40 protein-coding genes (2 of these 40 running past the window's edge) are annotated in these 57,671 nt (G+C 69.1%); 21 read left to right on the top strand and 19 right to left on the bottom strand.

What is annotated here, in order from left to right; all coding sequences use genetic code 11:
* Nucleotides 1–477, top strand: the end of a protein-coding gene (locus PK98_RS11805) for a glycoside hydrolase family 9 protein (protein WP_052208598.1). The gene continues 2,079 nt to the left of window position 1, outside the view; only the last 477 of its 2,556 coding nucleotides appear in the window; its start codon lies off the left edge, out of view; the stop codon is at nt 475–477.
* Nucleotides 474–2,996 (top strand): glycoside hydrolase family 9 protein, encoded by a 2,523-nt coding sequence (locus PK98_RS11810; protein ID WP_039097095.1) that lies wholly within the window; start codon nt 474–476, stop codon nt 2,994–2,996. Before PK98_RS11805 ends, PK98_RS11810 begins: the two co-directional genes overlap by 4 nt.
* Nucleotides 2,997–3,039: 43 nt before the next feature.
* Here PK98_RS11810 and PK98_RS11815 read toward each other — a convergent pair whose 3' ends face one another.
* Nucleotides 3,040–4,581, bottom strand: a complete 1,542-nt coding sequence (locus PK98_RS11815) for an aldehyde dehydrogenase (NADP(+)) (RefSeq protein ID WP_039097096.1) — start codon at nt 4,579–4,581, stop codon at nt 3,040–3,042.
* 155 nt (nt 4,582–4,736) lie between these two features.
* Here PK98_RS11815 and PK98_RS11820 point away from each other — a divergent pair, with 155 nt between their 5' ends.
* Nucleotides 4,737–7,163 (top strand): glycoside hydrolase family 3 protein, encoded by a 2,427-nt coding sequence (locus tag PK98_RS11820; protein WP_039097098.1) that lies wholly within the window; start codon nt 4,737–4,739, stop codon nt 7,161–7,163.
* Entirely contained in the window at nt 7,148–9,232 is a 2,085-nt protein-coding gene (locus tag PK98_RS17085) for an SGNH/GDSL hydrolase family protein (protein WP_081996213.1), read from the top strand. The genes PK98_RS11820 and PK98_RS17085 overlap by 16 nt, the downstream gene beginning before the upstream one ends.
* Nucleotides 9,233–9,292: 60 nt before the next feature.
* Here the strand turns inward: PK98_RS17085 and PK98_RS11830 are convergent, their stop codons facing one another.
* The 3 genes from PK98_RS11830 to PK98_RS11840 form a co-directional block, all read right to left on the bottom strand.
* Nucleotides 9,293–10,723: a sugar porter family MFS transporter gene (locus PK98_RS11830; protein ID WP_052208600.1), complete on the bottom strand. Its 1,431-nt coding sequence runs from the start codon at nt 10,721–10,723 to the stop codon at nt 9,293–9,295.
* A 25-nt stretch (nt 10,724–10,748) separates the two neighbouring features.
* Nucleotides 10,749–12,530, bottom strand: a complete 1,782-nt coding sequence (locus PK98_RS11835; RefSeq protein WP_039097099.1) for an IlvD/Edd family dehydratase — start codon at nt 12,528–12,530, stop codon at nt 10,749–10,751.
* A 72-nt stretch (nt 12,531–12,602) separates the two neighbouring features.
* Nucleotides 12,603–13,661 carry a LacI family DNA-binding transcriptional regulator gene (locus PK98_RS11840; protein ID WP_039097100.1) on the bottom strand — a complete coding sequence of 353 codons (1,059 nt, stop codon included), beginning with the start codon at nt 13,659–13,661 and terminating at the stop codon, nt 12,603–12,605.
* 118 nt (nt 13,662–13,779) lie between these two features.
* Here PK98_RS11840 and PK98_RS11845 point away from each other — a divergent pair, with 118 nt between their 5' ends.
* Nucleotides 13,780–16,161 carry a glycoside hydrolase family 3 N-terminal domain-containing protein gene (locus PK98_RS11845; RefSeq protein ID WP_039097101.1) on the top strand — a complete coding sequence of 794 codons (2,382 nt, stop codon included), beginning with the start codon at nt 13,780–13,782 and terminating at the stop codon, nt 16,159–16,161.
* Between the two features lie 64 nt (nt 16,162–16,225).
* Nucleotides 16,226–17,308 (top strand): glycoside hydrolase family 43 protein, encoded by a 1,083-nt coding sequence (locus PK98_RS11850; RefSeq protein ID WP_235425497.1) that lies wholly within the window; start codon nt 16,226–16,228, stop codon nt 17,306–17,308.
* 155 nt (nt 17,309–17,463) lie between these two features.
* Here PK98_RS11850 and PK98_RS11855 read toward each other — a convergent pair whose 3' ends face one another.
* Entirely contained in the window at nt 17,464–17,682 is a 219-nt protein-coding gene (locus PK98_RS11855) for a hypothetical protein (RefSeq protein WP_152608647.1), read from the bottom strand.
* 470 nt (nt 17,683–18,152) lie between these two features.
* Nucleotides 18,153–19,232: an L-glyceraldehyde 3-phosphate reductase gene (gene mgrA / locus PK98_RS11860; RefSeq protein WP_039097104.1), complete on the bottom strand. Its 1,080-nt coding sequence runs from the start codon at nt 19,230–19,232 to the stop codon at nt 18,153–18,155.
* A gap of 146 nt (nt 19,233–19,378) precedes the next feature.
* Here mgrA and PK98_RS11865 point away from each other — a divergent pair, with 146 nt between their 5' ends.
* Genes PK98_RS11865 through PK98_RS11875 form a run of 3 tightly spaced genes read left to right on the top strand, consistent with a single transcriptional unit; the run spans nt 19,379 to nt 24,159 of the window.
* On the top strand, nt 19,379–21,511 hold the full coding sequence (locus PK98_RS11865) for an alpha-glucuronidase family glycosyl hydrolase (protein WP_039097105.1): 2,133 nt from the start codon (nt 19,379–19,381) through the stop codon (nt 21,509–21,511).
* A 42-nt stretch (nt 21,512–21,553) separates the two neighbouring features.
* Complete coding sequence (locus PK98_RS11870; protein ID WP_039097106.1) at nt 21,554–22,561, top strand: ligase-associated DNA damage response exonuclease; 1,008 nt, start codon at nt 21,554–21,556, stop codon at nt 22,559–22,561.
* 2 nt (nt 22,562–22,563) lie between these two features.
* Nucleotides 22,564–24,159, top strand: a complete 1,596-nt coding sequence (locus tag PK98_RS11875; protein ID WP_039097107.1) for a cisplatin damage response ATP-dependent DNA ligase — start codon at nt 22,564–22,566, stop codon at nt 24,157–24,159.
* Nucleotides 24,160–24,163: 4 nt separating this feature from the next.
* Here PK98_RS11875 and PK98_RS11880 read toward each other — a convergent pair whose 3' ends face one another.
* Genes PK98_RS11880 through PK98_RS11890 form a run of 3 tightly spaced genes read right to left on the bottom strand, consistent with a single transcriptional unit; the run spans nt 24,164 to nt 26,941 of the window.
* A complete protein-coding gene (locus PK98_RS11880) occupies nt 24,164–25,054 on the bottom strand; it encodes a DMT family transporter (protein ID WP_081996214.1) in 891 nt (296 codons plus the stop codon).
* Complete coding sequence (locus tag PK98_RS11885) at nt 25,047–25,904, bottom strand: hypothetical protein (RefSeq protein WP_235425498.1); 858 nt, start codon at nt 25,902–25,904, stop codon at nt 25,047–25,049. Before PK98_RS11885 ends, PK98_RS11880 begins: the two co-directional genes overlap by 8 nt.
* A 5-nt stretch (nt 25,905–25,909) precedes the next feature.
* Complete coding sequence (locus tag PK98_RS11890; RefSeq protein ID WP_039097109.1) at nt 25,910–26,941, bottom strand: diacylglycerol/lipid kinase family protein; 1,032 nt, start codon at nt 26,939–26,941, stop codon at nt 25,910–25,912.
* 123 nt (nt 26,942–27,064) lie between these two features.
* Between PK98_RS11890 and PK98_RS11895 the strand changes: the two genes are divergently transcribed.
* On the top strand, nt 27,065–28,267 hold the full coding sequence (locus PK98_RS11895; RefSeq protein ID WP_039097110.1) for a M20 metallopeptidase family protein: 1,203 nt from the start codon (nt 27,065–27,067) through the stop codon (nt 28,265–28,267).
* A 6-nt stretch (nt 28,268–28,273) separates the two neighbouring features.
* Here the strand turns inward: PK98_RS11895 and PK98_RS11900 are convergent, their stop codons facing one another.
* Both PK98_RS11900 and ubiM read right to left on the bottom strand, forming a co-directional pair.
* Nucleotides 28,274–30,448, bottom strand: coding sequence for a TonB-dependent siderophore receptor (locus PK98_RS11900; RefSeq protein ID WP_039097111.1), 2,175 nt, complete (start codon nt 30,446–30,448; stop codon nt 28,274–28,276).
* 98 nt (nt 30,449–30,546) lie between these two features.
* The gene (gene ubiM, locus PK98_RS11905) at nt 30,547–31,713 is read right to left on the bottom strand and encodes a 5-demethoxyubiquinol-8 5-hydroxylase UbiM (RefSeq protein ID WP_039097112.1); all 1,167 of its coding nucleotides are present in this window, start codon (nt 31,711–31,713) and stop codon (nt 30,547–30,549) included.
* 147 nt (nt 31,714–31,860) lie between these two features.
* Here ubiM and PK98_RS11910 point away from each other — a divergent pair, with 147 nt between their 5' ends.
* The 3 genes from PK98_RS11910 to PK98_RS11920 are packed head-to-tail and all read left to right on the top strand — an operon-like array spanning nt 31,861 to nt 38,833.
* On the top strand, nt 31,861–33,723 hold the full coding sequence (locus PK98_RS11910) for a gamma-glutamyltransferase family protein (RefSeq protein WP_039097113.1): 1,863 nt from the start codon (nt 31,861–31,863) through the stop codon (nt 33,721–33,723).
* Nucleotides 33,724–33,746: 23 nt separating this feature from the next.
* On the top strand, nt 33,747–36,989 hold the full coding sequence (locus PK98_RS11915) for an amidohydrolase family protein (RefSeq protein ID WP_039097114.1): 3,243 nt from the start codon (nt 33,747–33,749) through the stop codon (nt 36,987–36,989).
* Nucleotides 36,990–37,003: 14 nt separating this feature from the next.
* A complete protein-coding gene (locus tag PK98_RS11920; protein ID WP_039097633.1) occupies nt 37,004–38,833 on the top strand; it encodes a DUF885 domain-containing protein in 1,830 nt (609 codons plus the stop codon).
* 55 nt (nt 38,834–38,888) lie between these two features.
* Here the strand turns inward: PK98_RS11920 and PK98_RS11925 are convergent, their stop codons facing one another.
* Nucleotides 38,889–40,724: a DUF885 domain-containing protein gene (locus PK98_RS11925; RefSeq protein WP_039097115.1), complete on the bottom strand. Its 1,836-nt coding sequence runs from the start codon at nt 40,722–40,724 to the stop codon at nt 38,889–38,891.
* A gap of 28 nt (nt 40,725–40,752) precedes the next feature.
* Nucleotides 40,753–41,295 carry a hypothetical protein gene (locus PK98_RS11930; RefSeq protein WP_052208602.1) on the bottom strand — a complete coding sequence of 181 codons (543 nt, stop codon included), beginning with the start codon at nt 41,293–41,295 and terminating at the stop codon, nt 40,753–40,755.
* A 210-nt stretch (nt 41,296–41,505) separates the two neighbouring features.
* On the opposite strand from PK98_RS11930, the gene PK98_RS11935 reads away from it, so the two are divergent.
* Nucleotides 41,506–44,598 carry a TonB-dependent receptor domain-containing protein gene (locus PK98_RS11935; protein WP_039097116.1) on the top strand — a complete coding sequence of 1,031 codons (3,093 nt, stop codon included), beginning with the start codon at nt 41,506–41,508 and terminating at the stop codon, nt 44,596–44,598.
* Between the two features lie 64 nt (nt 44,599–44,662).
* On the opposite strand, the gene PK98_RS11940 is transcribed toward PK98_RS11935, so the two are convergent.
* The gene (locus PK98_RS11940; RefSeq protein ID WP_039097117.1) at nt 44,663–45,676 is read right to left on the bottom strand and encodes a hypothetical protein; all 1,014 of its coding nucleotides are present in this window, start codon (nt 45,674–45,676) and stop codon (nt 44,663–44,665) included.
* A 111-nt stretch (nt 45,677–45,787) separates the two neighbouring features.
* Here PK98_RS11940 and PK98_RS17275 point away from each other — a divergent pair, with 111 nt between their 5' ends.
* Nucleotides 45,788–46,075 (top strand): hypothetical protein, encoded by a 288-nt coding sequence (locus PK98_RS17275; protein WP_200885032.1) that lies wholly within the window; start codon nt 45,788–45,790, stop codon nt 46,073–46,075.
* Entirely contained in the window at nt 46,072–47,376 is a 1,305-nt protein-coding gene (locus PK98_RS11950; RefSeq protein ID WP_235425499.1) for an aspartyl/asparaginyl beta-hydroxylase domain-containing protein, read from the top strand. Before PK98_RS17275 ends, PK98_RS11950 begins: the two co-directional genes overlap by 4 nt.
* Here PK98_RS11950 and PK98_RS11955 read toward each other — a convergent pair.
* The 4 genes from PK98_RS11955 to PK98_RS11970 all read right to left on the bottom strand — a co-directional run bounded on the left by PK98_RS11955 (nt 47,373) and on the right by PK98_RS11970 (nt 51,023).
* Complete coding sequence (locus PK98_RS11955; RefSeq protein WP_081996274.1) at nt 47,373–48,212, bottom strand: aldose 1-epimerase; 840 nt, start codon at nt 48,210–48,212, stop codon at nt 47,373–47,375. The genes PK98_RS11950 and PK98_RS11955 overlap by 4 nt on opposite strands.
* Before the next feature lie 4 nt (nt 48,213–48,216).
* Entirely contained in the window at nt 48,217–48,954 is a 738-nt protein-coding gene (locus PK98_RS11960; protein WP_039097118.1) for an SDR family NAD(P)-dependent oxidoreductase, read from the bottom strand.
* A complete protein-coding gene (locus PK98_RS11965) occupies nt 48,951–50,090 on the bottom strand; it encodes a fumarylacetoacetate hydrolase family protein (RefSeq protein ID WP_052208606.1) in 1,140 nt (379 codons plus the stop codon). The genes PK98_RS11960 and PK98_RS11965 overlap by 4 nt, the downstream gene beginning before the upstream one ends.
* A gap of 144 nt (nt 50,091–50,234) precedes the next feature.
* Nucleotides 50,235–51,023, bottom strand: coding sequence for a 2-keto-4-pentenoate hydratase (locus PK98_RS11970; protein WP_039097119.1), 789 nt, complete (start codon nt 51,021–51,023; stop codon nt 50,235–50,237).
* Nucleotides 51,024–51,187: 164 nt separating this feature from the next.
* On the opposite strand from PK98_RS11970, the gene PK98_RS11975 reads away from it, so the two are divergent.
* The 4 genes from PK98_RS11975 to PK98_RS11990 all read left to right on the top strand — a co-directional run bounded on the left by PK98_RS11975 (nt 51,188) and on the right by PK98_RS11990 (nt 55,598).
* Complete coding sequence (locus PK98_RS11975; RefSeq protein ID WP_039097120.1) at nt 51,188–52,201, top strand: LacI family DNA-binding transcriptional regulator; 1,014 nt, start codon at nt 51,188–51,190, stop codon at nt 52,199–52,201.
* A 61-nt stretch (nt 52,202–52,262) separates the two neighbouring features.
* Nucleotides 52,263–53,030 carry a 2-dehydro-3-deoxy-D-gluconate 5-dehydrogenase KduD gene (gene kduD, locus PK98_RS11980; protein ID WP_039097121.1) on the top strand — a complete coding sequence of 256 codons (768 nt, stop codon included), beginning with the start codon at nt 52,263–52,265 and terminating at the stop codon, nt 53,028–53,030.
* Nucleotides 53,027–54,049 carry a sugar kinase gene (locus PK98_RS11985; RefSeq protein WP_052208608.1) on the top strand — a complete coding sequence of 341 codons (1,023 nt, stop codon included), beginning with the start codon at nt 53,027–53,029 and terminating at the stop codon, nt 54,047–54,049. The genes kduD and PK98_RS11985 overlap by 4 nt, the downstream gene beginning before the upstream one ends.
* The gene (locus PK98_RS11990; protein ID WP_039097640.1) at nt 54,036–55,598 is read left to right on the top strand and encodes a carboxylesterase/lipase family protein; all 1,563 of its coding nucleotides are present in this window, start codon (nt 54,036–54,038) and stop codon (nt 55,596–55,598) included. The genes PK98_RS11985 and PK98_RS11990 overlap by 14 nt, the downstream gene beginning before the upstream one ends.
* A 6-nt stretch (nt 55,599–55,604) precedes the next feature.
* On the opposite strand, the gene PK98_RS11995 is transcribed toward PK98_RS11990, so the two are convergent.
* Entirely contained in the window at nt 55,605–56,024 is a 420-nt protein-coding gene (locus tag PK98_RS11995; protein WP_235425500.1) for a cupin domain-containing protein, read from the bottom strand.
* Nucleotides 56,025–56,212: 188 nt separating this feature from the next.
* Here PK98_RS11995 and PK98_RS12000 point away from each other — a divergent pair, with 188 nt between their 5' ends.
* Nucleotides 56,213–57,671, top strand: the 5' portion of a protein-coding gene (locus tag PK98_RS12000; RefSeq protein WP_039097642.1) for a TonB-dependent receptor. 1,370 nt of this gene lie beyond the right edge of the window; only the first 1,459 of its 2,829 coding nucleotides appear in the window; the start codon lies at nt 56,213–56,215; its stop codon lies beyond the right edge, outside the window.

The following is a 57,671-nucleotide window of genomic DNA, read 5'->3' on the forward strand; positions in this document are numbered from 1 at the left end:
CAGGTGGTGCAGAGCGCACGCAGCGACAGCCCCTATGGCGTGCCCTACAAGCCGGAGATCTGGGGTGCCGGCTGGCAGATCCAGGAACGCGGCGTCCGCCAGTTCTTCTTCGCCAAGGGCTGGCCGCAAGTCACCGGCAATGATGGCTGGCTGAACGCGCTGAACTTCGTGCTGGGCGTGCATCCGGGGGCGAATACCAGCAGCTTCGTGTCAGGCGTCGGCGCGCGTTCGGCCACTGTGGCCTACGGCCTGAACCGGGCCGATTTCAGCTACATTCCGGGCGGCGTCATCAGCGGCACCAATCTGATCCGGCCCGACCTGCCGGAGCTGAAGGAATGGCCGTATTTCTGGCAGCAGGCCGAATATGTGATGGGCGGCGGGGCCACCAATTACATGTTCCTGGCGCTGGCTGCCGACCGGCTGTTCGGCCGCGACACACCTCAACAACAAGAACATGATCGGGAGCAGGACCAATGAAGCGCAATCTCCGCCGCGGCCTTGCCGCGCTGGCCTCCACCCTGGCGCTTGCCGCCGCCATGCCGGCGCTGGCGCAGGATGACGGACTAAAGCTGAACGCGGCCGAATATTACGAAGGGGATGCGGCCGATGTGCTGGTCTTCTCCAACTGGTATGACGGCCTGTTCGCCGATGCCAAGCATTCGGGCGTGGAGCTGATCCAGCAGGGGGAGCGGATCGCCACCAATGGCGATGTGCGCCTGTCCTCCACCCCCGGCCAATGGGACGAGATCGGCCGGCTGGTCAGCCGCACCGTCGATCCTGCCACCGGGCGGATCGAGGTGCTGCTGGAATATCCCGACTACCGGTTCCAGTACCGCATCGTGGCCGAACCCGATGGCGACACGGTGAAGCTGGCCGTCGTGCTGGACCAGCCGCTGCCTGCGGCCCTGGCGGGACGGGCCGGGCTGAACCTGGAATTCCTGCCTTCGGCCTACTTCCATCATTCATGGCTGGCGGACGGGACCGGCGGCAGTTTCCCGGTGCATCCCGCCAGCGACATGGTGGCGGGTGGCGAGCGGAATGCCGCCAGCGGGCGCGACATCGGTCCGGGGGCGGAGCCGCTGCCGCTGGCGGGCGGACGGCAGCTGGTGCTGGCGCCCGAGGACCCCGCACGGCGCGTAGGCATCCGGGCCGCAGCCGGGACGATCAACCTGTATGACGGGCGCAACCAGGCGCAGAATGGCTGGTTCGTGGCGCGCAGCCTGATCCCCGCGGGGCAGACCGGGCGCGTTGTCGAATGGACCCTGTCGCCGACCCTGGTGCCCGACTGGCTGCGCGCGCCGGTGATCGGTCATTCGCAGGTCGGATACACGCCGCGCCAGGCCAAGGTCGCCGTGCTGGAACTGGACAGGCACGATGATCGCGGCGGCGACGTCACGCTGTTGCGGGTGACGGAAAACGGCACCGAAGCGGTCGCGGCCGCCGCGGCGAAGCCATGGGGCGGCTATCTGCGCTACAACTATGCCTCCTTCGACTTCACCGGAGTGCAGGAGCCGGGCCTGTACCAGCTGGACTATGCCGGGCAGCGCACCGCGCCGTTCCGCATCGGCGCGGATGTCTACGCCACCGCCTGGCACCCGGGGATGGACGTCTACATGCCGGTGCAGATGGACCACATGCTGGTGAACGAGGCCTACCGCATCTGGCATGGCGAGCCGCACCGCGACGACGCCCGGCAGGCGCCGGTGAACCACGAGCATATCGACCTGTACCGGCAGGGGCCGACCACCGACACGAAGTTCGCCCCGGGCGAGCATATCCCTGGCCTGAATGTCGGCGGCTGGCTGGATGCGGGCGATTTCGACATCCGCACGCAGACGCAATATGCCGTCATGCGCAGCCTGGTCGGCCTGTGGGACGATCACCGCCCGATGCGCGACCAGACGCTGGTGGATCATCGCCTGCGGCGGGTCGAACTGCATGTGCCGGACGGCAAGCCCGACATCCTGCAGCAGATCGAACATGGCGCGCTCTACCTCGCCTCCATGTACGATGCGGTCGGCTATGCCGTGCACGGCGTGGTGGAGCCGGACGTGGCGCAATACACCCATCTGGGCGATGCCGCCTCCAAGACGGACGGGCTGGTCTACGATCCCTCGCTGGCCTTCGGCGAGCGGCGTGGGGAGCGCAGCGGCACGCCGGACGATCGCTGGGTGTTCACCAGCCGGTCCAGCGCGCTGAACTACGGTTCCGCCGCGGCGCTGGCCGGTGCGGCGCGGGCGCTGCGCGGGCACAATGATGCACTGGCGGACAAGGCGCTGCGGATTGCGCAGGGCGTGTGGACGGAGGAGCACGGCCATGCGCCCAACACTTTCAGCCATGGCAACACGACCGGCGGCTGGCTGCCGGGCGAGGAGTTCACCGCCGCGGTGGAGCTGCTGGTGACCACGCAGGATCCGGCCTATGTGGCAGCGATCATGCGATTGTGGCCGGAGGTGTCACAGCGGTTCGGCGGCTATGCCACGACTGCGATCAAGGCGTTGCCGCACATGCCGGCGGACTACCGCACCGAGGTGGAGCAGGCCGCACGCGCGTGGAAGGCCGCGCCGCAGGAGACCGACCCCAACCCCTATGGCGTGCCGATCACCACCGGCGGCTGGGCGGGCAATGGCGCGGTGATCCAGGCGGGACTGACCGACCATGCGATCCACACCGCCTTCCCGGAAGTGAGCGATGGCGCCCAGGTGTTCCGCGCGCTCGATTACCTGCACGGCACGCATCCGGCGCACAATCTGTCCTTCGTGTCGGGCGTCGGCGCCCGGTCGAAGGAGGTCGCCTATGGCATGAACCGGGCCGACTTCTCCTTCATCGCCGGCGGTGTGGTGCCAGGCGTGCTGGTGCTGAAACCCGACTTCCCGGAGAACAAGGAGGACTGGCCGTTCTTCTGGGGGCAGAACGAATATGTGGTGAACATGACGCCCAGCTATGTCGCGCTGGTGCATGCCGCGATGGCGCAGACGGGCGAGGCCGCGCAGTAACGAAGGTGGCGGGCGGCCTGTTGCAGGCCGCCCGCCAGCCTGATCAGCCCGCCTTGCCGTCCAGCATGCGCGGCAGGGTGGCATCGTCGCGCAGCTCGGCCGGCAGCAGCTCCGCCGGCAGGTTCTGGTAGCTGACCGGCCGCAGGTACCGGTCGATCGCCAGGCTGCCGACGCTGGTGGTGCGCCCGTCCGACGTGGAGGGGAACGGCCCGCCATGGACCATGGCATGCGCCACTTCCACGCCGGTGGGCCAGCCATTGACCAGCACGCGGCCGGCCTTCAGCTCCAGCACGGGCAGCAGGCGCCCGGCCATGTCGGTGTCGCCGCCATCCATCTGGATCGTCGCGGTCAGCTGCCCTTCCGCGGCGCGCAGCACGCGGACCAGTTCGGCCTCGTCACGGCAGCGGACCAGCAGGCTGGACGCGCCGAAGATCTCGTGACCCAGCGCCTCGTCCGCCAGGAACGCCTCCGCCGTGGTGGCGAACAGGCCGGCCTGGCCGCAGGTCTTGCCCTGCCCCACCGCGCCGCGGCCGATCGTCTCGACATGCGGATGGCTGGACAGGTCCTCGACGCCCTTGGTGTAGGCGGCATGGATGCCGGCGGTCAGCATGGTGGATGCCTGCGCATCGGCCAGTGCCGCACGGGCGGCATCCAAGAACGCGTCCAGCCCTTCGCCCTCGATCGCCAGCAGCAGGCCGGGATTGGTGCAGAACTGGCCCGAACCCATCGTCAGCGAGCCCACGAACGCGGTGCCCAGCGCGGCGCCGCGGGTGGCCAGCGCGTGCGGCATCAGCAGCACCGGGTTGATGCTGGACATCTCCGCATAGACGGGGATCGGCACGGCGCGCGCCTGCGCCAGCTTGACCAGCGCCATGCCGCCGCTGCGCGATCCGGTGAAGCCGACCGCGGCGATGCGCGGATCCTGCACCAGCGCGCTGCCGACCTGGTTGCCGGGGCCGAGCAGGTGATTGAACACGCCGGCCGGCATGTTGCACGCCGCCACGGCGCGGGCGATCGCCTCCGCCACCAGCGAGCCGGTGCGCGGATGGGCGCCATGGCCCTTCACCACCACCGGGCAGCCGGCAGCCAGCGCCGATGCGGTGTCACCGCCGGCGGTGGAAAAGGCGAGCGGGAAGTTGGAGGCGCCGAACACGGCCACCGGACCGAGCGGCACCTTGCGCAGGCGCAGGTCCGGCCGGGGCAGCGGCTGGCGGTCGGGCAGCGCGCTGTCCACGCGCAGGCCCAGGAAATTGCCGTCGCGCACGACCTGCGCAAACAGCTTCAGCTGGCCCGTGGTGCGGCCACGCTCGCCTTCCAGCCGGGCGCGGGGCAGGCCGGATTCGCGCATCGCCGCCTCGATCAGCGGATCGCCAATCGCCATGATCTCGTCCGCAATGCGGTCCAGGAACGCGGCGCGGTCCTCCAGCGGACGGCTGCGGTAATCGTCGAACGCGGCGGTGGCGGCGGCGCAGGCGGCGTCCACATCGGCGGCGCCATGCTGGGCAAAGGGTTCGCCGAACGGTTCGCCGGTGGCGGCGTCGATGGAGTGCAGCATGTTCGCGGGTGTTGCGGTCTGGGTGGCCATGAGGGAGTCGTGATCCTTGTCGCTGTGGGGGCACCGGAACCGGAGGTGCCGTGATTGATCCGTGCTGTCGCTTCCGGTAACGCTAACAGCAGAGCGATACAGGGGCAATGTGGGCCTCCTGATACGCCAGACAAGAACAGATTGGGAGGACAGGGATGAGACAGGCAGGGATCTGCAGCATCATCGGCGCCACGCTGCTGGCATCCACCGCGATGGCGCAGGACGCCGGGCCGGTGGCAGGCGCGTCGGCCAGCACCGCCCATCCGGACCTGTGGCCGCAGGCGCGCAGCCGCGGCCTGGTCGATCCCGCGACCGAGGCCTTCGTGACCGAACTGATGACCCGGATGAGCCTGGAGGAGAAGGTCGGCCAGATGATCCAGGCCGATACCAGCGCGATCACGCCCGATGATCTGCGCCGCTATCCGCTCGGATCCATCCTGTCGGGCGGCAGCTCGCCCCCGCTGGGCAGGCCCGACCGCTCGCCCGGTCCGGACTGGGCCGCCACGGTGAACGCGTTCGAGGCGGTGGCAATGGAGCCGCGCACCGGCCACACCGCGATCCCGCTGATCTTCGGCATCGATGCGGTGCACGGCAACAACAATGTCGTCGGCGCCACCCTCTTCCCGCACAACATCGCGCTGGGGGCGACCCGCAATCTCGACCTGACCCGCCGCATCGGCGATGCCACCGCGCAGGAGACGGCGGCGGCCGGCATTCACTGGGCATTCGGCCCGACGCTGGCCGTGCCGCAGGACGATCGCTGGGGCCGCACCTACGAAGGCTATTCCGAAGATCCGCAGCTGGTGCGCGCCTTCTCGGGCGCGATGGTGGAAGGGCTGCAGGGCAAGCCCGGCCTGACCACTATCCAGGTCGGGCGCGTGGCGGCCAGTGCCAAGCATTTCCTGGGGGATGGCGGCACCACCAGCGGTGTGGACCAGGGCAATACCGAACTGTCCGAGGCCGAGCTGATCGCCACCCATGCGCCGGGCTACCCGCCCGCGATCAATGGCGGGGTGATGACGATCATGGCTTCGTTCAATTCGTGGAACGGGCAGAAGATGCATGGCAACCGCTCGCTGCTGACCGATGTGCTGAAGGGGCGGATGGGGTTCGACGGGTTCATCGTGGGTGACTGGAACGGCCATGCGCAGGTGGCGGGCTGCACCAAGACCGATTGTGCCGCCAGCTTCAATGCCGGGCTGGACATGGCCATGGCACCCGACAGCTGGCAGGGCCTGTTCGACACCACGCTGGCGCAGGTGCGCGCCGGAACCATCCCCATGGAGCGGGTCGACGATGCCGTGCGCCGCATCCTGCGGGTGAAGCACCGGCTGGGCCTGTTCGACACCGCGCGGCCCTTTGCCGACCGCCCCGGCGTGATTGGCGCACCCGCGCATCGGGCGATCGCGCGCGAGGCAGTGCGGCAATCGCTGGTACTGCTGAAGAACGATGGCGTCCTGCCGCTGCGGCCTGACGCCAAGCTGCTGGTCGCCGGGACCCATGCCGACGATATCGGCCTGCAGTCGGGCGGCTGGACGCTGAGCTGGCAGGGCGACGGCAACAGCAATGCCGACTTCCCCAATGCGCAGTCGATCTATGCCGGCCTTGCCGAGGCGGTACGGGCCGGCGGCGGATCGGCGACGCTGAGCGCCGACGGCAGCTTCACCGACCGGCCCGACGCCGCGATCGTGGTGTTCGGCGAGATGCCTTACGCCGAAGGGCGCGGCGACGTGCGCACGCTGGAGTTCGAGGCGGGCGACAAGCAATCCTTGGCGCTGCTGCAGCGGCTGAAGGCGGCGGGCATCCCCACCGTCTCCGTATTCCTGTCCGGCCGGCCATTATGGGTCAATCCGGAGCTGAACCAGTCCGACGCCTTCGTCGCCGGCTGGCTGCCGGGGTCGGAGGGCGGCGGCATCGCCGATGTGCTGATCGCCGGCCCCGATGGCGCGCCCCGGCACGATTTCCGCGGGCGGCTGTCCTTCAGCTGGCCGAAGACCGCCGGGCAGTTCACGCTGAACGTCGGGCAGGACGGGTACGACCCGCTGTTCCCGTACGATTACGGCCTGTCCTATGCACAGGGCGGCAGCGTGCCGCAGCTGGCAGAGGAAGCCGGCGTGGATGCGAGCCTGGCCAATACCGGCGTGTTCTTCGCCCGCGGCCGCGTACCCGGACCCTTCGCCCTGCAGCTCGACGACACGGTCACGCAAGGTGCGGTGGACAGCCCCCTATTGCAGGAAGGCGCGCTGCAGCTGCGCTGGCGCGGCGCAGGCACGGCACGCATCACGGGGCCGGAACTGGCCCTCAGCCGCGAAACCAACGGCGATACCGCGCTACAGCTGCAATATCGCATGGACCGGGTGCCGGCCGGACCGGTGCAGCTGACCCTGGGCAACGGGGCGCTGGACGTGGCGGGTCTGCTGGTGGCGGGCGGCTGGCGCAGCTTGCGCGTGCCGCTGCATTGCTTCGCGCCGGCGACGGCAGACGCGCCGGTGACGATCCGCGCGGCCCCCCCCTTCACGCTTTCGCTGGCCGAGGCGCGGCTGGTCAACGGTCCGGAGGGTGCGCAATGCCCGGCAAAGTGACCACGGGTTGGCTGGCCGCCGCCACCGCGCTGCTGCTGGCCAGCGGCGCGGCGGCGCAGGACTGGACCGCCAGCTGGGGCACGGCGCAGATCCGGGTGGAGGGTGCGGATGCCGAAAAGGCGCCGCTGGCCGGCCCACTCACCGTCCGGCAGGCGGTGCGCCTGTCGCTGGGCGGACCGCGCCTGCGGGTGCGCCTGTCCAACCTGTTCGGCACGCAGCCGCTGCTGGTGGATGGCGCCAGCGTGGGACTGCTGGCCACGACGGGGCGGGCGGCGGTGCAGGCCACGACGCCGCTGACCTTTGCCGGTGCGCGTTGGGTGCGCATCCCAGCAGGGGCAGAGATGTATTCCGATCCGGTGGAGCTGGCGACGCAGGCCGGGTCCGACCTGGCGGTAACGCTGCACCTGCCAGCGCCGCCGGAGGTCCGCACGGGCCATCCGGGATCGCGTTCGATCGCCTTCACGCTGCCCGGCGACCGGGTGGCGGATGCCGCCTTTGCCGGGGCGGCCCTCCTGCCCGGGTGGCACCTGCTGGCCGATGTCGAGGTGGATGCGCCTGCAGAGGTCGCGCCGGCGCGCACGATCGTGGCAATCGGGGACAGCATCACCGATGGCTACGGCGTGCAGCCGGACACGCACCGGCGCTGGACCGATGCGCTGCTCACCCGCCTGCGCGACCATCCGGCGACGGAGCATGTCAGCGTCATCAACACCGGGATCGGCGGCAACCGCATGCTGCTGGACGGGACCGGCCCCAACCTGCTGGCGCGGTTCGACCGGGACGTGATCGCCCGCAGCGGGGTGACCGATGCCATCCTGCTGGAAGGGATCAACGACCTGGGCGTGCTGACCCGCGATGCCCCTGCCACACCGGAGGACCATGCCCGCATCGTGGCGGAGGTGACCGGCGCCTATCGCCAGCTGGCGGAGCGTGCGCACGCCCACGGCATCCGCCTGATCGGCGGCACGATCACGCCCTTTGTCGGCAACGAATACTACCATCCGGGACCGGAGAGCGAGGCGGACCGGCAGGCGATCAATGCCTTCATTCGCACCAGTAACGTGTTCGACGCGGTGATCGACTTCGACGCCGCGCTGCGCGATCCGGCCGATTCGTCGCGAATGCTGCCGGCCTACGATTCCGGCGACCACCTGCACCCGTCCCCGGACGGCTATGCCGCCATGGCGAAGGCGGTGCCGGTGGAGATGTTCGCGGGTGCGGCCAGTGATGCGCCGCTGCTGGCAATCACGGTGGACGACCTGCCGGCGCATGGCCCCTTGCCGCCGGGCGAGACGCATCTGGCGGTCACGCGGGCGCTGGTCGCCGCCTTCCATGATGCCGGCGCGACCGCGCCGATGGGCTTCCTCAACGCCGCCAAGCTGGCGGATGACAGTGATGGCGAGGCGGTGCTGCGGGCCTGGCGGCAGGCAGGCTTCCCGCTGGGCAATCACAGCTGGTCGCACCCCAACGTGAACACGCTATCTCCTGCGGGCTTTGCCGACGAGATCGCCCGCAACGAGCCAGTCCTCGCCCGGCTGATGGAAGGGGAGGACTGGCGCTGGTTTCGCTACCCCTTCCTGTCAGAAGGGCGCGACCCGGCGCAGCTGGCGGCGGGGCGGGCGGCGTTACGCGAAGGTGGCTACCGCGTCGCGCCGGTGACGATGGATTTTGGCGACTGGGCCTGGAACGGGGCCTATGCCCGCTGCCTGGCGAAGGGTGATGCAGCGGCCATCACCGCGCTGGAGGACAGCTTCCTCGACGCCGCACGCCAGGCGGCGCTGAATGCCCGGGCGCTGGCACAGGGCGCAGTCGGGCGCGACATCCCCTATGTGCTGCTGCTGCATGCCGGCGCGTTCGACGCCCGCATGATGCCGCGGCTGCTGGCACTGTACCGCGCGCTCGGCTTCCGCTTCGTGCCGGTGGAGCAGGCCACGGCCGACCCGTTCTACGCCGCCGCCATCGACCTGTCGCTGCCCGGCCCTAGCCCGCGGTTGCAGGACGCAGCCAAGGCCCGCGGGATCGCGGTTCCCGCCGCTGTCCCGCGCCCGGCCGACAGCGTCTGCAGCTGACAGCAAAAAGGGCGGGGCGCCACCCGGCTGCCCCGCCCCATGATCAGCCGGCCGGCAGGGTCAGCCCTGCATTTCCTCCAGCTCCTTGCCCTTGGTCTCCTTGATGAACCGCTTCACCAGGAAGAAGCTGAGCAGGGCGCATACGGCGTAGAAGCTGTAGCTGGCCGCCAGCCCGAGTGCCGATGCCATGATCGGGAAGCTCTGCGCGATCAGGTAGTTGGAAAACCACTGCGCGAAGCCGCACACCGCCAGCGCGGACCCGCGGATCTGGTTGGGGAACATCTCGCCCAGCATGACCCACATGATCGGGCCCCAGCTGATGTTGAAGAAGATCACGTACAGGTTGGCCGCGATCAGTGCCGTGGTGCCCAGGTTGGATGACAGCTGCAGCTGCCCTGCCGCATCCAGCGTGCCGTTGGAGAACACATAGACCAGCATGAACAGCGTCACCGTCATGCCGGCCGAACCGATCAGCAGCAGCGGCTTGCGCCCGATCCGGTCCACCAGCGCGATGGTCAGGAAACAGGCGGCGATCGACACGAAGCCCGACACGATGTTGATCAGCAACGACTGGTCTTCGGTGAAGCCGGCCAGCTGCCACAGGGTGGAGCCGTAATAGAAGATCACGTTGATGCCGACCAGCTGCTGGAACACCGCCAGCACCAGACCCGCCCACACGATCGGACGCAGGAAGGTGCCGGGGGCGCGCACGTCCGACAGTTTGGGTGCCTGCTGGCCGGCAAAGCTGTTCTGGATCTCCACCAGCTTGGCCTTGGCCACCGTTTCGCCAAACAGGCGGGTCAGCACGGTGCTGGCATGGTCGTGGCGGCCCTTGGCGACCAGGAAGCGCGGGGATTCCGGGATGAAGAACAGCGCGACCAGGAACACGGCGGCGGGCACGGCCTGCATCAGGTACATCCAGCGCCAGGCTTCCAGCCCGAGCCACCAGATGTTGGTGGAAGCGCCGGCCGCCTGCGCCAGGAAGTAGTTCACCACGAAGGCGGTGGTCAGCCCGGTGATGATCATGATCTGCTGCACCGTCGTCATCCGCCCGCGGATATGCGCCGGTGCGACTTCGGAGATGTAGGCCGGCGACAGCACGCTGGCCGCGCCGACGGAAATACCGCCGGCGATGCGCGCCAGCACGAACACCAGCTGGTTGGCGGCGAAGCCCTGGATCAGGGCGCCGATCAGGAACAGCAGCGCCGCCAGGCGCAGCACGTTGCGCCGGCCGATGCTGTCGGCCAGCGTCGCGGCGGAGAAGGCGCCGATAAAGCAGCCGATGAGCAGCGATCCGACGGTGAACCCCAGCCCCCCTTCAGACAGGCCGAATGCGGTGGTCAGCCCTTCCTGCGTGCCGTTCACCGCGCCGCTGTCATAGCCGAACAGCAGGCCGCCGATCGTCGCGACCGACACGATCGCGGCGATGAAGCCCATGTTCGCCCGCTCCGGCGGCGCCCCGAGGCTCGCGCCCCCTCCGATATTGCTCATTCCCTCATCCCTATCCTGAAATTGTTCAGTGATTATGTCGCGGCGTCCGCTCCGCGATCCCACGATATTTGAGCGCGAAGTCCAGCACGCCGCCATCGGCCAGCTGGCCGACCTTTTCGCGGTAGAGCTCTTCCCATGGGCTGTTGCTGGCAGGCACGGCCGGCGGCGGCGCCTCCGCCCGGCGGCGGGCGATCTCCGCCTCGTCGACCTGCGCATCGCAGCGGCCGGTGTTGAGGTCGATGTGGATGATGTCGCCATCGCGCAGCCAGGCCAGCCCGCCGCCCGCCGCGCTTTCGGGCGAGACGTTGAGGATGGACGGGCTGTCCGACGTGCCCGACTGCCGCCCGTCTCCCATGGTCGGCAGGGTAAGCACGCCGCGTTGGATCAGCGCGTCTGGCGGCTGCATGTTGACCACCTCCGCCGAACCGGGCCAGCCCAGCGGGCCGGAGCCACGGATCACCAGGATCGTGCGCTCGTCGATCTCCAGCGCGGGATCGTTGATCCGGTCGTGGTAATCGTCCGACCCGTCGAACACCACGGCACGGGCCTCGTACAGGTTCTCCCGCCCGGGTTCGGACAGGTATCGCGCGCGGAATTCCGGCGAGATCACGCTGGTCTTCATGATCGCGAAGTCGAACAGGTTGCCGCTCAGCACCAGGAAGCCGGCGGTTTCCTTCAGCGGCTGGTCGAACGGGCGGATCACCTCGCGGTCGGTCGCCTCGCGCCCCGCGATGTTCTCGCCGATCGACTTGCCGGTCACCGTCAGGCACCCCTCGTCCAGCTTCCCCGCCCCTGCCAGTTCGCACAGGATCGCGGGCACGCCGCCGGCGCGGTGGAAGCGTTCGCCCAGGAAGCGGCCGGCCGGCTGCACATCGGCCAGCAGCGGCAGGTCGTAGCCATGCTCCATCCAGTCGGCCGCGGTGATGGGGATGCCGGCATGGGCCGCCATCGCGTTGATGTGCGGCTGCGCGTTGGAGGAGCCGCCGATCGCGGTGCAGGTGCGGATCGCGTTCAGGAAGCTGCCGCGCGTCAGGATATCGAGCGGGCGCAGGTCCTCATACGCCATGTCGACGATGCGCTGGCCGGTGCGATAGGCCATCTGCCCGCGTTCGCGATAAGGCGCCGGGATCGCTGCGCAGCCGGGCAGCGACAGGCCTATCGCCTCGGCCACGGCGTTCATGGTGCTGGCCGTGCCCATGGTGTTGCAGTGGCCGGGCGACGGCGCGCTGTCGGTCGCGCGGCGCAGGAACTCCGCCTCGTCGATCTCGCCCGCGGCCAGCTTGCGGCGGCTGCGCCAGATCACGGTGCCCGATCCCACCAGCTCGCCTTCGTGCCAGCCATCCAGCATCGGCCCGCCGGACAGGACGATGGCCGGGATGTTGACGGTGATCGCCGCCATGATGCCGGCAGGCGTCGTCTTGTCGCAGCCGGTGGTCAGCACCACGGCATCCAGCGGATAACCGTACAGCGTTTCCGTCAGCGTCATCGCCGCCAGGTTGCGGTCCAGCGCGGCGGAGGGCCGGCGGCAGTTCTCGAAGATCGGCAGGGTGGGGAATTCGATGGGAATACCGCCCGCGGCGATGATCCCGTCGCGCACGCGGGCAGCCAGGTCGACATGGATGCGGTTGCACGGGCTGAGGTCGCTGCCCGATTGCGCGATGCCGATGATCGGCTTGCCGGCCTGCAGCTCTTCCGGCGTCAGGCCGTGATTCATGAACCGCTCAAGATAGAGCGCGGCCATGTCTGACCGGTGGGGCGCGGCGAACCATTCGCGCGAACGGAAGGGGCGGACGGGCCGGCGATCCATGTGACTCACTCTCCTGTGACGCTTGTCCGCGCCTAATCTGTGAGCGCTACCATGACGCTGGAAGAGTGCAAGTCAAGGATGGCGCGAATGCGGGCGACGGCGCGGCGGCGCGTCCGATTGCCGCCGGATCAGCGTGTAGTCGAGCACGCAGTGCCGCTGTTCCGGCGGGGATTGCTGGCGGATGGCGCTGACCAGCAGGTCCACCGCCGCGCGGCTCATGTCGGCGATCGGCTGGTGGATGGTGGTCAGTTCCGGCCAGATGGTGGTGGCCAGCGTGGTATCGTCGAACCCGCACACGGTCAGGTCGCCCGGCACGTCCAGCCCGCGGCGATGGGCCACGGCCACGCTGGCGGCGGCCATGTCGTCATTGCCGGCGAAGATCGCGGTGGGTGCATCCTCCAGGTCCAGCAACTGCTCGGCCGCGTCCAGGCCCGACCGGTACGTGAACAGCCCTGGTGCCACCAGGTCGAGGTCCAGCACCACCTCGGCATCCTCCAGCGCGGAGCAGTAGCCGGCATAACGGTGCGTGCTGGCCTTCAGCGTGGGATTGCCCTGGATGAAGCCGATCCGCCGGTGGCCCAGTCCCAGCAGGTGTCGCGTCATGGCGTAGGCGGCCTGGCAATCGTCGATGCTGACGGCCAGCTGCCCCGCGGGTGGCACCGCGCTGCCCACCAGAACGGAGCGGACCTGTTCCTCCGCCAGCAGCCGGATGAGACCGGGCGAGTCGCACAGCGGCGGCGGCAGCAGGATGCCGTCGACACCCGATTCGATCAGGTGGCGCGCCACCTCGATCTCGTGGTCGCCCGGCTCGCACCGTTCCACGATCAGCTGCACGTCGCGCCGGCTGGCCTGGTCCAGGCTGCCCACCAGGAATTCGCTGAGATAGCCGGCGCTGGGGTTGGAGTAGAGCAGCCCGATCCGGCTCTGCCCAGCGCCCGCCAGGCTGCGGGCGGCCGGGTTGGGTGCGTAGTTGAGCGCGCTGATCGCGCTGTTCACCAGATCCCGTGTCGCCGGACGGACATTGTTCTCGCCGTTTATGACCCGCGACACGGTCATCGGCGATACGCCGGCGCGCTTGGCGACATCGATGATCGTGGGGGCGGAGCGCTGTCGGCGGGAGGTTTTCACCATGTGGAACCTGCTGTCACGATCCGGCAGGCGTGGCAATGGTGAAGCTGCCTCCGCCCTTGACAGTGACGCCTCCACCCTGTTCGTTAGCGTTAACAAGAATTGCCCCGGGGATGAGGTCATGACCATTTTCAGCCGCCGCCATGCGCTCGGCCTGCTGGCCGGCGCGTCGGCCATTGGCCTGGCGCCCGCCGCCTTCGCGCAAGCGACCGAGCGCCCGCTCTACCGCGATCCCGCCGCGCCGGTCGACCTGCGCGTGCGTGATCTGCTCGGGCGCATGACGCTGGAGGAAAAGGTCGGCCAGATCATCGCGCTGTGGGCCACCAAGTCCGACATCATGCGCGATGGCGGGGTCGAGTTCGATCCTCGCAAGGCGAGCCGCGCCTATCCCGCCGGCTTCGGCCAGGTCACCCGCCCGTCCGACCTGCGCGGCGCGCCCGCGGTGGCCGAGGTCGCCGGCGGCACGGGCGCGCGCTGGCGCGGGGCGGAAGCGACGGTCACCTTCGTCAACGCGGTGCAGCGCTGGGCGGCGGAGGAGACCCGGCTGGGCATCCCCGTGCTGTTCCACGAGGAGTCGCTGCACGGCTACATGGCGCCGGATGCCACCATGTTCCCGCAGGCGATCGCGCTGGCGGGTGCGTTCGACCGCGAGCTGATGCGCCGGGTGCAGCGCCAGACCGGGCTGGAGGTGCGCGCGCATGGCGCCCACCTGACCCTGTCGCCCGTGGTCGACATCGCCCGGGACCCGCGCTGGGGCCGGATCGAGGAAACCTTCGGCGAGGATCCGTATCTGTGCGGCGAGATGGGCGTTGCCAGCGTGATCGGCCTGCAGGGCGAAAGCGGGACGCTGGCGCCCGGCCATGTCTTCGCCACGCTGAAGCACATGACGGGGCATGGGCAGCCGCAGGCCGGCAACAATATCGGCCCCGCCCCGCTGGCCGAGCGGGAGCTGCGCGAGTTCTTCTTCCCGCCGTTCCGCGCCGTGGTGGAACGGACCGGCCTGGCCGCGGTGATGCCGTCCTACAACGAGCTGGACGGGGTGCCGAGCCATGCCAACCGCTGGCTGCTGGGCGATGTGCTGCGCGGCGAGTGGGGCTTCGACGGCGCCATCGTCAGCGATTATGGCGGCGTGACGGAGCTTGCCAGCATCCACCATGTCGCTGCCGACAGGGAAGGCGCCGCGCGGGCGGCGCTGGCCGCCGGGGTCGATTCCGAGCTGCCCGATGGCGAGGCGTTCCGCACGCTGGTGCAGCAGGTGCGCGACGGGCGCGTGGCGGAGGCGGCGGTGGACCAGGCATGCGCCCGCATGCTGCGGCTGAAGTTCCGCGCCGGCATGTTCGAGAATCCCTATGCCGATCTGGCGGAAGCGCAGCGGATCACCGGCAACGAGGCGGCGCGCGCGCTGGCGCTGGAGGCGGCGCGCAAGTCGCTCTGCCTGCTGACCAATGACGGCACGCTGCCGCTGGACCCGTCGCGGGCCGGCACGATCGCGCTGATCGGCCCCAATGCGCAGATCGCCCGGCTCGGCGGCTATTCCGGTGCGCCGCGGCAGGCGGTGTCGCTGGCCGATGCGCTGCGCGCCCGCCTGCCGGCCGAACGGCTGATCGTGGCGCAAGGCGTACGCATCACGCAGACGGAGGACCGGTCGGAATCAGACGTGCTGCTGGCCGACCCGGCGGAGAACCGCCGCCTGATCACCGAGGCGGTGGCCGCGGCGCAGGGCGCCGACCTGATCGTGCTGGCGATCGGCGATACCGAGCAGACCAGCCGCGAAGGCTTTGCGAAGAACCATTTGGGGGACCGCACCGACATCGACATCGTCGGCGAGCAGAACGAGCTGTTCGATGCGCTGCACGCGCTGGGCAAGCCGGTGGTGGTGTGCGCCATCAATGGCCGTCCGCCCAGCTGGCCGGCCATTGCCGCGCGCGCCAGTGCGCTGCTGGAATGCTGGTATCCGGGGCAGGAGGGCGGCACCGCCATCGCCGATGCATTGTTCGGCGACGTGAATCCCGGGGCCAAGCTGCCGGTCACGGTGGCACGCAACGAAGGCCAGCTGCCCCTGTTCTACAACAGCAAGCCTTCGGTCGGGCGCGGCTACCTGTTCGATACCACCGCGCCGCTGTTCCCGTTCGGCCATGGGCTCAGCTACACCACCTTCGCCCTGTCGCCCCCGCGCCTGTCGGCCCAGGCGATCGGTCTGGCCGGCAGCGTCGAAGTCGAGGTGGATGTGCGCAACACCGGCGCCCGCGCGGGCGACGAGGTGGTGCAGCTCTACGTGCATGACCAGGTCGCCAGCGTGACCCGCCCGGTCAAGGAGCTGAAGGGGTTCGAACGGGTGACGCTGGCCCCGGGCGAGCGGCGCACCGTGCGCTTCACGCTGGACCGGCGCAGCTTCGCCATGTGGGACATCGACATGCGCGAGGTGGTGGAGCCGGGCCGGTTCGACATCATGACCGGGCCGGACTCGGTCAACCTGCAGACCGCCGTGCTGGAGATCGGCTGACCCTTGTGCGCCCGGCAGCGCGCGTAATAACGATACCGAAAACATGTTCTGGAGAGGACCACCAATGAAACTGCTTCGTGCCGCCATCCTGGCATCGACCATCCTGTGCGCCGCCGCGTGCACCTCCGCCCCCGAGAAGGCCGAGGGTGAGGCACGCTCGCCCGATGGCCGGGTCTATGCCTCGCAACCGCTGGTGAGCGAGATCTACACCGCCGACCCGTCCGCGCATGTCTTCAACGGCCGGCTGTATGTCTACAACAGCCACGACATCGACGGCCCCACCCCGGAAGACGATCTGGGCGCGCATTTCGAAATGCGCGACTACCGCGTGCTGTCGATGGACCGCGTCGGCGCGCCGGTCACGGTGCACCCGGTCGCGCTGGACGTGTCCCAGGTGCCATGGGCCAGCCGGCAGATGTGGGCGCCGGATGCGGCGTTCAAGAACGGCACCTATTACCTCTATTTCCCGGCCAAGGATAAGCAGGGCGTGTTCCGCATGGGCGTCGCCACATCCAGCAGCCCGACCGGTCCGTTCACCCCCGACCCGCAGCCGATCCCCGGCAGCTTCTCCATCGACCCGGCCGTGTTCACGGACGAGGACGGCGCGTCCTACATGTATTTCGGCGGCATCTGGGGCGGGCAGCTGCAGCGCTGGACCACCGGCAATTACCAGGCGAACGGATCGAAGACCGATCTGGGTCGGCCCGACCAGCCGGCGCTGATGCCCAAGATCGCGCGCATGGATGCCGGCATGAAGACCTTCGCGGAGGCACCGCGTGACGTGCAGATCCTGGACGAGGCGGGCAAGCCGATCCTGGGCGGCGACACCGATCGCCGCTTCTTCGAAGCGGCGTGGATGCACCGGTACAATGGCAAGTACTATCTCAGCTACTCGACCGGCGACACGCATTACCTGGTCTACGCCACGGGCGATTCTCCTTACGGCCCGTTCACCTATCGCGGCCGTATCCTGGAGCCGGTGGACGGCTGGACCACGCACCATTCCATCGTCGAGCATGATGGCAAGTGGTGGCTGTTCTACGCCGACACCCAGCTGTCCGGCGAGACGCGCCTGCGCAACGTGAAGGTGACGGAGCTGTTCTACAATCCGGACGGCACGATCCGCACGCTCAGCCCGTTCAAGTAGGGCGCGGCGCGTCGACGAAGGCGACGAGGTTGGTGGTGCCGCCGATGTAGGTTGCACCTCCAACCCCGCACCATCGGTTGGGCAATGACTGCTTTGGGTGGAATGCGGACATGCGACGGCGCTCTACCTGGGTGCAAGCCTGCCTATGTGTGTCGCTAAGGGCGACGTCGGACGCCGAAGAAACCGGCGAGGATCGCCAGGCCCGTGAAGAAAAGGCCAATTGCAATCTGCAAGGCGATGTCCAGCCAGAACCAAAATGGCTCGGTAGTCCTCACAGACATACCGCCCCTTTTATGGTGCACGATGCCGTCTTCAAGTTCTGCGCTCACTCCATAAAACATAGCAATTGCGATGAGCGCTGCCACGACCATCAACGCGAGAGTTCCTAGACGGGCTTGAACTTTGTGCCTGTTCGACATGGAGCTACAATGCCGCCGCGCGCTCATGTCCGCAATGGGGCGAGAGCGGTCAGGCTGCTTTCACGAGCGTCAAACTGCAAGGCGGGCGACTGAAATGGGTGGATTGCGGACGCAACTACTCTTCCAAGTATCGGACCTTCGCGCCACCCGGCACTGCAGATCCGATACGAGCAGCAAGGCTTTCGCCCTTCGCGTTTAGTTGCGCGATGATGCCTACCGCCCTGGCAATTTCCTCGTTCCAAGAAAGCAGCTCCGCTAAGAGATCAGGTGGAAGGCTCACGGGCATTTCGCTCCCGTGTAGTTCATCCTCGTTCCTCAACGGGCAATCACCAGCGGCATCGCAGCCCAACACCAGATATTTCATAACCTGATAATAGGCGAGGCAACACCATCTGACCATGTCCGCTATGGGGCGAAACCTGCCTCTAACCGCCAAGCGGCACCCCCCCCGCCTGCGGGACGGCGGTGATGCGCGATGACACCTCCCACAGGTTGATCCCGCCTTCCGCCGTCGCCGCCTCGATCGCGCTGAGTTCCTCCTCCGCGAAGTCGAGCCGCTTGACCGCATCCAGGCTGTTGTCGAGCTGTTCCACATTGCGGGCGCCGATCAATGCGCTGGTCACGCGGCTGTCGCGCAGGACCCAGGCGATGGCCATCTGCGCCAGGCTCTGCCCGCGCGCGGCGGCGATGTCGGCCAGCGTGCGGATGCGGGCCATGTTTTCGTCCGTCAGGAAGCCTTCCTTCAGCGAACGCCCCTTGGTGACACGCGCGCCTTCCGGCACGCCGGTCAGGTACTTGTCGGTCAGCATGCCCTGCGCCAGCGGGGAAAAGGCGATGCAGCCGGTGCCCAGATCCGCCAGCGTGTCGAGCAGCCCGCCCTCGATCCAGCGGTTCAGCAGCGAGTAGCTGGGCTGATGGATCAGCAGCGGAACCTTGTGCTCCGCCAGGATCGCCGCCGCGGCGCGGGTCAGTTCCGGACTGTAGGAGGAAATGCCGACATACAGCGCCTTGCCCTGGGCATGCAGGTGCGCCAGCGCGCCCATCGTCTCTTCCAGCGGGGTGCTCTCGTCCACCCGGTGGGAGTAGAAGATGTCGACATAATCCAGGCCCATGCGCTTGAGGCTCTGGTCGCAGCTGGCGATCACATATTTGCGGCTGCCGGACGGGCCGCCATACGGGCCGGGCCACATGTCCCAGCCCGCCTTGCTGGAGATGACCAGCTCGTCCCGATGCGCGGCGAAATCGGCGGCCATGATGCGGCCGAAATTCTCCTCCGCCGAACCGAACGGCGGGCCGTAATTGTTGGCCAGGTCGAAATGCGTCACCCCGCGGTCAAAGGCGCGCCGCAGGATGGCGCGGCCGGTCTCGAACACGTCCGTCCCGCCAAAATTCTGCCACAGGCCCAGCGAGATCGCCGGCAGGTCCAGCCCGCTGCGGCCGCAGCGGTGATAGGGCATCTGCCCGTCGTAACGGGCGGGATCTGGCTGGTAGGGAATGTTGGCCATGGCAGTTCGGTCCGCTTCCTGAGGTCTGGGGTCAGCTATCAGACCCCGCAATCGCACGCCGGTTCCACCCGGGCTTTGCTATCCGGCCCGGAAGTGTTAGCGGTAACAACAATGCCCCGGCAAGTGGGCCTGATGGAGACAAGAGGATGCTCACCGCGCTGAGGCACTGGCTGCTGGCCCTTGCCGCGATCCTGCTGCTGCCAACCCCCGCGCTGGCGGAGGATGGCTACGATCTGTGGCTCCGCTACCGTCCGCTGGCGGCAGGGGGCGCAACGGCCCTGCCCACCGGCGTGGAGCGGCGCGGGGACACACCGACCCTGCGCGCGGCGGAGGCCGAGCTGACCCGCGCCTTTGCCGCCATGGCCGGCGGGACGCCGGCGCGCGGCGCGCGCGTGGTGCTGGCCGGCGCCGCCGATCCGGAGGTGGCGCGCCTGAACCTGCCGCTCGCCGATCTCGGCAGCGAAGGCTATCTGATCCGGCAGGTGCGGCTGGGCAATGCGCCCGCGATCCTGATCACCGGCAACAGCGATATCGGCGTGCTGCATGGCGCCTTCGCCCTGCTGCGGCACGTGAACACGGGCCAGGCGCTGGCCGGCATCGAGCTCGCCTCCGCCCCGCGCATCGGCCTGCGCCTCCTCAACCACTGGGACAATCTCGATGGTTCGGTGGAGCGCGGCTATGCCGGGGAGAGCATCTGGGACTGGTGGACGCTGCCCGAATATACCGGCCCGCGCTACACCGACTACGCCCGCGCCAACGCCGCATTGGGCATCAACGGCACCGTGCTGAACAATGTGAATGCCAAGGCCGACAGCCTGACCGCACCCTATCTGGAAAAGGCGGCGGCGCTGGCGGCGGTGTTCCGCCCCTACGGCATCAAGGTCTACCTCTCCGCCCGCTTCTCCGCACCGGTCGAACTCGGCGGCCTGCCCACGGCGGACCCGCTGGATCCGGCCGTGCAGGCGTGGTGGGATGCCAAGGCAACGGAGGTGTACCGCGCGATCCCCGATTTCGGCGGCTTCCTGGTCAAGGCCAACAGCGAAGGCCAGCCCGGCCCGCGCGATTACGGCCGCACCCATGCCGACGGCGCCAACATGCTGGCCCGCGCCGTGGCGCCGCATGGCGGCATCGTGATGTGGCGCGCCTTCGTCTATGCCGACACCGACCCGGATGACCGCGCCAAGCAGGCCTATACCGAGTTCAAGCCGCTGGACGGCCAGTTCGCCGACAATGTGCTGGTGCAGGTGAAGAACGGCGCGATCGACTTCCAGCCGCGCGAGCCGTTCCACCCGCTGTTCGGCGCCATGCCCGGCACCCCGCTGATGCTGGAGCTGCAGATCACCAAGGAATATCTCGGCTACAACACGCACCTGGCCTATCTCGGCACCATGTTCGAGGAGGTGCTGGACGCCGACACGATGCTGCCGGCCGCAGGTGCCTCGGTGGCGCGGGTGGTCGACGGATCGCTGGACGGGCATCGCCTCAGCGGCATCGCCGGGGTCGCCAATATCGGCGCGGACCGCAACTGGTCCGGCTCCACCTTCGACCAGGCGAACTGGTACGCCTTCGGGCGGCTGGCGTGGGATCACACCCTGTCGGCAGAGGCGATCGCGGCCGAGTGGGCAGCGCAGACCTTCCGGCCCGATCCGGCGCTGACCGGGCCAGTGGCGGCCATGATGATGGGTTCGCGGCAGGCGGTGGTGGATTACATGACGCCGCTAGGCCTGGCGCACCTGATGGGCACCGGCCACCATCACGGCCCCGCACCGTGGATCGCCGACCTGGCGCGGCCCGAATGGAACCCCGCCTATTACCATCGGGCAGACCGGCAGGGCATCGGCTTCGACCGGACCGCCAGCGGCAGCAATGCGGTGGCGCAATATGCCCCGCCGCTGGCCGCCCGCTTCGCCGACCCGGCCACCACGCCGGAGGCGGACCTGCTGTGGTTCCATCACCTGCCATGGGATCATCGGATGCAGTCCGGCCGCACGCTGTGGGCGGAGCTGGTGCACGACTATGATCGTGGCATCGGCAGCGTGGTGCAGATGCGCCGGCAATGGGATACGCTCGCGCCGCTGGTGGATGCGGAGCGGCACGCCGAAACCGCCGCCTTCCTGGCGATCCAGCAGCGCGACGCGCAATGGTGGCGCGATGCCAGCATCGCCTACTGGCGATCGCTGAACGGCCTGCCGCTGCCCGATGGCGCGGCGGCCCCGGCGCATGATCTGGACTGGTACAAGGCGCTCAGCTTCCCCTACGCGCCCGGCCATCCAGACTGAGGCGAAGGAACTGCAAACCTCCTGTCTCATTGGCAGGAGGTGATGCCCGCCAACTTCTCCTGGATCCGGCCGGAGCCGTGGGGCATCCATGTGGTGCCGGCCGACTGCTGGATCGATCCGGCGCGGGAGGTGCCGCATGCGCTGGTGACGCACGGCCATGCCGATCATGCGCGCGGCGGGCACGGGCAGACGGTGGCGACCCCGGCCACGCTGGCCATCATGGAGCTGCGCTACAACACCCGCGAGGGCGCGGTGCCGGTGGAATATGGCGAGACGATCCGCCTGCCCGGCGATGTGAGCGCCACCTACATTCCCGCCGGCCATGTGCTGGGCAGCGCGCAGATCCTGCTGGAACATGCCGGGGAGCGGGTGATCGTGACCGGCGACTACAAGCGGCGGCACGACCCGACCTGCCCGCCCTTCCAGGTGACGCCGTGCGACATCTTCATCACGGAGGCGACCTTCGGCCTGCCGGTCTTCACCCATCCCCCGATCGCCGGCGAGATGGCCAAGCTCAAGGCACGGCTGGCCAGCCAGCCCGATCGCTGCGTGCTGGTCGGCGCCTACGCCTTGGGCAAGGCGCAACGGGTAATCACCGAATTGCGGGCCGCTGGGCATCATGACCCGATCTACCTGCACGGTGCGCTGGAACGCATGTGCCGCCTGTACGAGGATTGGGGCATCGACCTGGGCGAACTGCGGCTGGTGGCAGATGCCAGGAAGGACGAGATGCGAGGGGCGGTGGTGATCTGCCCGCCCTCCGCACTGAACGATCGCTGGAGCCGGCGCCTGCCCGATCCGGTCACCTCCATGGCCAGTGGCTGGATGATGGTGCGCCAGCGCGCCCGCCAGCGCGGGGTGGAGCTGCCGCTGATCATCTCCGACCATGCCGACTGGCCCGAGCTTATCCAGACCATCCAGGAGGTGAACCCGCAGGAAAGCTGGATCACCCACGGGCGCGAGGAGGCGCTGCTGCGCTGGTGCGAGCTGCACCAGCGGAAAGCGCGCGCGCTGGCGCTCGTCGGGTATGACGAGGACGAGGACGACTGACGGTGGAGGAATTCGCCGCCCTGATCGACGCACTGGTCTACACCACCAGCCGCAATGCCAAGCTGCAGCTGGTGGCCGATTACCTTGTCCGCACGCCTGACCCCGATCGCGGCTGGGCACTGGCGGCGCTGACCGAGGGGCTGGACTTCCCCGCGGTGAAGAGCTCCACCATCCGCAACCTGCTGCACGACCGGGTCGACCCGGTGCTGTGGACGCTCTCCCGCGATTTCGTGGGCGACACGGCGGAGACCGCCAGCCTGCTGTGGCCGCAACCCCTGACGCCAGCGGCCCCGCCGCCCACGGTCAGCGAGGCGGTCGATCTGCTGGCCGGGATGACCCGCGCCACGGTCGGCGTGCAGCTGGCGCAGCTGCTGGACCGGCTGGATGGCGATGGCCGTTATGCCCTGCTGAAGCTGGCCACCGGGGCGATGCGCGTGGGCGTGTCCGCCCGGCTGGCCAAGACCGCCTTCGCGCAAGGGTTCGGCGTCAGCGTAGAGGAGGTGGAGGAATACTGGCACGCCATCCCCGCGCCCTATGTGCCCCTGTTCGACTGGGCCGCGAACGGCGCCACCCCGCCCGACACTGCCGCGCTGCCGCTGTTCCGCCCGTTCATGCTGGCGCACCCGCTGGAGGAGCTGGAGGTCGACCTCGCCGACTACGTTGCGGAGTGGAAGTGGGACGGCATCCGCGTGCAGCTGGCCCATGCCGGCGGCGAGACGCGACTATATTCGCGCGGCGGGGAAGACATCACCGGCACCTTTCCCGAGATGGCGGAGGCGCTGATGATCCCTGCCGTGCTGGATGGCGAATTGCTGGTGCGCGGCGCGCATCAGGGGGGCGAGGAAGGCGGCGCGGCCAGCTTCAACGCGCTGCAGCAGCGGCTGGGGCGCAAGGTGGTCAGCGCGAAGATGCTGGCCGACTATCCCGCCTTCGTGCGGCTGTACGACGTGCTGCAACTGGACGGCACGGACCTGCGTGACCAACCGTGGACCGAACGCCGCGCCGCACTGGAGGGGCTGCTGGCGCGGCTGCCGGCCGACAAGTTCGACATTTCCGCCGTGATCGCCGCCGACCATTTCGCGCATCTCGCCACCATCCGTGAAGGCACGCGGGACGACGCGATCGAGGGCGTGATGCTGAAGAAGCGCGACAGCCCCTATGTCGCGGGCCGCCGCACCGGGCTGTGGTACAAGTGGAAGCGCGATCCGCTGCTGGTGGATTGCGTGCTGATGTATGCGCAGCGCGGCAGCGGCAAGCGGTCCAGCTTCTACAGCGACTACACCTTCGGCTGCTGGGACGGCGATCCCGATGCCGGGGCGGAGCTGCTACCGGTGGGCAAGGCCTATTCCGGCTTCACCGACGAGGAGCTGAAGCGGCTGGACAAGCATGTGCGGCAACACACGGTGAAGCGCTTCGGCCCGGTGCGGGAGACGGACCGGTCGCTGGTGTTCGAGGTCGCGTTCGATTCCATCCACGCCAGCAAGCGGCACAAGAGCGGCCTCGCCATGCGCTTCCCCCGCATCCACCGCGTGCGCTGGGACAAGCCGGTGCACGAGGCGGACCGGATCGCCGCCCTGCAGGCACTGGTACGGGACTGACGGTTCAGAACAGCGCCGTCAGGGCCACACCCGCGCAGATGGCAACGCCCGCGGCCATCTGCCGCAGGTTCACCGTTTCGCGGAACAGTCGATGCCCGGCCAGGGCGGCGATCGGCGCCTCGATGATGCCCAGCGCCCGCACCGGCGCGGCGGGTGCCAGTGCCAGCGCGACGAACCAGCCGGCCGAGGCACAGGCACCGCACAGGCCCGCGCCCAGCGATGGGCGCCAGCGGCGCAGGACCTCCCACAATGCCGCCGGATCGCGCCAGACGAGGAACAGCACCAGCGCGACCGTCTGCATCGCCTGCACCACGGCCACCGTGACCAGTGCGGCGAAGATCGGCTCCCGGCTGTCGAGTGCCAGTGCCGCATGGCGGAACGCATTCAGCGCCAGGCCGAACAGCAATCCGGACAGCAGGCCCAGCGCCACCCCGGTGCGGGAATGGCGGACCTGGCGCGGGTCGGGCCAGCTCAGCATGGTCAGCCCGGCGGTGGCGACAGCGACCCCGGCCCAGGCGCCCCCGCTCAGCCGTTCGTGATAGATCACCAGCCCCGCCAGCGCCGTCAGTGGTAGCGAACTCTGCTGCAGCGCGGTGCCCAGCGCCAGGCCGCACCGGTGCATCGCCCCCAGCAGCGCCGCCGTGGCCAGGACCTGACTGGCCGCGCCTGCCACTGCCGGGACCCAGAACCCGCCCGACCAGTCGGGCTGCGCACCGGGCGCGAAGGGCAGAGCCACCAGCACGAACACCATGGAGAAGGGCAACCCGAACAGGAACCGCACCAGGGTCGCACCCCATGGACCGGACGTGCCCATCACCCCGCGCTGCAGGGCGTTACGGCCCACCTGGAAGGTCGCGGCGGCAATCGTCGCCGGGACCCACACCCACTCAGTCACGCTGTCGCCGTTTGCGCGCCAGTTCCAGCAGCATGGCGGGGGCGGACAGCAGCGGGTGCTTCTCGCGCCACGGCGTCACCGCCACCGCGATGCCGGTGTGCCGTTCCACCTTCCACGCGGCATAGCGCGCCGCGCCATCGAAGGTTGCCGCCGCGCGCACCAGCCGCACCACGTTCAGCGGTTTGCCCATGCGCCGCCGCCGCGCCCACCAGCGCCGCGCGCGCGCGCGCTGGCTGCGGGAGAGATACGGGATCAGCGTGGCGCCGTCCTGATCGAAGGCGATGCCTTCCCGCGCCCATATGGCGGGCAGCAGGCCGGTGAAATGGGTGCGGTGCGTGGCGAGGATCGTGTCGCCGCGCCCCGGCGCCTCGACCCGCAGCTCCGCCCGATAGGTGGCCTGGAACAGCGCGCGCCAGAACTCCTCCTCCGCGCCCCGCGCCGGGCCCAGCGCGGCGGCGAGCCAGGCGGCGGTGCCGGCGGCGGCATCCAGCGCCTTCGCCACGGCGGTCGCGTCTCCGTCGCTGCGCTGCCACACCAGCGCGGACGGCTGCACGAAACGTGCCCAGATGGTGGTGTCGACCGTCTCCCCGCCCGCCGCCGCGGCAAAGGTGGCCAGGTGCATGGTGGCGATCTTGGCGCGCAGGTCGCGGCCCTCGTGCTGCCATTCACGGTAGGACACGCGCGGCCATAGCCCGCGTTGAACAGGACCATCGGTCAGGACGTAGAAATCGAGCACGCCCTCCAGCGCGCCGGTGCGCAGGTTGGAACCGTAGAACAGCACCGCCGCAGCACCGGCTTCCGCCTGCGCAAGTGTGGCGGCAAAGGCGCTGACCGCGGGATCGATCGGCATCGGGCTCATGGCGTGACGAAGATCAGCTGCGGCCCGAGCGAGAGGCGGTAGCGGCCCGGCGGAAACGCCTCCCCGTCCAGGATGAACTGCTCGCCCAGATCCAGGCCGAACTCCTGCCCGCCCAGCAGGTGATAACCGCGCCGGACGGCGCCCCCGCCGATCAGCCCAGCCATGACCAGCGGAATGCGCAGCAGCACGCCGGCCCGCGCGCGGTCCACGATCGCCAGCCGCAGCGCGCCGCCCAGCTTGCGGAACGGGCGCACGCCGCCGGGAAACCGTTCCAGCGTGGAGGCGAACAGCATGAAGCGTTCGTCCGCCCGAGGCCCCTGCACATGCGGCAGCGGGCGCCCGGCGGAATCGCGCAGCCGCATGGGGGTGGACCGGCGGTAGGAATTGTCGGCCCTGCCGAACAGCGCCTGCAGCACGGTCCACAAGGCGGTCACCACCACGACCATGGCGTTGAACGCGCCGTGCCGGTGTGCCCGCTGCCCCAGCGCGACCGCGCGGGTATAAAGGCCGGCGCCCAGCGCGAAGCCGACCACCCGTGCCCGCGCGTTCTCCGCCTCCGCCACCATCAGCGGGCGGCGGCGGGTGCAATGGCCAGCAGCCGCCGCGATCAGCGCCCTGTCCAGCGACCAGTCGGCCGGCAGCGACAGGTCGGCCGCCAGCGCATTGGTCTTGCCGGCGGGCAGCAGGATCAGCGCCGGCCAGGCCTGGCCGAACACCGCCGTGCCGCAGGTCAGCACGTCGCGCACCGTGCCGTCGCCGCCATCCACCACCAGGTAATCGATCCGCTGCTCGGCAAAGCGGCGCAGGATGTCCAGCAGCTCGCCCCGGCGGGTCGGCGCCTCCACCAGCAGCGTGGCCGCGGCGCTGATCGCGGGTTCCACGCCGCCAGCATTGCGGTGGCTGCGCTGGTTGCGGATCACGCCGACCAGCGGCACGTCGCGCACCGGCGCGCGCACCGCATCGGACAGCCCGGCCTCTGCCAGCGGCGCGACCGGCAGCTGGTCGAACAGGTGGATGGTCGCGTTCATGGTGCCTGCGCATTTACCCTAAAATGGCAGGATGACCATCACCTGCCCGTAGAGGCGGGCCCCTGCCGCTGCACCGGTGAACGCAGGCTTGCCCCGCCGCCCCGGTCCGATAGGCTGTGCGGCATGTTCACCGACCTGCTGCCCGCCGCCACGGCCCTTGCCCCCCGCCTCGTCGCGCTGCGCCGCGCGATCCATGCCGAACCGGAGCTGGGGCTGCAGACCCCGCTGACACTGGCCAAGGTGCGCGAGGAGCTCGCCGACCTGCCGCTGGACTGGCGGGAGGGTACCTCCGCCACCGGCGCGATCGCCATCCTGACGGGTGGACGTCCCGGTGGATCGGTGCTGCTGCGCGGCGACATGGACGCGCTGCCCATGGCGGAGGCGACCGGCCTGCCCTTCGCCTCCACCATCGCCGGCCGGATGCATGCCTGCGGCCACGATGCGCACACCGCCATGCTGACCGGCGCCGCCCGGTTGCTGGCGGCGCGGCAGCATGAACTGGCGGGCGAGGTCCGCTTCATGTTCCAGCCAGGGGAGGAAGGCTTCCATGGCGCGCGGCACATGATCGAGGACGGCCTGCTCGATCCCCGGCCCGATGCCGCCTTCGCACTGCACATCATGCCCGACATGCCGCACGGGCAGGTTACCTGCCGCCCCGGCACAATGATGGCCGCGGCGGACATGCTGCGCATCGTCGTGACGGGCCGCGGCGGCCATGCCAGCCTGCCGCACCAGACGCGCGACCCGGTGCCGGTAGCGGCGGAGATCATCACCGCGATCCAGGCACTGGTCACGCGCCGCTACAGCGCGGCGGAGGCGACCGTCATCACCATCACCACCCTGCAGGCGGGCAGCGCGCACAATGTGATCCCGAATGAGGTGGTGCTGATCGGCACGGTCCGCACGCTGAGCGCGGAGCGACGGGCGGATGTGCGCGGCGCGCTGGCGCGCCTGGCTGATGGCATCGCCGGTGCGCACGACTGCACGGCCGAGGTCACCGTGACCGACGGCTTCCCGCCGACCGTCAACGATCCGCGCGCCGCCGCGCTGGTGGCGGAGGTCGCCGGCGCGCTGCCGCAGGCCGACTACGTGCCGATGGCGCATCCGCTGATGGGGGCGGAGGACTTTTCCTACGTGTTGCAGCAGGTGCCCGGCGCCATGGCCTTCCTGGGCGTGGCGCCGGCCGACAGCAACGATCCCTCCGTCCTGCCGGGCCTGCATTCCACCCGCATGCTGCTGGACGAGGGCGCCCTGCCCCGCGGCGCCGCGCTGCTGGCCGGCTGCGCGCTGCACTTCCTGCAGCGCGGCTGGCCGACTGGCGCCTGAGACGTATCAGAACTGCAGGCTGGCGCCGACCATCACGTTGCGCGGGGTGCCCCAGCGATACTGGCTGTAGAAGCCGATCTGGCTGAAATATTCCTCGTCCAGCAGGTTCTCCAGATTGGCCTGCAGCTGCAGCTGCTCGGTCAGCTGGTAACGGGCCATCAGGTTCACGACCGCATAGCCGCCCTGTTCGAACCGGGGCGTGATCACCTCCCCGCTCGGCAGGGTCAGCACGCCGTCGGAATAGGCGCGGCTGCGATAGTTCACGCCGCCGCCGACCGTCAGCGGCGACAGGCCGCCATCGGGGGTGAAGGTGGTGAACAGCTTCAGCAGCTTGCGCGGCTGGTCGGTCAGCACGTCATCGCCGGCGGCATCCTCCGCCTCGAACAGGCTGAAGCCGGCATTGATGTTCCAGCCGGGCACGATCTCGCCCGTCGCCTCGATCTCGAACCCCTTGCTCACCACGCCCTCGCCCGCCTCGTAGGTGGTGCGCGGCAGGCCACCGGGGACGGTTGGCGGTGCGGTCAGGGGATTGAGGGCGACATTGTCCTGCTCGATGCGGAACAGGGCGATCGTGGTCTGCAGGGCCTCGTCGAAGAAGGCGCTCTTCAGGCCCACTTCGTAGGACACGCCCTGCAGCGGATCCAGCTGCACGAAGTCACGGCCGACCTCGCTCTGCGGCTGGAAGATCTCGGTGTAACTGGCGTAGAGGCGGTGGTTCGGCGTCAGGTCGAACAGCGCACCGGCATAGGGGATGAACACGCCGTCATCGCCGAAGTCGCTGCGCACGTCGTAATTGATGCCGGTCTGTTCCCAGCTGGCGATGCGCCCGCCGCCGATCAGCTTCAGCCGGTCCGACAGGTTCAGCCGCACCGCGCCATAGACGCCGGTCTGCTTGACCCGCTCGTCCACCCGCAGGGTGGTCTCGTCCGTGAAGCCGGGGTCTGGATATCCACCGTCATAGCCCAAGAACGGGTAATCGACCGCCTGGTAGCCGGCCACCGGCGCGAAGGTGGAGGTGTCGCGCACCAAGTTGGAATGCAGCCCGCCCACCACGATCTCGTGCTCGCGGCCGAACAGGTTGACCAGGCCGTTGACCTGCCCGTTGAAGCTGCTCTGCCGGTTGTCGCCTTCATCCTTGTAGGGATAGGCCGATCCGATCGTGCCGGTGTCCGCATCCACGAAGCCGGAGAAGTACAGCAGGGTCGCCTGCTGCTGGTTGCGCACGAAGTTGTAATGCACCTGCGCGCGCCAGCCATTGCCGAAATCATGCTCGCCGCTGATGAACAGGTTGCTGTTGTCGCTGTTCCAGTGCGTCCACGGCGCCGAAGTCGTCTGGCTGCGATCGAACTCCACGAAATCGCCGTTGCTGTCATAGGTCGGCAGCGCCCCCCAGGCGACGCCGCTGGGCCGGTGGATCTGGTGGCTGTAGCCGGCGCGCACCTCCGTATCGGGCGTCAGGTCGGCCTCGACCGTGCCGTAGAGAACCGTCTTCTCGTTCTCGTACCCGTCGATGAAGTTGTCGCCCTGCTCGTACCGGGCGACGCCGCGGAAGCGGACGCGGCCATCGGCGGACAGGGCCCCGCCCACATCGGCCGTGGCGCGCAGCGTGTTCCACGATCCGTACTGCACGTCGGCATAGCCGGTCCAGTCCACGCTGTTGGCCTGCTTGCGCACCATGTTGATGCTGGCCGACGGCTCGCCCGCGCCTGTCATCAGGCCAGTGGCGCCGCGCACCACCTCCACCCGGTCGAAGATGGAGACGTCGATGTTGGTCTCGCCCGCACCGCCCGCCAGCGTCCAGGCCATCGGCACGCTGTCGATCTGGTAGTTGGTGATCTGGAAGCCGCGCGCGTAGAAATTGTTGCGCACATCGTCGATCGTCTCGGACGTGACGCCCACCGCATTGTCCACCACATCGGCGATGCTGACCAAGTTCTGGTCGCGGATGCGCTGCGCGGTGATGATCGACACCGATTGCGGCGTCTCGCGGACCGTCAGGCCCAGCCCGGTCGCGGTGTCGATGGCATCGGCGATAGTGTAGCTGCCGCTGACGATGATGTCGTCATTCGCGCCATCATCGTGGTTCGCGGTCGCTTGCGCATCCTGGGCCAGCGTCGGCACCGCCGACAGAAACAGCGCCGGCAGTGCGGCCCCCAGCAACATCGCAGACTTCACGCGCATGACTTTTCCCATCCAGCTTCCTCCCGGTGGAAGGCTCGACGGGGCGCATAGTGTTTGTGAAACTTATTCTCAATAGCTTTCTAGCAGGCGTCTGGCGATCACGGCTGCATCAGCATCCGGGCCACCGCGCGACGGGCCAGAGGCAGGCGGGCACCGGCGCGCAGGGTGGCATGGCGCACCAGCCGGGCGGGCAGGCTGTCATCGGCGTACAGGCCGACCAGCAGGTTGGTCGCGGTGTAGATGGGCCGCGTTGCCAGCCGGTGCGCCGCCTCGAACCGGCGCAGCAGCAGCGAATTGCCCCAGTCTGCCGCGGCCCCGGCCTTGCCGATCAGCCCGGCCAGTGTGGCGACACCCTGCAGGCCCAGGTTGAAGCCATGGGCCGTCACCGGATGCATTCCCACCGCCGCATCGCCGACCAGTGCGGCGCGAGTGGCGGCGAAATGCGCGGCATAGGTCACTGCCAGCGGATAGACATGCGGCCCCGCCTCCACCTGCATCGCGCCCAGCCGGTTGCCGTAGCGGCGGGTGATTTCCGCCCCCAGCTCCTCCGGCGACAGGGCCGAGATGCGGGACACCTCGTCATCCTCCACCGTCAGCACGGCGGAGGAGTGGCGTCCGTTCAGCGGCAGCATGGCAATGGTATGGCCATGCTGGAACCATTCGGTGGCGGTCGCCCGATGATCCCCGTCATGCGCGACGCGGGCCAGCACCATGCTCTTGCCCAGCCGCTTCACCTGCGCGCCGATGCCCAGCGCCTCACGCACCTTGCTGAAGCGGCTGTCGGCGCCGACCAGCAGCCTGGCCGTCAGCACCTGCCCGTTGGCCAGGGTGACGCGGGCAGCGGCGCGATCGGTGGCGACGCCCTGCACCGCCACGTCGGTCAGCAGGGTGACGTTCGGGTGTGTGGCGACCACCTCGAACAGCGCGCGGCGGATCAGGTGGTTGGACACCAGCTGCCCCAGCCATTGTGCCCCGCCGCTGCCGGGATCGAAGCCGAGCGCGAACGGCGATTGCCCGTTTAGCACCTGCGCCTCGCGCAAGGGCGCGCGGCTTGCCGGATCGATCCGGTCCCAGGCGCCCACCTGCTGCAGGAAGGCGATCGAGCGATGCGTCAGCGCGATGTAGCGGCCATCCTCCGCCGGATCGGCCAGTGCGGCGCGGCCCTGCCGCTCCACCACCGCGATGCTGCGGCCCAGCGGCGCCAGTGCCGCCGCGAGGGCCAGCCCCACCGGGCCGCCGCCCACGATGATCAGGTCATGCTCCATACCCGCCCAAGTGCGCCCGCCCCGCGCTGTCCACAAGGGCGCAATATGTCCCATGCCCGCCAGAAAACATGCATTTGGCGTTGCAGATGCAACCGGATGCGGTGATGGTCGCGGCAAGATAAAAGACCAACCGGGGACACATCGCCCATGCGCCGTCGCACCTTCATCGCTGCCATGCCGGCCGTCACGCTGGCGCCGGCTGCCTTGGCCCAGAGCAACAGTGCGCCGCCGGGCGGGGGTCAGGGTGGTGCGCCGATGCCCGCGAGCGATGCCAGCCCGCCGCCCGTCTGGCCGGAGGGAGAGGCGCGGTTCCTGCGACCGGACGTGCAGGCGGGCGATCGACCGGTCGGCGCCAGCTTCGCCAGCCGCACCGCCGCCTATGGCCTGCACGGCGCGGCCGGCACCGCGCATCCGCTGGCGACGCAGGCCGGCATCGCCATCCTGCGCGCGGGCGGTTCGGCCGTTGATGCCGCCATCACCATCAACAGTTGCCTGGGCCTGCTGGAGCCGACCGCCAACGGCATCGGTGGCGATTGCTACGCCATGGTGTGGGACCCGGCGGAGCGGAAGGTGATGGGGCTGGCGGGATCGGGCGCCTCCCCCATGGGCCTGTCGCTGGCGACGGTGCGCGAGCGGTCACGCAATGGCGTGCTGCCGGCGCTGGGTGCGCTCAGCGTGTCGGTGCCGGGCACGGTGGACGCCTGGTGGACGCTGCACCAGCGTTACGGCAAGCTGCCGTGGCGTGACCTGTTCGCGCCGGCCATCGCCATGGCGACCGAGGGCACGCCGGTGCCCGACATGATCGCCTGGTACATCCGCCGCAGCCTGATCGGCTTCCGCCGCCCGAACAACGGGCTGGAGGAGTCCGAGAACGCGCTCAAGACCTATGGCATGGCCGATGGGCAGGGGCCGCAGACTGGGCAGGTGTTCCGCAACCCGGACCTGGCGCGCACCTACCAGATGATTGCCGAGGGCGGGCGCGATGCGTTCTACACCGGGCCGATCGCGCGCACCATCGACGCCTATTTTCGCCGCATCGGCGGCTGGCTGCGGGCGGAGGACCTGGCGCGCCATCGCAGCGATTGGGTGCAGCCACACAGCACCGACTATCGCGGCACCACCGTGCATGCCCTGGGCGAGAACACGCAGGGCATCGCCACGCTGCAGATGCTCAACATGCTGGAACTGTTCGACCTGAAGGGCGCAGGCTTCCAGTCCGCGCAGTCGATCCACCTGCAGGCGGAAGCCAAGCGCCTCGCCTACGAGGATCGCGCGCGGTATTACGCTGATCCCAGGTTCACCGACCTGCCGGTCGAATGGCTGGTGTCGAAGGAGTATGCGGCGGAGCGCGCGAAGCTGATCCGGCCGGACCGGATCGCGCCGGACGTGCAGCCGGGCAACGCGCCCAGCCGGGGCGACACCACCTATTTCAGCTGCGCCGATGACAGCGGCATGATGGTGTCGCTGATCCAGTCGAACTTCCGTGGCATGGGGTCGGGGCTGGTGGCGGACGGGCTGGGCTTCATGTTCCAGGACCGGGGCCAACTGTTCAGCCTGGCTGACGGCCACCCCAACATCTATGCCCCCGGCAAGCGGCCGTTCCAGACCATCATCCCCGGCTTCGCCACCCGCGGCGACCAGCCGTGGATGAGCTTCGGCGTGATGGGCGGCGACATGCAGCCGCAGGGACAGACGCAGATCATCCTCAACACCGTGGATTACGGGCTGGACATCCAGTCCGCCGGGGACGCGCCGCGCTGGCATCACGAGGGGTCGTCCGAAGTGATGGGCGAAGATGCCGCCGACCTGCCCGATACCGGCCTGCTCAGGCTGGAAACCGGCGTGCCGGAGAAGACCCGTGCGGAACTGGCCAGTATGGGCTGGACCATCGGCGATCCCGATGGCGGTTTCGGCCGGTATCAATGCGTCGAACACCGGCGTGACGGGGATGCCCGCGTCTATGCCGCGGCCAGCGAGATGCGCGCCGATGGCTGCGCGCTGGCCTACTGAACCGAATGCACAGGGGAATATCCATGTACCGCCGTATCGCCGCCCTCGCCTTGCTGGCGGGCACCGCCCTGCCATTGTCCGTCCTCGCGCAGGAGGTCACGCCCCCTGCTGCCCCCAAGTGGGACGTCAACGCCCCCACCGGCGCCACCATCCGGCAGGTGCCGTTGCGGGTCGACGAAGGCAGCTGGATGGACCTGGACGTCAGCCCTGACGGCCGCACCCTGGCGTTCACGCTGATGGGCGACATCTACACCATGCCGGTCGACGGCGGCACGCCCACGCGCATCGCCGAAGGGCTGGCATGGGAGGTGCAGCCGCGCTTCAGCCCCGATGGGCAGCGGATCGCCTTCACCAGCGACCGGGGCGGCGGCGACAACATCTGGGTCATGAATGCCGACGGCAGCGACAAGCGGCAGGTGACGAAGGAGGACTTCCGCCTGCTGAACCAGCCGAGCTGGAGCCCGGACGGGCAGTTCCTGGTGGCCAAGAAGCACTTCACGACCGGCCGCTCGCTCGGCACCGGGGAGATCTGGCTGTACCATGTCAGCGGGGGGGCCGGCGTGGCGCTGGTGGAGCGGCCCAACCCCACGCACCAGAAGGAGCTGGGCGAGCCGGTCTACGCCGCCGATGGCAGTGCGGTGTACTACACCCGCAACGTCACGCCGGGCCCGATCTTCGAATATGCGCAGGATTCCAACACCAACCTGTTCGACATCGAGCGGTACGACTTCGGCACGGAGGAGGTGAGCACGGTCGTCACCGGCGCCGGCGGCGCGGTGCGGCCGACGCCCAGCCCCGATGGCAAGCTGATCGCCTTCGTGCGGCGCGAGGCCACCCGGTCCAAGCTGTACGTCAAGGATCTGGAGAGCGGCGAGGAACGCAAGATCTTCGACGACCTGGACCAGGACGTGCAGGAGACCTGGGCGGTCACCGGCGTCTATCCCAACATGGCCTGGCTGCCCGACAGCCGCGCACTGATGTTCTGGGCCGGCGGCAAGATCAACCGCATCAATGCCGACGGGACCGGCGCCCGCGTGATCCCCTTCGCGGTGGACGACACCCGCGGGGTGATCGACGCGCCGCATCCGGAAATCGCCGTCGCGCCCGACCGCTTCACCACCGCCATGCCGCGCTTCGCCAGCGTCTCGCCGGACGGGCGCCAGGTTGTGTTCGAAAGCCTGGGCAAGCTGTGGCTGAAGCCGGTCGCCGGTGGCGAGCCGCGCCGGCTGACGCGCGGGGGCGCCGGACCGGACGGCGGCTTCGAGCTGTTCCCCAGCTGGTCCCGCGATGGCCGCCAGATCGTGTTCGTCGGCTGGACCGATGACGATCTCGGCCGCATCCGCACCGTCTCCGCCAGCGGCGGCACCCCGCGCGACGTGACGGAGCAGCCGGGCCATTATGCCCGCCCGCGCTTCAGCCCCGATGGTGCGACCATCGTGTTCGAACGGGTCGATGATGGCGGGCTGACCAACCCGAACTGGGCGGCCGACCCCGGCGTCTATCGCGTCGCGGCGACCGGCGGCGATGTGATGCGCGTGGCCCGCGGCCTGGCCGCGCCGCAGTTCGGTGCCGGCAATGACCGGATCTTCATGATCGCGGAAGAGGCCAAGGACGGAGAGAGCGAGCGCCAGCTGGTCAGCACCGATCTCGGCGGGCAGGACCGCCGCGTCCATGCGACCGGCGCGCTGGCGACCGACTACATCGTGTCGCCCGACAGCCGCTTCGTCGCCTTCCGCCAGAACTACGCCGCCTTTGTCGTGCCGCTGATGCCGGGCGGGCAGGCGGTGTCGCTGGCGCCCGATGCCAAGGCGCTGCCGGTGACCCGCGCCAGTGCCGGCGGGGCGGATTACATCACCTGGTCCGGCGATGGCGCGCGCCTGCACTGGAGCCTGGGGCCGGTGCTCTACACCGCGGACACCGCGCAGCTGTTCCCCGCCGCACCGCGGGCCGAAGGCGAGCAGGGTTTCACCCCGCCCGCCGCCGGCGTGTCGCTGGCGATGGAGGTGGACGCGGCCAAGCCGACCGCCACCGTGGCGCTGACCGGTGCGCGCATCCTTACCATGGCGACGCCCGATGGCGGGATCGTGGAGGATGGCGTGGTGGTGATCCGTGGCGATCGCATCGTCGCGGTCGGTCCGCGCGCCTCCACCCCGGTGCCGGCCGGCGCGACGGTGGTGGATGCGACCGGCAAGACCATCATGCCCGGCCTGGTCGATGCCCATGCGCATGGCCCGGCGGGCACGGACGAGCTGGTGCCGCAGCGCAATTGGTCCATGCTGCAGAACCTGGCGCTGGGCACCACCACGATCCACGACCCGTCCAACACCAGCAGCGAGATCTTCGCCGCATCGGAGATGCAGCGTGCCGGCCTGATCCTTGCCCCGCGCATCTTCTCCACCGGGGAGATCGTCTACGGCGCCAAGGCGGCGGACGTCTATGCGGAGATCAACAGCCTGGACGATGCGCTGGCGCATGTCCGCCGGCTGAAGGCGCAGGGCGGGCACAGCGTCAAGAACTACAACCAGCCGCGCCGCGACCAGCGGCAGCAGGTGGTGGAGGCCGCCCGGCAGGAGAACATGCAGGTCGTGGCCGAGGGCGGTTCGCTGTTCGGCATGGACATGAACCTGGTGGCGGATGGCAACTCCACGCTGGAGCACAATGTCCCGCTGAACGTGTTCTATGACGACGTGCTGCAGTTCTTCAGCGCCAGCACCACCAACTACACCCCGACGCTGGTGGTCAGCTATGGCGGGCTGGCGGGCGATCCGTACTGGCGGCAGGCGACCGACGTGTTCGCCCATCCGCTGCTGCAGGCGCACACCCCGCCCGACCGGCTGCTGGCCGCCAATGCCCGGCGCATCACCGCGCCGGAATCCAACTTCGTGGATGACGACAATGCGCGGGAGGCCGCCCGCCTGGCGGAGCGCGGCGTGAAGGTGGCGATCGGCGCGCATGGCCAGCAGGCCGGCATCGGCGCGCATTGGGAACTGTGGAGCTTCGTGCGTGGCGGCATGACCCCGGTACAGGCACTGGGCGCGGGCACCATCGTGGCGGCGCAGTCGCTGGGCATGGCGCGCGACATCGGCTCGCTGGAAGTGGGCAAGCTGGCCGACCTGCTGGTGCTGGATGCCGATCCCAGCGCCGACATCCGCAACAGCGACAAGGTGCATCAGGTGATGCTGGGCGGGCGGCTGTACGATGCCGCAACGCTGAACGAGGTGGCGACCGGCGATGCGACGCGTGGCGCCTACTGGTGGGAGAAGTGAGCGTGAGCACCCAGATGAACCGCCGGCTGTTCCTGGGCAGCGCCAGTGCCGTGGCGGTGGCCGCTGCCATGCCGGCCGCGGCGCAGGTCGCTGCGCCGGCGGCTGCCAGCCCCTCCCCGGCCGATGCGCAATTGCGCGCGATGCTGAACCGGTTCTTCGCCGCGCGGTTGACCGAAAGCCCCGAAAGCGCGACCCGGCTGGGCCTCGACACCGGCGAACTGGCGCCGTTGCGCTCGCAGCTGGACGATCGCTCCGCCGCTGGCGTCGCAGCCGATCTGGCCCGGGCCAAGGCGGAACTGGCGGAGTTGCAGGCGGTGCCGGTGGCACCGCTGTCGCCCTCCAGCCGGCTGGATCACGAGGTCGTGACCTACCAGCTGGAACACGCGATCAGCGGGGCGGAGCGGTTCACCTATGGCGCCAGCATGGGCCGCTACGCCCCCTATGTGCTGACGCAGCTGACCGGCGCCTATCGTGACGTGCCGGATTTCCTGGATTCGCAGCACCGCATCAAGGATGCCGCGGATGCCGATGCCTATCTGGCGCGTGTCGCCGCCTTCGCCACCGCGACCGACCAGGACACGCAGCGGCAGGCCGACGATGCAACGGCCGGCGTGTTCGCGCCCGATTACCTGCTCGACACGACCCTGACCCAGCTGGGCCAGCTGCGCGACCAGCCGGCCGGCGAGACGGTGCTGGTCGGCGCGCTGGCGCGCAAGCTGACCGAAGCGGGGCTGCCCGGCGATCGCGTGGCGCAGGCCACCGCCATCGTGGAGGGCGAGGTGTTCCCCGCACTCGACCGGCAGCGCGCGCTGCTGACCGACCTGCGCGCCCGCGCCACGCATGATGCCGGCGTGTGGCGCCTGCCCGATGGGGAGGCGTATTATGCCGCCGCGGCCGAGGCGGCGACGACCGTGGCACTGGACGGGGCGGAGATCCACCGGCTGGGGCTGGAACAGGTGGCCCAGATCAGCGACCGGATCGACGGTATCCTGCAGGCACAGGGCATGACGCAGGGCACCGTGGGCGCCCGGCTGGTAGCGCTGAACGAGCGGCCCGACCAGCTATTCCCCAATACCGACGAAGGCCGGGCCGCGCTGCTGGCCACGCTGAATGCGCAGATCGAGGGCATGTCCGCACGCCTGCCCGAACAGTTCAACACCCTGCCGCAGGCACCGGTGGAGGTGCGCCGCGTACCCCCGTCGATCCAGGATGGCGCGCCCGGCGGATATTACCAGAGCGCGTCGCTGGATGGATCGCGCCCGGCGATCTATTTCATCAACCTGCGCGACACCTTCAACCGGCCCAAGTTCGGGCTGGCGACGCTGTCCTATCACGAGGCGGTGCCCGGCCATCACCTGCAGGTGATGACGGCACTGGAATCCGACGCGATCCCGCTGCTCCGCCGCCGGGGTGGCTATTCCGGCTACTCCGAAGGCTGGGCGCTCTACACGGAGCAGCTGGCGGACGAGATGGGCATGTATGATGGCGATCCGCTGGGACAGGTCGGCTACCTGCAGTCGCTGCTGTTCCGCGCCACGCGGCTGGTGGTCGATTCCGGCATGCATCACCAGCGCTGGAGCCGGGAGAGGGCGACCGACTTCCTGATCGACACCACCGGCATTGCCCGCCAGCGCAGCCAGAACGAGATCGACCGCTACACCGCCTGGCCGGGCCAGGCATGCAGCTACAAGATCGGGCACACCCAGTGGGTCAAGCTGCGCGATGCGGTGAAGGCGAAGCAGGGCGCCGCCTTCGACCCGCGCGCCTTCCACGATGTGCTGCGCGACGGGCCGATGCCGCTGACCGTGCTGGAGCGGCTGGTGACGGAACGCATGTTGGCATAAACGAACCGGACCGATGTTTCCCCGGGGAAACATCGGTCCATTCTGGTTACGGCAGTCAGACCTGCCTGCTGGCGATATACGCGTCGACCTGCTCGGTCAGCACCTCTAGCGGCAGGGCGCCATTGCCCAGCACCACCTCGTGGAAGTCGCGGATGTCGAACCGGTCGCCCAGCGCGGCCTCAGCCTTCTGGCGCAGGCCGGCGATGTGCAGCTGGCCCACCATGTAGCTGGTCGCCTGGCCCGGATTGTTGAGGTAGCGGTCGATCTCCTTGACGATGTCACGCTCCGACACCGGGGAATTGGCGCGGAAGTAGTCGATTGCCTGTTCCCGGGTCCACTGCTTGGCGTGCATGCCGGTATCCACCACCATCCGGATCGCGCGCCACATCTGCAGCGACAGCATGCCGAAGCGCGCCTCCGGCGTCTGGTACAGGCCCATCTCGCCGGCCAGCCGCTCGCTGTAGAGGCCCCAGCCTTCGATATAGCTGCCGTAGAAGCCGAAGCGGCGGAACTTGGGCAGACCGGGCAGCTCCTGGGCGCGGGCGATCTGGAAATGATGGCCCGGTGCGCCTTCATGCGCGGCGATGCTTTCCACCTGCAGGCGCGACACCTGCGTCATGTCGGCCAGGTTGACGTAGAAGATGCCGGGCCGCGAACCGTCCGGTGCCGGCCGGTTGTAGAACGCGACGGAGGCGGTTTCCTGCCGCCATGGTTCCACCGCCCGAACCTCCAGCGCAGCTTCGGGCAGCCGGTGGAACCAGTTGGGCGCCTCCGCCATGATCTTCGCGATCACGGCGCGCGACTCGGACAGATACTGCTCCTTGCCGCTCTCGTCGTTGGGGAGGCGGTATTGCGGATCGGTGCGCACCGCGGCGATCAGCGCGTCCAGCGTCCCGGCATAGCCCATCTCCTGCCGCGCCGCGTCCATCTCCGCCCGGATCGCCGCCACCTGGCTCAGGCCGAGCTGGTGGATCTGCTCCGCGCTCATGTCGGTGGTGGTGTAATAGGCCAGCCGCGCCGCGTAATATTCGCCGCCATCGGGCAGGCTCCACGCGCCATTGTTGCCCGTCGCCAGCGGTTCCACCGCGTCCAGCGCGGCGAACAGCGTGTCGAAGCCCTGCCGGAACGGCCCGGCCAGCGCGGCGCTTGCCTCTGCCACCAGCGCCTCGCGCGTGGCGGCGTCCGTCTCCAGCGCCGACACCTTCTTGCGGAAGTCGGCCAGCACGGTGCTGTCCGCGCCATCATCGAACGGCGCACCGGTGATGACCAGCTGCGCATCGGCGCGGGCGGGCGCGAACACCATCTTCGGCGGCACGATGCCGGCCTCCGCCTGGGTACGGATCCGGGCGGCGACCTCCCCCATCACGCGCTGCGCCTCGATGATCCGGGCGATGTAGGCCCGGGCATCGTCGACCGTCTCGACCCGATGTTCGTTGATCAGGAACACCGGGATGTCGCCCGCCGGGCTGCCATTGGTGGATACGGGGAAGAAGTGGTTGCGCCAGGCGAACTGCCGCCGGTCCTGCTCCACCGCCTGTTCGAACAGGCGATAGCTGACCCGGCCCGCCGGGCTCAGCCGGGCGGGGTCGAAGTCCCGCCGCAGCTGCGCCAGCTGTTCCTCCCGCAAGGCCAGCGCCTGCGCGGCGCCGGCATCGGTGTAGTCGTCCAGCCGGTCGTATCCGGTCTTCAGCCCCAGGCTGGTCATGCCTTCCGGGCTGAGCGCGAGCGAGGCATCGAAGGCCGCGTCCAGGAAGGTGGTGAGGCGCGCATCCTCCGCGCTGTCCGCCGCTGCCGTCGCTGCGCCGGCCGCCGGTTGCTGCTGCGCCGCCGCCGGCAGGGTGACCGCCGCTGCCGCCAGCAGCCCGGCGCCGAATGTCCGCACGAAACTCATTGCCTGCTCCTTGTCGCCCGATGCCGGGTCAGTTGATGCGCTTGACCTGCATGCTGCGGGCGCCATCCACCCGTGCGTTATAGCTGCCCAGTGCGCCAGCCGTGATGGTGACGGGGTCGCCGGCGCGCGGGAAGTAGTTGGTCCGCGCCTCCGTCGTCTGCCACTGCGACCCGTCCTCCAGCACCAGCAGATGCAGCCCGCGGGAGAATGGCCGCACCTGTGCCAGCGTGCCGGTGATGGACCGGATCTGCTCCTCCGCCTCGTCGCGTGCGCCACCTTCGAACAGGCTGATTCGCGGCAGGGAGAAGCCGAACACCGCCCGCTTGGCATCGCGCACCGCGGCGCGGTCCACCAGCACCACCTCGTTCGCGGCCTGCGCATCGACCAGCGCGGCGGCCGCGCGGTCCAGGCAGACGAGCCGTTCGGCATCGACGGCCAGCGCGCGGCAGGCGGTCAGGTCGGCGATCAGGCCCGCAGCCGGGCGGTCGGCGGCAGCGTCCTGCGCCGATGCGTGTGGCGCGCAGGTCACCGCCAGCAGGCCAAGCATCGTTCGCACCATCAGGGGCCGCATGCACCATCTCCCGGGTCTGTCACAGTTCCGCCACACATTACGATCCTGTGACGTTAAAGCCACTATCTTGTGTAAGATGATACTATTCGCGGAATCTCGTTGCTCGCAAGTGCGATAAATCCATACACCTGTTGCCAGTCGCCCTGCGCGATGACGCTGCGGGACCGCAACAGGGACGGTCCGCTGCGAACAAGAGGGACTTCGAAACTCATGAGGAAGCTGACGCGTCCGAAGCTGCTTGCTTCGACCCTGCTGGTGGGCGCTTTCGCCACCCCGGCCTTCGCGCAAGTTGCACCGCAGACCACGGACAACGTTGCCGGTACGCCGAACACCGCGAGTGCTCAGGTCACCGCGCAGGATATCACCGCACCCAGCGGCAACGACATCATCGTAACCGGCTCGCTGATCCGCAATCCCAACCTGCTGGCCGCCAATCCGGTCACCGTGGTCGGCTCGGACGAGATCGACCTGCAGCAGAGCACGCTGGCCGAAGAGCTGCTGCGCGAACTGCCGGGCGTCGTTCCCTCCATCGGTTCGGCCGTGAACAACGGCAATGGCGGCGCGTCCTTCGTCGATCTGCGCGGCCTGGGTGCCAACCGCAACCTGGTGCTGCTGGACGGCGTGCGCCTCGCCCCCGGTACGCTGTCGGGCCAGTTCGATCTCAACAACATTCCGCTGGCCCTGGTCCAGCGGGTCGACGTGCTGACCGGTGGTGCTTCCACCACCTATGGCGCGGATGCGATCACCGGCGTCGTCAACTTCATCACTCGCACAGATTTCGCCGGCGTTGACCTGTCGGTAACGGGCGGCATCCCGGAAGCCGGCGACGGCAAGAGCTTCCGCGCCGACCTGACCGTGGGCGCCAACTTTGCCGACAATCGCGGCAACGCGGTGCTGTCGGTCGGCTACCAGTCGGTCGATCCGGTGTTCCAGGGTGATCGCGAGATCTCGGTCAACCAGATCGATTCCTTCACTGGCGCCATCGGCGGTTCCGGCACGTCTGTCCCCTCGCGCTTCTCCGGCGTGAACCCGACCGGTGCCGACTCCTTCACCGATGGCCCGAACGTGCAGGCCGGTTCGCGCCAGATCGGCCCGAACGGTGCATTCAATGCCGGCAGCGGGTTCGTTCCGTTCAACTTCAACCCGGACAACATCTTCCAGGTCCCCTTCGAGCGGTTCAACGCCTATGCTGCGGCGAACTACGAAGTGTCGGACAGCGTGGAGTTCTACAACCGCGCCCTGTTCTCCAAGAACTCGGTCAGCACGATCATCGCGCCGTCCGGCGCGTTCGGCACCCCGGTCTCGGTCAGCCTGAACAATCCGTTCCTGACGGCCGCCCAGCGCACCGCGTTCTGCGCCTTCGACACCAACCCCGCCGTCGGCTACAGCGCCCGCTTCTCGGCAGCGGAGTGCGCCGCGGCAGCGACGGCCACCGGCCCGGGTGATCCCAACTATCGCCAGGTCGACAATGTCTCGGTCTTCCGCCGGGCGACCGAAGTCGGCCCGCGTGTCTCCGAATACACCACGACCTACTTCGATTACCGGGCCGGCGTGCGCGGCAGCATCACCGATGACCTGCAGTACGACGTGTTCGGGTCCTACGGCGAGAGCGACAACCTGCAGACGATCACCGGCTACACGCTGAACAGCCGCGTGGCACAGTCGCTGCTGGTCACCCGCGCGGCCGACGGCACCGCCGCCTGCCAGAGCGATGCCAATGGCTGCGTTCCCGTCAACTGGTTCGGCCCCGAAGGCTCGATCACGCCGGACATGGTCGATTTCCTGACCGGCATCAGCACGTCGCAGACCAGCGCCACGCAGTTCCAGGCCCGTGGCACCATCAGCGGCGGCGCCGGCTTCGGTTCCCCCTGGGCGGCGGAGCAGGTCAGCTTCGCGGTCGGTGGCGAGTATCGCAAGTACACCGCTGCCAGCCTGTCGGACTCGTTGTCCTCCTCGGGTGACCTGGGCGGCGCCGGCGGCGCCAACCCGAACGTCTCGGGCGGCTACGACGTGTGGGAAGCGCTCGGCGAAGTCATCGTTCCGCTCGTCTCCGATCGCCCGGGCTTCCGGACGCTGCAGCTGGAAGGCGGGGTTCGCTATTCCGACTACCGCGTCGCTGCGCCCACTAGCCCGACCTACTCGACCACGACCTGGAAGGTCGGCGGCCGCTGGGAACCGGTCTATGGCGTGACCATCCGCGGGATCTTCAACCGCGCCGTCCGCGCACCGAACATCGACGAGCTGTTCCGTCCGATCAACACCCTGCTGACCAACCTGTCGGATGATCCCTGCGCCAGCCTGGACGATTCCGGTGTCTCGCTGGGTCTGCCGACACCGACCGGCGTGCTGCGCGCGGTCTGCATTGCCCAGGGTGCCCCGGCGGAAACGATCGGCGCCATCGCGGTGCCGACCTCGGGTCAGGCCAACTACACCGGCGGTGGCAGCCTGACGCTGCAGCCGGAAACGTCGGACAGCTGGTCCGTCGGCACGATCCTGCAGCCCGACTTCCTGCCGGGCTTCAGCGCTTCGGTCGATTACTACAACATCGTGGTGAAGGACGCGATCAGCGAGCCGACCCCCGGTGACGTGATCGCAGCCTGCTTCATCAGCGATCTCAGCGTCAGCAACCCGGCCTGCACCGCCATCCGCCGCAACTCCATCGATGGTTCGCTGTCCGGTGATCCGTCGATCTCCCCCGGCCTGCCGATCAGCTTCTCCAACACCGGCCGGTTCGAGACGGACGGCATCGACCTGGTCCTGAACTACACCCGCGATTTCGGTGTGGTCGGCCTGTCGCTGGGCTTCAACGGCAACTGGACGAACAAGAACTCGTTCAACGCGGACGTGACCTCTCCGGTCAGCTCGCTGCGCGATTGCGTCGGCCTGTATTCGGAGAATTGCGGCTCGGTGAACGGTTCGATCCAGCCGACCTTCAGCTGGACCCAGCGCACCACGCTGACCTATGACGCACTGGATGTGTCGCTGCTGTGGCGGCACCTGTCCGGCGTCGATTACGAGCTGCAGGACGAGCGCGCGGCCTATACCGGTCCGGTGCCGACCGTGGGCGGCGGCGATTACAACTTCAATCGCATCCCGGCCTACGACTACTTCGACCTGAGCCTGCGCTATCAGCATGGCGAGCACCTGACCTACACGCTGACGGTCGCGAACCTGCTGGACGAAGAGCCGCCGCTGGTGGGCAACAATATCGGCTCCACCTCGCAGAACAGCGGCAACACCTTCCCGTCGACCTATGATCCCGTCGGTCGCCGGTTCCTGCTGGGCGCGCGTCTGCGGTTCTGATCCGCAGGTCGCCTGAGGCAACGACAAGGGGGCGGTCCTGGCAACAGGGCCGCCCTTTTTCGTGTCACACCAGCGGCTGCGGCAGGTCCATGGCGATGCCGTTGGCATCCGCCACCGCCTCCGCCCATTGCGCAACCAGCGCGATCTCCGGCCCGTGCGCCGCCCGCGCGGCATCATGCACCGCGCTGCGGTCGCCCGCGCCGAAGGCCGCGCCGGTCTTGGCATTGCGGGCGAAGGCCGGCCCGGCAGCAATCGCGGCGGCGTCCACCCGCAGCCCAAACAGGTCGCCCGTGGCCGCCAGCGCATCCGCCGGCCGGGCCAGCAGCGCCGCGCTGTCCAGCGTGCGCACGCTGTCGCCGAACCGCGCCGCGATCCGCCCGAACAGCCGATGCTGCGCCAGCCAGCCCAGCGCGGCGATCTGCAGGTCGGTATGACGCAGCGGATCGGCGGGTTCCACCGCCAGGTCGCACAGGCCGTCCGCCGCCAGCTTCGTCCACAGTTCGCGCACCCACAGCCGCCCCTCCAGCCCCTTGGATGCGACGGAGGCCAGGAAGGTCGGCAGCGGCGCGTACAGCAGCACCGCGCGTGCATCGGGCCGCAGCGACAGCATCGCCAGCACCAGTGCGTTGACGACGTTAGACGGCTTCACCAGCAGCGCCTCCCCCGTCGGGACCGGGGCCGCCAGCAGGCGCAACGCATCGTCCAGCCGCGCCGCCACGTCGCGCGGAGCCCCGCCCCGCCGTCGCCAGCCGGCCAGATCGTTCAGCACCTGCGGCTCCTTCAGCGCGTGGGCGGTTCCCGGCAGGTCGAAGGCGCGCGCCAGCAGCGTGGAGCAGCAGAAGGCCGAATGCACGATCAGCCGCAGCGGTGCGCCTGCCGCACCGACCCCCGCCACCGCCAGGTCCCGCGTCACCGCCACCGGCGCCCGGGCGGCGGCACCCAGTTCAGCATCGGTCAGGAACACCGCCCGGCTGCGCAAGTCCCGATCGGCGGGAATATAGTGAAAGGCGTCGGCCACCGCGTCGTAGCGATGGACCAGCCAGTCGGCGTCGCGCACAGGTGCAGGTCCGGTCGTCATGCGGCGGCGATGCCACGGTGACGGGCCGGCGAACAGGGGGCGTGGATTGGCTTTTGCCTTCGTGCGTGACCCGTGTTTTACTGCCTCATCAGTTCGGATGAAGGATCGACCATGCTGTTGCCTGTTCTTGCCGCCAGTGTGCTGACTCTGGCCGCCGCGCCCGCGCAGGCGACGGCGACCGCGCAGCCTGTCGCCACCCCCGCTGCCGCCGCTCCGGCGGCGCCGGCAGCGGATCCGGACAGGCGCATCTGCCGGCGCTTCACGGCCACGGGATCGCTGGTCCCCGGGCGGCGGGAATGCCGCACCGCCGCCGAATGGGACCGCATCGCGGAACGCGCGCAGGTGCAAGGCCGCGACGTGGTGGAACGGGCACGGTCCGGCTTGGCCGCCAGCAATTGACCGGCGCCGCGCCGACGGCCGATCCGCAACGCCTGCTCGCCCACGGCCAGGATCTGGCCCGACGGGGCGATAATGCCGGTGCGCGCGCCGCCTACCAAGCGGTCCTGGCGCAGGCACCGGGCAGCGCGGCAGCGCATAATGCGCTGGGCGTGCTGAGCCTGAACGAAGGCGATCCCGCCGGGGCGGAGCGGCATTTCGTCGCCGCGGCGGAGGAGGATGTCGCGGCGCCCGATCTGTGGCTGAACGCCGCCACCGCGCGCCGGCAGCAGGGCGATGATCCGGGGGAGCGTGACGCATTGCTGCGCGTGCTCGACCGCGATCGCCGGCACATCGGCGGCATCGTGCGGCTGGCGCAGCTGCACGAACGGATGGGCGAAACGGCGGCGGCGGCGCAGCGCTGGTCCACCCTGCTGCGGCTGGCGGAGGGGATCGCCGACCCCGCACCTCCGCTCCAGGCGGTGCTGGACCATGCCCGCCTAGCGGTTGCCGCCAGTACGCAGGGGCTGGCCGATCACCTGACGGACGGGATGGCGGCGGCACGCGCCACGCAGCCGGCGACGGCGCTGCGCCGGTTCGATGCCTGCGTGGATACGATGCTGGGCCGCCGGCGGATCTACACCAGCGAATGCCACGGGCTGCACTTCCCGTTCCTGCCGGCCGACGAGTTCTTCCCGCGCGAACACTTCCCGTGGCTGGAGCGGCTGGAGGCCGCCACCCCGGCCATCCGGGCGGAGGCTGAGGCGTTGCTGGCAGGGGATGGCGCCGGGCTGGTGCCGTATGTGGAGGAGGCGCCCGGCGCCCCGCCCAGCCGCTGGAGCGCACTGCGTGGCTCGCCGGACTGGAGCGTGCTGTATCTGTGGCGTTTCGGGAAGCGGCAGGCGGAGGCATGCGCCCGCGCGCCGCATACCGCCGCGCTGCTGGACAGCCTGCCCATGGCCGACATGCCCGGCCGCGCGCCGACCGCCTTCTTCTCCATCCTGCGCCCGCGCACCCGGCTGCCGGCGCATAGCGGGGTGAGCAATACGCGCGCCATCGTCCACCTGCCGCTGATCGTGCCGGAGCAGTGCGGCTTCCGCGTGGGCGGGGAAACCCGCCCGTGGCAGGAAGGTGAGGCCTTCGTGTTCGACGACACGATCGAGCATGAAGCGTGGAATGACAGCGATGATCCGCGCGTGGTGCTGATCTTCGATGTGTGGAACCCGCATCTGACCACCGCCGAGCGTGACCTGCTGCGCCGGTTCTTCGCGGTGGCGGATGCCAGCGGGTACCATGCCGGCAATGCCGGGCAGGTGGCGGACTAGCCCTCGATCGTCAGTACAAGGCGCAGCGACAGGGTTTCGCCGGGTGCAAGCAGCGCCATGCCTTCGCGGTTGATCGCATCGGGCAGGTGGCTGACCGGTTCCAGGCAGAAGAAGCCACCTTCCGGCGGACGATAGAGGTGGCAGGCGGGCGCGCCGGTCGCCGCCAGGTGCAGGACGTGGTCGCGTTGCATGATCCGCGCCTCCCCGTTCCACGGGGAGTAGCTGTTGTCGATCAGCGTCGTCCCCTGCACCGGCGCGCCGTCACGCCAGTCACCGAACCGGTCGGCCGGCGCGGCGTCGGTGCGCAGGTCGTCGGCATCGGCCAGCCAGGCATGGCCTGCCGTGAAGGCCAGCCGGGTGGCATCGTCGCAGGGAAAATAGGGGTGAAGGCCCAGCCCGGCCGGAACCCGGCTGTCCGCCAGCGAGCGCACCGACAGGTCGATCGTCATGCTGCCGGGTGCCAGGGTCAGGCGCTGCTGCGCGGCGAAAGGCCATGGCCAGTGCGCATCGCCGGCATGATCGTGCACCAGGACTACGCTGTCCGCCGCCTGCTCCGCCACAAACCAAGGGCGGAGCCAGCCGGTGCCGTGCAGGCTGTGCGGATGATCGGCCCCGAAATTGCGCGGCAGGTCGTAACTCACGCCCTCGTGCGTGAAGCGCCCGTCGGCGATGCGGTTGGCGTAGGGCACCAGCGGGAAGCAGGCGGCGTCCAAGGGGCGCACGGCATCGGGCGCGCCGGGGCGCAGCACCGCGCAGGCGCCATGATGCAGCGCCAGGATGCTGCCGCCGAGGTCCGGCCGCAGCTCCAAGGTCGAGCCGTGTGCGCTCAGCCGCATGGGATCAGCGCCAGCCGGCATCCACGAAGTAGCTGTGCCCGGTCACCAGCCGGGCATCGTCCGACGCCAGGAACATGACCATCGCCGCAATGTCCGGCGGCAGCAGGCGGCCGTCCATGCACTGCGCGGCGACGATCTCCGCCTCGCCTTCGGGCGTGTACCATTGCAGCTGGCGCGGGGTGCGGACGTTGCCGGGGATCACGCTGGTCACGCGGATGTTGTCGCGCCCGAAATCGCGCGCCAGGCTGCGCGTCAGCCCTTCGATGGCGGCCTTGCACGTCTGGTACAATGCCAGGTCGGGCAGGCCCAGATGCCAGGAGATGGAGCCGAGATTGACGATGACGCCGCCGCCCGCCGCCTGCATGGCGGGGATCACCGCCTGCGCGCAGAAGAAGGTATGCTTCAGGTTCACCGCGATGCGGTTGTCCCAGTATTCCTCCGTCACGTCGGCCACTTCGTGCCGGTCGTCATTGGCGGCATTGTTGACCAGCACATCGAACGGGCCGAGCCGGGCGATCGCCTCGCGCACCTCGTCGATCCGGGTCAGGTCGACCGCCTCGAACACCGGCTTGCCGTCCAGCTGCGCCACCAGCGCCGCCGAATCCTCGCGCGCGATGTCGAAGAAGGTGACGTGGGCGCCCTGCGCCACGAAGCCTTCCACCACGCCCGCGCCGATGCCGGAGCCGCCACCGGTCACCAGCACGCGTTTGCCGGCGAGGCTGGGATAAGTCGCGCCGGTCATGCCGCGGAAACCTTCGCCTGGCGCGTCGCCAGTGTGCGGAACAGGTCGCGGATGCCGAAGGTCCACGGGGCTGCCTCGGCCGAGGTGGTCACCGGATTCTGCAGCGTGCCCAGCTTCGGCGTTGTGATGCGCACCACGTCACCCACCTTGTGCGTGAAGCCGCGGCCCGGATCGTCACGATCCTGCACGGGCGCGAACAAAGTGCCCAGGAACAGGGTGAAGCCGTCGGGGTACTGATGTTCCGACAGGGTCTGCCGCACCAGGTCCAGCGGATCGCGGCTGATCTGCTGCATGGAGCTGTGACCGTGCAGGCGATAGCCCTCCGGCCCGTCGATCACCAAATCCAGCTCCGCATTGCGGACATCGTCGATGGTGTAGGTATCGTCGAACAGCCGCACGAAGGGGCCGATCGCGCAGGAGGCGTTGTTGTCCTTCGCCTTGCCCAGCAGCAATGCACTGCGTCCTTCGAAGTCGCGCAGATTGACGTCGTTGCCCAGCGTCGCGCCGACCACATCACCGGCGGCATTGGCGATCAGGACGATCTCCGGCTCCGGATTGTTCCAGCTTGAATCGGAGCGGATGCCCACCGGGGCACCCCAGCCGACGCTCGACAGCACAGGGGCCTTGGTAAAGACCTCCGCATCCGGGCCGATCGCGACCTCCAGATATTGCGACCACATGCCCGCCTCGATCAGCGCGGCCTTCAGCCGGGCGGCCGGCTCGCTGCCGGGCTCGACATTGCGGATTCCGCCGCCGACGCGTTCCTCCAGCTCGGCACGGATCGCCGCCGCTGCCCCTGAATCGCCGCGAGCGCGCTCCTCGATCACCCGCTCGATCGCGGAGACGGCGAAGGTGACGCCGCAGGCCTTCACGCATTGCAGGTCGACCGGGGCGAGCAGCTCGAACGGGCCGCCGCCGATCGTCAGATCCTCCACGCGGCACAGCACCGGGCCATCCGCCTGTGCCGCATGGGGCAGATCGAACAGGTCGGCGGTGGTCGCGGCGGTGGCGGACACATCGTGCACCTGTCCGCCGCGCAGGATCACCGGCACCGGACCGTCGGCCAGCATCACCCGCCCGGCCAGTACCGCGTCCGCATGGTCATCCGGCAAGGCCGCCGGATCGAAAGCCGTCATTCACCCTCTCCCACAATCGACCTGCGGCACGAAGGGCAGCAGCCGATACATTACTCGGAGGTTTGATAACGCTATCACGGGCGCGGCTCAACCGCGAATTGCAGCCGATCCTTGTGGAATCGGCCACAATCCACGCCTGGATCGTCAGTCGACCACGACTTCCACGGCATCGGCCGGACCGAAGGTCGCGCGCACCAGCGTGCCGGAGGCGACTTCGTGCACGCCGGTCACCGCACCGCTCGACACCCACCAGCCGGCCTGCGGCGTGATGCCACGCGCCAGAAGGTTGGCGACAAGGAAGCGCACTGCGCCGAATGGGCCGTCCAGCATGGTGGCGGTGGTGGCGCTGTTCACATGCTCCCCGTCGAAGAACACGCCGACCTCGATGCTGTCGATCGCGTCCCACCGGCTCTCGTCCAGCACGGGGCCGAGCACCAGGCCGAAATTGTTGCCATGGTCCGCGACCGTCACGCACGGACCGTCATCATTGATGCCGGCCCACGGAGAGGAGGCGATCTCGATCCCCAGACGGATCTGGTCGACCCACTGGCGCGCCTCCTCGTTGGTGGCGGGCGGTGTCGTCACGCCGGCCGGCGGGGCCAGCCGCAGCATGAATTCCGCCTCGGCCGCGGCGAAACCGCCGGCAAAGATCGGCAGCGTCAGGCCTTCGGTGGCTTCCACCACGCTGTCGGCGAAGATCGGCCCTGCCAGCCGGTCGGCACCCAGCGGGCCCTGATGCTGCGGCGGTACCTTGCCGACCTTCCAGCCGCCGATCGCCCGATCGCCCCACAGGTCGAGCGCCGCGTCCTGGATCTCGTAGGCCTGCGCCAGCGTGGTCGGACGCTCCCCCGGATAGGTGGTGAGCGCGGTGCCGCTGCGGCGTGCATCGACAAAGGCGCGTGCGATCGCGGTGTTGTTGTTGTCGCCCGTCATGGCGCTTGTCCCCTTCCCAATCCTGCTTCGAGGCTGCGGCATGGCTTAGCCGGAAACCGGTGTCAAAAACTTTGTCGCGGCCCTTGCCCCGTGCATGCCGATGGCGATTGTCGGCAGTGGCAAAGCGTGGCTATGACAGCTGCGTGGGAGAGAATAACAGGCCGATGAACAAGGGGCAGCCGACGATCAACGACGTCGCGCGGGTGGCGGGCGTGTCGAAAAAGACCGTAAGCCGCGTCATCAACGCGTCGCCGCTGCTGCGCACGGATACGCGCGACAAGGTGGCGCGCGTCATCGCGGAGCTGGGCTATGTGCCCAATCCGCAGGCGCGCGCGCTGGCGCTGCGGCGCAATTTCCTGATCGGCCTGCTGCACGACAACCCGAATGCGCAGACAGTGCTGAACGTTCAGGAGGGGATACTGGACGTGATCCGGGATACCGATTTCGCGCTGGTGGTGCGGCCGGTGGATCGCCATTCGCCTACCTTGGTGGAGGATTGCCAGCGCTTCATCGAACGGCAGCGCCTGTATGGCGTGCTGTTCCTGCCCCCGATCAGCGAGAATGACGATCTGGCGCAGATGTGCGCCGGGCTCGGCTGCGGCTATGTCCGGATGGGCAGCGCACAGCTGGACGAAGCGGCCCATGCGGTGGGATCGAACGACCGGGAGGCGGTGAGCGGCGCGGTCGATCACCTGGTGGCGCAGGGTCACCGGCGCATCGGCCTGATCCTGGGCCCCGCCGGCTTCCGCTCCGCCCATGAGCGCGCCACCGGCTTCCGGGAGGCGATGGCGCGGCACGGGCTGGACGTGCCGGACGAACTGGTGACACAGGGCAGCTACCGTTTCGCATCGGGCGTCGCGGGGGCGGAGGCGTTGCTGGACGTGCCCGACCGGCCCAGCGCGATCTTCTGCAGCAATGACGAGATGGCGGCGGGCGCGCTGCACACCGCGCGTTCCCGGGGCCTGCAGGTGCCGGACGACCTGTCGCTGGTCGGCTTCGACGATGCGCCGATCGCGGCGCATATCTGGCCACCGATGACCACGGTACGCTGGCCCATCCGCCCGATGGCGCGCGCCGCCGCGCTGAAGCTGATCCGCCCCGACATCGCCGGGGAGGAGGCGAGCCGCTTCCCCGCCGAACTGGTCACCCGTGCCTCCGTGGCGCAGCGTGCGGGTTGATCTGCCGAGGGCATAGCGCCTACACTGTTCGTGACACCGGTTTCCTTGGAGAAGAAGTAGCATGGCATTGTTCGATCTGACCGGCCGCGTGGCGCTGGTTACCGGCGCCAATACCGGCATCGGCCAGGGTATCGCGCTGGCGCTGGCCGCCGCCGGGGCCGACATCGCTGCCGTGGGCCGCAGCGCCGCGGACGAAACCGCCGCCAAGGTCCGCTCCATGGGCCGCCGGTGCGAGCTGGTGAGCGCGGACCTGTCCTCCGCCGCGCCGGTGACCGAAGTGGTCGATACTGTCGTGTCGAAGCTCGGCCGGCTGGACATCCTGGTCAACAATGCCGGCATCATCCGCCGCGCCGACTCGCTCGACTTCACCGAAGCGGACTGGGACGCGGTGATGGACACCAACCTCAAGACGCTGTTCTTCCTGTGTCAGGCGGCGGCCCGCCACATGACCGGCTGGGCCAGCCAGACCGGGCAGCGCGGCAAGATCATCAACGTCGCCAGCCTGCTGTCCTTCCAGGGCGGCATCCGCGTGCCCAGCTACACCGCCAGCAAGAGCGGCGTGGCCGGGCTGACCAAACTGCTGGCCAATGAATGGGCGACCAAGGGCATCAACGTGAATGCCATCGCGCCCGGCTACATCGCCACCAACAACACCGCCGCATTGCAGGCGGACGAGACCCGCAATCGCCAGATCCTGGAGCGAATTCCCGAAGGGCGCTGGGGCGCGCCCGAGGATATCGGCGGAGCGGCCGTGTTCCTGGCCAGCAAGGCATCCGATTACGTACAAGGCCAGGTGCTGGCCGTCGATGGCGGCTGGATGGGTCGGTGAGCACCGCCTCCGCCCCCGCCCCCGTCGTTACCTTCGGCGAGCTGCTGCTGCGGCTGACCCCGCCGGGGCAGGTGCCGCTGGCACGCACGCCCTTGCTGGGTATCGACGTGGGCGGGGCGGAGGCCAATGTCGCCATTGCGCTCAGCGCGCTCGGGCGACCGGTCCGCGCGGTCAGTCTGGTGCCGGACAACCCGCTGGGCCAGATGGCGCGGGGCGCGCTGGGCAGCGCGGGTGTGGACATCAGCCGCATTACCACCGGGCCGGGCCGCATGGGGCTGTACTTCTTCGAACAGCCATCGGGGCCGATCGCCGGCCGTGTCACCTATGACCGGGCGTACAGCGCCTTCGTCGCTGCCACGCCCGACCAGTTCGATTTCGCCGGTGCGCTGGACGGCGCGGCGCTGCTGCATATTTCCGGCATCACCCCGGCCCTGGGGCCGGGCGGCGTGGCGCTGGCCGAGGCGGCGGTGGCTGCGGCCAAGGCCGCCGGGGTACCGATCTGCTTCGATGGCAACTACCGATCCAACCTGTGGTCCGCGTGGGACAGCGATCCGCGCGCGATCCTGACCAGGCTGGTGGGCGAAGCGGAAGTGCTGATCGGCAACCATCGCGACATCAGCCTGCTGCTGGGCGAACAGTTCAGCGGCGACGGGCCGGATCGCCGGCGGCTGGCGGCCGAGGCAGCGTTTGCCGCCTTCCCGAAGCTGAAGCTGATTGCCAGCACCGCGCGGCATGTGGTCGCCGCCTCCACGCACGAGCTGGCGGCGCGGGTCGATCTGCGGAACGATCACTGGCAGACGGACGACATGCGGATCGAGAACATCGTCGACCGTATCGGCACCGGCGATGCCTTCGCGGCCGGCCTCCTGCTCCGCTATCTGGAAGGGGCCGGCGCGCGCGAGATGGCGCGCAGTGCACTGGCCATGGCGGCGATGAAGCACGGCGTGCCGGGCGACACGATCGCGGTCACCCGCGCGGAGCTGGAGGCGTTCGACGGTGGCGGCGATGTCCGTCGCTGACGGCGTCAGCCGCCGCGCGGTGATGGCCGGCGGCATGGCGGGCGCGGCGCTGGCGGCGGGGCCGGCGCTGGCGCAGCGGCGCGGCGCGGTACCGAAGGCCGGTCGCTATACCGGGCTGATCGACCGCGGCGTACCCGCCTTTCTCGGCATCCGCTACGCCACCGCTGCCCGCTGGGCGCCGCCCCTGCCTGTGCCGTTCACCGGCGGCCCGCTGCCCGCGACGGCCTTCGGGCCCATTGCGCCACAGCAGGGCAACACGGACGAGCCGCAGAGCGAGGACTGCCTGTTCCTCAATGTCTGGACGCCGGCGGTGGAGCCGCGCGCGCGGCGGCCGGTGATGGTGTATTTCCATGGCGGTGCCTACACGACCGGCACCGTCACCGATCCGCTGACGCAAGGCCCGCATCTGGCGGCAGAAGGCGATGTGGTGGTGGTCACCGTCAACCAGCGGCTGAACGTGCTCGGCTATGGCTGGCTGTCGCCCTGGGGCGAGCGCTTCGCCGACAGCGGCAATCTGGGCCAGCTGGACCTGATCTGCGCGCTGCAATGGGTGCGGGACAATATCGCGGCATTCGGCGGCGATCCGGCGCGGGTGATGGTGTTCGGCCAGTCCGGCGGCGGGGCCAAGATCGCCACGCTGATGGCCATGCCCGCCGCCGCCGGCCTGTTCCATGCGGCCGCCACCATGAGCGGGCAGCAGGTGACCGCGACCGGGCCGGCCAACGCCACCGCCCGCATGCGCGCCTTCATGGCCAAGGTCGGCGTGGCGGAAGGCGACACCGATGCGCTGCTCGCCATGCCGGTGGAGCGGCTGATGGAAGGCCTGCAGGCCGACGATCCGATCATGGGCGGGCGGGTCTATTTCGGGCCGGTGCTCGACATGGTGAACCTGCCGCGGCACCCGTTCTGGCCCGACGCGCCGGCGCAATCGCACGACATTCCGATGATCCTGGGCAACACCGCGCAGGAGACCCGCGCCTTCATCAACCCGAAGGGAGCGGTCGCCACCGGGCTTGACTGGGACAATATCGCGGAGCGGATGGCGCCCAATATCCGCATCGATCTCGACCCGCGCTGGGTGGTGGCACAGTATCGGGCGCAGTTCCCGGACTGGCCGGTGGAGCAGGTGTTCTACGCCGCCACCACTGCCGGGCGCAGCTGGCCGGGGCAGGTGATCGAGGCCGATGCCCGTGGCGCCGCCGGGGCGGAGCGGACCTGGGTCTATCAGCTCGACCGCCCCTCGCCAGTCGATCCCCTGCGCGGCGCGGGGCACACGGACGACATTCCCTATGTATTCGGCACGCTGGATGCAGCGGGCAGTCTGTCCGGCACCGACGCCCGTGCGCGAGCGATCAGTGCGGAGATGATGGGCGCCTTCACCGGTTTGGCTAAGCAGGGCACGCCCGGCCTGCCGGGCTGGCGGCCCTATACGCTGCCCGATCGCGCCACGCTGGTCGTGGGGCAGGATCGCACCGCCTGTGTGGACGATCCCCGCCAATGGGAGCGCGAGCTGTGGGCGAAGGCACCCTATATCCAGCCGGGCACCTGACCCGATCTATTCGACCGGCGCCTTGACCGGGTAGGCGATGATCAGCGACAGCGGTTCCTCGCCGACCTGCCGGATGCCGACCACCGCGCCATCGTACAGATAGGCGGTCATGCCCGGCTCCAGCGCCGCCTCGACTCCGTCGGAGACGACCACGCCCTCGCCCGCGGTGACGTGATACACCTCGTCATGGGCGATCGGATGCTCGCCAATGGCGGCACCCACGTCCAGCACGCGGCGGCGGAACTCCATGCGGCGCGGCTGCGGCACCGCATCGCTGATGCGGTAGGCGGTCGACATGCCGATCGCTCCGTGCGGCACCGGCTCGCGCCTCTCCACATCGCTTTCGCGCACCACCGCCATGGGCGGCGCCGCGCTCTCCTGCGCCATGGCCGGCCCCGAAAACAGCGCGACAGCAGACAGTGACATTCTTGCAACAATGTTCATGGCAACTCTCCCCCCGCCGTCTTGACAGGGACAGCGGCAACGGACAAGAGCCGGCAATGACACCGGTTTCCAAAATACCGGGTTGGAGCAGAGCGGATGTCTGGGAACGTGGCCGTGACGGTCACGGCGCCCTCCATGACGACACCGCCAGAACACTGGGGATGGATGGCATGAACACGCAGGATTTCACGGGCAAGCTGAAGATCGCGCTGCTGGCAGGCGGGGCGATCATCCTGCCCGCATCGGCAATGGCGCAGCAGGGTACCGCAACCGCCGACGGGGCGGTCACGCAGGGCGATCTGGCCGGCCAGATCGACACGGCGCCTGGCGACGAGATCGTCGTCACCGGCTTCCGCCAGTCGCTGGACGCGGCCATCGCCGCGAAGCGCAACTCGGCCAGCCAGGTGGACGTGATCGTGGCGGAGGACATCGCCAAGTTCCCGGATACCAATCTGGCCGAATCGCTGCAGCGCGTGCCGGGCGTCTCGATCCAGCGCGAAGCCGGCGAAGGCCGCGCCATCACCGTGCGCGGCCTGGGACAGCAGTTCACCCGCGTGCGCGTCAACGGGATGGAGGCGGTCGCCACTTCCACCTCCGACGCTTCCGCCAACCGTGAGCGTGGCTTCGACTTCAACGTGTTCGCCGCCGAGCTGTTCAGTTCGCTGGTGGTGCACAAGACGGCTGAGGCTTCGCTGGATGAAGGCTCGCTGGGTGCGGTGGTCGATCTCAACACCGGCAACCCGCTGGCGCTGGACGCAGGCTTCAGCGCGGTTGCGTCCGCGCAGGTCCGCTACAACGATCTCAGCGAAGATGCCGGACCGCGCCTGGCCGGCCTGCTGGGCTGGACCAACGATGACGGCACCTTCGGCGTCAGCGTCTCCGCCGCCTACTCGCAGTACAAGACCAGCGAGCTGGGCAACAATTCCGTGCGCTGGACGCAAGGGGCGTTCCGCTCAGTCAGCGGCACCTCGTGCTTCACCGGCACCACCTACACCCCGAACAGCGCCTGCAACGCGGTCGGCCTGGCCTTCCACCCGCGCATCCCGCGCTACGGCGCGGTGGAGCATGACCGCGAGCGGCTGGGCCTGACCGGCTCCGTCCAGTGGGCGCCGACCGACCGGACCAAGCTGTCGATCGACGGCCTGTATTCCACCTTCAAGGCCAGCCGCGACGAATATTGGGGCGAGCTGCTGTTCCGCACCAACGAGCGGTCGATCGACGTGGTCGATTACCAGATCGACGCGGACAACAACCTGATCTCCGGCACGTTCAACAATGCCTGGGTGCGCACCGAACGCTATTCGCGCGAGAGCGAGACCAAGTTCCACCAGCTGTCCGGCCGGCTGGAGCACGAGTTCAGCGACCGGGTGAAGATCGACCTGCTGGGCGGTTTCTCCAAGTCAGAAGCGCCGATCACGCGTGAAGCCACGCTGATCTTCGACGATCGCGACTTCAACGGCTACAGCTACGATTACAGCGACATGGACAGCCCGCAGCTCAGCTTCGGGACCAACGGGATCAGCGATCCCGCGCAGTTCCAGCTGGCGGAGTTCCGCAACCGGCCGTCGGACACGACCAACAAGTTCAAGACCGTATCCGGCAATATCGACTGGCAGGCGACGGACGAGC

This window comes from Croceibacterium mercuriale (genome assembly GCF_000802385.1).
Lineage (GTDB): Bacteria > Pseudomonadota > Alphaproteobacteria > Sphingomonadales > Sphingomonadaceae > Croceibacterium > Croceibacterium mercuriale.

What these genes read in the sequence shown, in the direction of transcription:
- PK98_RS11810 (WP_039097095.1), top strand. Translation starts at nt 474, where the DNA reads ATGAAGCGCAATCTCCGCCGCGGCCTTGCCGCGCTGGCCTCCACCCTG.
- PK98_RS11815 (WP_039097096.1), bottom strand. Translation starts at nt 4,581, where the DNA reads ATGGCCACCCAGACCGCAACACCCGCGAACATGCTGCACTCCATCGAC.
- PK98_RS11820 (WP_039097098.1), top strand. Translation starts at nt 4,737, where the DNA reads ATGAGACAGGCAGGGATCTGCAGCATCATCGGCGCCACGCTGCTGGCA.
- PK98_RS17085 (WP_081996213.1), top strand. Translation starts at nt 7,148, where the DNA reads ATGCCCGGCAAAGTGACCACGGGTTGGCTGGCCGCCGCCACCGCGCTG.
- PK98_RS11830 (WP_052208600.1), bottom strand. Translation starts at nt 10,723, where the DNA reads ATGAGCAATATCGGAGGGGGCGCGAGCCTCGGGGCGCCGCCGGAGCGG.
- PK98_RS11835 (WP_039097099.1), bottom strand. Translation starts at nt 12,530, where the DNA reads ATGGATCGCCGGCCCGTCCGCCCCTTCCGTTCGCGCGAATGGTTCGCC.
- PK98_RS11840 (WP_039097100.1), bottom strand. Translation starts at nt 13,661, where the DNA reads ATGGTGAAAACCTCCCGCCGACAGCGCTCCGCCCCCACGATCATCGAT.
- PK98_RS11845 (WP_039097101.1), top strand. Translation starts at nt 13,780, where the DNA reads ATGACCATTTTCAGCCGCCGCCATGCGCTCGGCCTGCTGGCCGGCGCG.
- PK98_RS11850 (WP_235425497.1), top strand. Translation starts at nt 16,226, where the DNA reads ATGAAACTGCTTCGTGCCGCCATCCTGGCATCGACCATCCTGTGCGCC.
- mgrA (WP_039097104.1), bottom strand. Translation starts at nt 19,232, where the DNA reads ATGGCCAACATTCCCTACCAGCCAGATCCCGCCCGTTACGACGGGCAG.
- PK98_RS11865 (WP_039097105.1), top strand. Translation starts at nt 19,379, where the DNA reads ATGCTCACCGCGCTGAGGCACTGGCTGCTGGCCCTTGCCGCGATCCTG.
- PK98_RS11870 (WP_039097106.1), top strand. Translation starts at nt 21,554, where the DNA reads ATGCCCGCCAACTTCTCCTGGATCCGGCCGGAGCCGTGGGGCATCCAT.
- PK98_RS11885 (WP_235425498.1), bottom strand. Translation starts at nt 25,904, where the DNA reads ATGCCGATCGATCCCGCGGTCAGCGCCTTTGCCGCCACACTTGCGCAG.
- PK98_RS11890 (WP_039097109.1), bottom strand. Translation starts at nt 26,941, where the DNA reads ATGAACGCGACCATCCACCTGTTCGACCAGCTGCCGGTCGCGCCGCTG.
- PK98_RS11895 (WP_039097110.1), top strand. Translation starts at nt 27,065, where the DNA reads ATGTTCACCGACCTGCTGCCCGCCGCCACGGCCCTTGCCCCCCGCCTC.
- PK98_RS11900 (WP_039097111.1), bottom strand. Translation starts at nt 30,448, where the DNA reads ATGCGCGTGAAGTCTGCGATGTTGCTGGGGGCCGCACTGCCGGCGCTG.
- ubiM (WP_039097112.1), bottom strand. Translation starts at nt 31,713, where the DNA reads ATGGAGCATGACCTGATCATCGTGGGCGGCGGCCCGGTGGGGCTGGCC.
- PK98_RS11910 (WP_039097113.1), top strand. Translation starts at nt 31,861, where the DNA reads ATGCGCCGTCGCACCTTCATCGCTGCCATGCCGGCCGTCACGCTGGCG.
- PK98_RS11915 (WP_039097114.1), top strand. Translation starts at nt 33,747, where the DNA reads ATGTACCGCCGTATCGCCGCCCTCGCCTTGCTGGCGGGCACCGCCCTG.
- PK98_RS11920 (WP_039097633.1), top strand. Translation starts at nt 37,004, where the DNA reads ATGAACCGCCGGCTGTTCCTGGGCAGCGCCAGTGCCGTGGCGGTGGCC.
- PK98_RS11925 (WP_039097115.1), bottom strand. Translation starts at nt 40,724, where the DNA reads ATGAGTTTCGTGCGGACATTCGGCGCCGGGCTGCTGGCGGCAGCGGCG.
- PK98_RS11930 (WP_052208602.1), bottom strand. Translation starts at nt 41,295, where the DNA reads ATGCGGCCCCTGATGGTGCGAACGATGCTTGGCCTGCTGGCGGTGACC.
- PK98_RS11935 (WP_039097116.1), top strand. Translation starts at nt 41,506, where the DNA reads ATGAGGAAGCTGACGCGTCCGAAGCTGCTTGCTTCGACCCTGCTGGTG.
- PK98_RS11940 (WP_039097117.1), bottom strand. Translation starts at nt 45,676, where the DNA reads ATGACGACCGGACCTGCACCTGTGCGCGACGCCGACTGGCTGGTCCAT.
- PK98_RS17275 (WP_200885032.1), top strand. Translation starts at nt 45,788, where the DNA reads ATGCTGTTGCCTGTTCTTGCCGCCAGTGTGCTGACTCTGGCCGCCGCG.
- PK98_RS11955 (WP_081996274.1), bottom strand. Translation starts at nt 48,212, where the DNA reads ATGCGGCTGAGCGCACACGGCTCGACCTTGGAGCTGCGGCCGGACCTC.
- PK98_RS11960 (WP_039097118.1), bottom strand. Translation starts at nt 48,954, where the DNA reads ATGACCGGCGCGACTTATCCCAGCCTCGCCGGCAAACGCGTGCTGGTG.
- PK98_RS11965 (WP_052208606.1), bottom strand. Translation starts at nt 50,090, where the DNA reads ATGACGGCTTTCGATCCGGCGGCCTTGCCGGATGACCATGCGGACGCG.
- PK98_RS11970 (WP_039097119.1), bottom strand. Translation starts at nt 51,023, where the DNA reads ATGACGGGCGACAACAACAACACCGCGATCGCACGCGCCTTTGTCGAT.
- PK98_RS11975 (WP_039097120.1), top strand. Translation starts at nt 51,188, where the DNA reads ATGAACAAGGGGCAGCCGACGATCAACGACGTCGCGCGGGTGGCGGGC.
- kduD (WP_039097121.1), top strand. Translation starts at nt 52,263, where the DNA reads ATGGCATTGTTCGATCTGACCGGCCGCGTGGCGCTGGTTACCGGCGCC.
- PK98_RS11990 (WP_039097640.1), top strand. Translation starts at nt 54,036, where the DNA reads ATGTCCGTCGCTGACGGCGTCAGCCGCCGCGCGGTGATGGCCGGCGGC.
- PK98_RS11995 (WP_235425500.1), bottom strand. Translation starts at nt 56,024, where the DNA reads ATGTCACTGTCTGCTGTCGCGCTGTTTTCGGGGCCGGCCATGGCGCAG.